Origin of the sequence: Shewanella sp. T24-MNA-CIBAN-0130, assembly GCF_040310185.1 — a bacterium.
Classification (GTDB): Bacteria; Pseudomonadota; Gammaproteobacteria; order Enterobacterales; family Shewanellaceae; genus Shewanella; species Shewanella psychromarinicola.
The window spans coordinates 1-57671 of record NZ_JBEOPP010000021.1; the positions used below are offsets into that span (position 1 = coordinate 1).

Genomic DNA, 57671 nt, shown 5'->3' on the forward strand with positions numbered 1-57671 from the left:
AAATCCCCACCAGAATACTGGTAGGGATTATCTTTCATCTGCAGGATCGGTCAAGTGCTCTTAAACGATCGGCATTGGATACAAGGTATCGGGCTTTTTGTTAGCGGTGTAGTAAGCTATTACACTTTAGTGAGTGCACTTTTCAACTCGCTAGGCTTCATCGGGATTTTACGTAAACGTACACCGACTGCATTGTAGATTGCATTGGCAATAGCTGGGGCTACAGGGGTTACTGCTGGCTCACCTAATCCAGAAGGTGGCATTTTGCCTGGGATAAACTCAATTTTAACTTCAGGAGTTTGACCTAAGCGCAGCGGGGTATAGGTATTGAAGTTTGAATCTTTATACTGACCATTAAGCAGTTCAGTACCTTCGTATAACGCCATGGATAATCCCCATAATGCTGCACCTTGACACTGCGCTTCTGCGCCATTTGGATCAACAATAATACCGGCATCGATGGCGATATAAAGCTTTTGCACATTGACAATACCGTTGCTTTTGTCGACATGGACCTGTACCGCGCACGATACCCATGTTGGCATATCACGTTCTTGACCAAAGGTTGATGCTATTCCAAGCGCGGTATCTTTGGCTTGAGGTGTGCCCCAACCAATCATCTCGGCGGCTTTTTTCAATACTACGGCTTGGCGCGCAGCGCCGCCTTCGGCAACCGGCGTACTACCGGCATTGCGGCCTTCGGCGATCAGCATGTCTAAACGGAACTGCAATGGATCTTTACCTGCATGATGGGCGGCTTCATCCATAAAGCTTTCAACGGCCCAATTAGTCCAACCGGGTCCGACAGAACGTAACCAACCCGGTCTGAAGGTTGCCATGGCAAGATCGTTTGATACTGCCCGTACTTTTTGGGCGCCAACGCTGTACCAATGGTCTGCGCCTGCAATTGAAAACGGATCATAGGGTTCGCCATTGGTGCCTTTTGGCATAAAGCCAGGGACTAATGCTTGGGTTGGCCAACCTGCAGTGGCGTGATGTTCCATGGCGGTAACGATTTTTTTATCGTCAAAGGCCATTTTTAGCTGCTGTACTGAAGCTGATCGCGCGCTATCAAATAGCATGTCTTGTGGGCGCGTTAGCACCATTTTAACCGGTTTCCCGCCTAATGCTTTAGAGGTTAATGCGGCCGGAATAGTATAATCGCCGTTAAGTCTACGGCCAAAGCCGCCACCTAACATGTAGCTACGAATAACAATGTTAGCTTCATCTTCGCCTAATGCTGTGGCTAGTACGGGTAGCGTAAGTGACTGCCATTGAGTACCTGAATGCACTTCCCATACACCGTCTGGGTTTTTAAATACCAAGGCATTAAGGGGTTCCATTTGTGCATGCAATACCGTGCTGGTGATATATTCTTCGGCAATAGTGCTGCTGGCGCTGGCAAAAACGGGCTCAGTGTTACTATTGCCAGTGTCTAAAATACTGCCTTTGGTTTGATCGCCAAGCAGTGTTTTACCATGGGCAATAATATCTGCTTCAGACACGTTTGCCGTTTCACCCGCATCCCATGTAACCTTAACCAGTTTTGAGGCCTTTTGCGCCGCATTAAAGCTGCTGGCGATTACCATTAACCAACCAGGTACGCTGCCACTGGCATCGTCTAGCACGATTGTTTGCTGATAACCCTTTACTGCTTTTGCGGCTGAGTCATCAAACTTAACCACTTTAGATCCATAACGGGTCGGAGGTAAAATCGGGTTGGCGTATACCATGCCATCGACTTTAGCGTCGATACCAAATATCGTTTTACCGTTGGTTTTATTGGCGATATCAAGAGACGTCACTTGCTGCCCGACCAGTTTTAGGTCTGCATTGGGTTTAAGCGGCAGGGCTTTCAGTTCTTCTTCAGTAAACTCACGCGTTAAGCCCATGGTGACTAACTCACCATAAGACAGCTCGCCTTTACTTGAGATAATTTTCCCATTACTGGCTTTACAGTCTTGTGGCGCAAGGCCCCATTTTTTAGCGGCAGCTTCAATTAACGCAGTACGACCGGCGGCGCCTGCTTGACGATATACCGGCCAACTTTGCGAAATAGACCAACTACCACCAGTGACCATGTAACCCCAGCGTGGATCACTGTCGACATGGATAATTTCAATATCATCCCATGACGCTTCTAGCTCATCAGCAAGAATACGCGCAATAGCGGTGCCGACATGTTGGCCCATTTCTGAGCGCATAATGTTGACTTTAATTTTGCCTGCGGTGTCGATTGAATACCACAATGAAGGTTCGTAAATATCGCCTTCACTCGGGAGTACTTTACCGTCTGGGCTGGTAGGATCCATTGCCGCCATCAAGTGACGAGGAAAACCAAAACTGACACCGACAGCTGTCATGGCAATTAAAAAACCGCGGCGGCTCATGCCAACCGATCCACGTTTAGGCAGTCTGCTCATCGTTGCTCTCCTTGGTTGCGTTTGCGGCTTCATGAATGGCGCTACGAATACGAACGTAGGTCATACAGCGGCATAAATTTCCGCCCATCACAGCGTCAATGTCTTTGTCTGAAGGCTTTGGAATATCTTTTAATAATGCCGCCGCTTGCATAATTTGGCCCGACTGGCAGTAACCACATTGTGGCACTTGCAGCTTTTGCCAAGAAATTTGCAATGGATGGTCGCCTTGTTCTGAAAGACCTTCAATCGTAGTGATTTCGGCCCCTTCAACTGACGATATTGGGGTAATGCATGACCGTGTTGCTCGGCCGCCAACATGGACTGTGCAGGCACCACAAGTGCCAATGCCGCAACCAAACTTGGTGCCGGTCATGTTGAGTTCATCGCGAATTACCCACAGTAGAGGCGTATCACTCTCTACATCGGCAGTCATCGGCTTGCCGTTTAAAATAAATTTTGCCATTGTCACTTCTCCAGTGAATTAGTGCTCAAATCGGGGTTGATTGCGGATCTCGCCCACTTGTTGTTGTAATTTCGGCCAGGTACTTTCCCCAGCGGTTTGACGCAAATAGGCTGCTATTGCGCTAATATCTTTATCGCTCAGCGCATCTCGGAATCCTGGCATTACCACGCCGCGGATCCCTTGATCGTTACGTACGCCATCGAGTATTACGTTAATCAGGTTAGTTGGAGCATCAAGATGGGTCGCCGAACCGATAGTAATCAATGGACGGCCTTTAACTAATTGGTCGCTATTGTAGTGGCATGCTTGACAAGCAGAAGCATACAAACGCGCGCCTTCATCAATCCGTAGATCCGGTTGTTGATGCTGCGCCGTTATTGCCGCCTGTAAAGTGCTGCTCGTTTGTGACTGGTCAGTTTTGTTCGTGCCGGCAAGATCGGCAAAATAACCGCTAATGGCCTGAAGATCGCTGCTGGGGAGCGCAGATAATCCTTTGTGCATCACCGGCGCCATTGGGCCTGCCGCACTGCCGTGATAAGGCGAGTTACCTGTGGTGAGGTATTCGTAAAAGTCTTGCGAACGCCAAGGGATCGGTGAAGTACTTGTTGAGGTTAATGACGGTGCTATCCAGCCATCAATGGCTGCGCCTTGGTACATTTGTGCATATTTTTCGCCGCCCAGTGCATTACGCGGAGTATGACATGCACCACAGTGAGCAATACCTTGAGCTAAATAAGCGCCACGGTTCCATTTGGCAGATTGCTGGCTGTTAACCTCAAAAGGTTGAGTGTCTGCAAACAGCAGTTTCCAACCGGCTTGAAACCATCGGATATTGAGCGGGAATGGAATACCGTTGTCTTTTTTGACTTGGCTGACGGCTGGGACTGACGTCATGATGTAAGCATAAATAGCACTAATGTCATCGTCGGTCATTTTATTAAAGTGCTCATAAGGGAACGCCGGTAATAAATGATGTCCATCACGACTTACACCAGTGCGCATAGCGCGACTAAAAGCCGCTTCTGACCAGTTACCAATACCTGTTTCGACATCTGGGGTAATGTTACTTGAATAAATGGTGCCAAAATCAGTGTGCATTTCATAGTTACCGGCATAAGCCGTACCACCGGGCGGGGTGTGACAAGTACTGCAATAACCTGCTGCGGCGAGGGTTTTGCCTTGTTCGATAACCTGTGGCGAATAATCTGTTTGAGCGGGTATGACGGGGTCAATTGCAGGATTCCAAGCGTATAAACTGAATAAGCCGAGTCCAACAATAGCTGCGCCACATACGCCGTAAACGATGCGTTTTAGCATATTACATTGCCTTATTTTAAATAAAAAATGGTATTAAGAAGGGAATATCTCATCTCACGTTCCCTGTTCGACGTTGTATTATTATTGTGATTGGTCAAATATTAATCCTAAGCAAGGGAAGACCCTTTGTCCAGCAATGATATTAACTTATCTGTTTATGTCTTAGCATCACATAATACATCAGCAATGTGATGAGTGACACGTGGATTGAGAAATAATGAGCTTTAGTTAATCTGCTGTTAACTAACCGGTTTATAGGTTGACGCTATGTTGCGGTAATCTTAGGGATCTATCAGTAATGTCAGCGGCCAAACTGCATTGACCGGCCGTTGGAGACGCTGGCTAAAAAAACTATTTAACCTCAATTAGGGTTAATAGATGGGATAAATAAGCCAAAATGAGCATATTTACCGTTAATACGATTGCTTTAAGGTATGCGGCGACGTTACTCGGCGATTCACTTATCTGTGGCCTGCCGGTTTCATCGTCATAGCGAGCGTTAATGTCGTCGTTATTTTCCTGGGTGGTTATTTTTTACAGCGATTATTTGCACAAGTGATCATTTTTTGCAGTAATAATTATGCCACCAGAGGTCGTTACTGCGTTATCAGATCACTGATTGAGGATTGTTTTTAAGGTTTATTGACAATCTACTTGTATTACCCGAGCACATTCGGGATAATTAATACAAATCATTATCATTTGCATTAATTATCTTGAGACCTTATCAAATGGAACTTGTCAGTGTATCTTCTTTATGGCTTGGTTGTTTGTTTGCCTATTTGGCATCTGATAAACAGCAGCTTATCAGTTTTCCTTTGCCTAAATTACTGTCTTGGAGTTTATGCGGTATAGCGGTGTTGTTCGCTTTGTGGGGATTTAGCCATTCTTACAGTGTATTAGTGGCCAGTTTAGTGGTGCTGATTTGTATGATGACCATGTGGATATTACTGGTGCTGGTGGCGTCGCATTATAAAGGTCGCAGTATTTGGGTGAGCTCGTTAGGCTTTGCGCTATTTGTCAGTATCGTGCTGGTTGGGGTTAAATAATCATGTGGCCTAAGTCATTTTCGGCATTTTTTTGGGGATTATTATTGGCAATCAGTTTAATGCTCATGGTATTTCGGATCTTACCTGTGGATGTCGATGTAAAACTCTTTGTCGGGCTTATGCTGGGTTTTTGTATGTGGGTTATGGTGATGGCATTTTGTTATAGCCGTAATAGCGCAAAGGCCGCCAGCTTGGTGTGTGCAAAATGGCTTGTGGCCAGTAGCCTTATCAATGCATTGTTATTTTTTTCTCAAACCTAAGTCATGAATACCTCAATGAAATCTGATTCTCCCGTACAGCACAAAGTCATTAAAAACCTTATCGAAGCCCACAGTTGGCTTGGGTTAATTATTTCACCGTTATTATTTTTGGTATTTTGGGCCGGCGCCGTAACCTTATTTCACGACGAAATAACGCAATGGGCCATCACCCCGCATCATCCTGTCGATAACAGCCAAGCAGACATACCACTAGCGACATTAGTTGAGCAAAAGTTGGCTGAATATCCGCTTGATTATAATGGCCGTTTTCGGATAAATATGCCGACCCAGCTAGTACCTTATTATATTTTTTACTTTGATATAGTGGGAGACGCTCCACAATCAGCGCCTCAATCCATGGCGATATTGGTTGATCCTAAAAACGGTCAAACTGTTGCTGGCAAAGATGACTTTTATCTATCGCAATTTATTTATCGCTTGCATTACAACCTCGATCTGCCCGGTGGCAGTTATCTGATTGGTATGGTGACACTGATCTTTTTATTTGCATTAGTGTCGGGGATTTTTATTCACGCCCGCAAATTGCTAAAACAGTTCTTTTTGTATCGGGTCGATAAACAGCGTCGCGATAAACTGCTCGATCTTCATACCGTAGCAGGGGTGATGACACTGCCCTTTACCTTGATGTATGCACTAAGCGGCTTGATCCTTAACTTGGCCATAGTGTTCCAGCTGGCTTTTGTGGTGTTTATTTACCAGGGCGATCGACAAGCATTATTTAATGATGCTGGCTTTAACCGTATCAGCGAACCGCGCAGTGAAAAATCACTGGATATGAGCAATGCGTTTACCTTAATTGAACAAACTAAACAGCAATCGAATTTTGAATTACGCAATATTATTTTCCATCATTACGGCGCCGATAATGCTCTGGTGCAAGTGCGTGGAACCGACACGGCTAATTTTGCCCAACGTGATGAAGTGACTTATCGCGTCCAAGATAGCAGTGTGATGAATAAGGTTAATGTCGATAATTACAATGTATTCCGCCAAGGTAGAGATGTATTAGTGACATTGCATTTTAGTAACTTTGCCGGGGTAGATATCCGCATTTTGTACTTTATATTGGCAATGGCCATCAGCGCCATGATTGTCGCGGGCAATATGCTGTGGATTAATAAACGCCGTGCTCAGCGTCAGTCTTCGCCGCGCAGTATTGCTATTGTGACCGCGATGACGATTGGTGGTTGCGGCGGCATTATTGTGGCGACAGCCGTTGGCTTTTTGTGTGAAAGACTATTGCCAGCAACCTTGCCAGGGCGAAGCGAATGGCTGGTTGGTTGTTTTGTGGCATCGTTAGTAGCGGTGATCTTGTATAGCATTAAGGTGAATGATACTAAGCGGCATATTAGTCAGTTATTGCTACTGACCAGTGGCATATTAGTGGTCACCATTGCTGCAGATTGGCTGATGTTCTCTGAGCAAATAATGGCGTTATGGCAAACTGGTTATCATGGGGTAATCGGGGTACAGATTGGGATGATGTTGGTTACGGCAGTGTGTTTATGGACCGCATGTCAGTTAGGCGGGTACCGCCATTCATTGTCATCGATGCCTGAAAATAGTACGCCCACCAGTGGACAATAAACTAACGTTAGATTGATGTGATTTAGCCTGCAGGGAAACGACCGCAGGCTAATCATTCACTGAACTCATTTAGGGTAAATCAAAAACGAGTGCCGTTGACTGAGTGTCTGATGGGTTAATAAAGGTCACTGTGGACATGTCAGTGAGTTTTGCGCCATCACCTGCACTCAGCGGTTGATCTTCAATGCTCAGTTCGCCAGCGACTTGATGAACATACACTTTACGGTCAGTCGCAATCTGATAGGTTATTTTAGATTTAGGCGCCAAAATCAGTTGTGACAATGTCGCATTTTGCTTGATCTGCAAAGTACCGTTTTCACCTGTTGGTGTGGCAATCGTGGTCAAGCCCAATGTTTGACCAAAGTTTTTTTGCTGGTATCTCGGTGTATTGCCTAAGGTATTAGGCTGGATCCAAATTTGTAAAAACTTCAGTGGTTCAGTGTTTGATGCATTGTATTCACTGTGGGTAATACCGCTGCCAGCAGACATTAATTGAAACTCACCCGCAGGCAATACTTCCACATTACCTTCACTGTCTTTATGGACGATAGAGCCCTCAAGGACATAGCTGATAATTTCCATATCACGATGGCCATGAGTCGCAAACCCTGCTCCGGGCGTAACGCGGTCATCATTGATGACTCGCAGCGCTGAAACCCCCATATGCTGTGGATCGTAATAGCTACCAAATGAGAAACTGTGCTTGCTGTCCAGCCAGCCAAAGTTGGCTTTACCGCGTTGATTTGCATGACGTAATGAGATCATAACTTTCTCCTAAAGAGCCATTAAAAAGACTAAGCCGATATTTATTTAAGCTAATTTAGTGGCAATGGTGTTATCGATTGCGACTTTACCTGAGCCAGACAGCGCAAGTGACACACTGGCAGCTAACAGTGCTAATGCAAATTCATAACCATTGTTAGCCATAAATAAACCGTTGGTTAAATGCACACTGACAATGGCGATAATCATAGTAAAAGCCAACACCACCGCTGATGGGCGAGTCAGTAAACCCAATAGAATAAATAATCCACCAACCAATTCAGCGCTGCCGGCTAAGAAGGCCATTAATACGCCAGGCTCAATGCCAATTGATGCCATCCATTGTCCAGTGCCTTCAAGGCCATAACCACCAAACCAACCAAATATTTTTTGCCCGCCGTGAGCCATAAAAATAATCCCAATAGGTAAGCGTAATGCTAATGTGCTGAAACCTGCAGTAGAGTGGGTGATGTTTTTAGCGAGTGCTTTCATGGTATGTATCCTCAATAAGGTTAAACATTGTGTGTTTGAAGTGAGCCTGTCTCACTGATTGATGATGAGTATATTGGTACTTGATTGAATAAAAAATCGGAATAAACTGAGGTAATAGTTCAATTTTTTTGAATATGGAGAAGGTCATGCAAAACCCGATTACTATTGATGCATTACGCGCCTTAGATGCCATTGAGCGTAAGGGCAGTTTTGCTGCCGCAGCGGCATCTTTATATCGAGTGCCGTCGGCCTTGACCTATACCATCAAAAAACTTGAAGAGGAAATGGGTGCGGCCTTGTTTGACCGCTCAAAACAGCGAGCGCAATTAACCCCTGCAGGTAAGTTAGTGCTCGAGCATGGGCGAGAAATTTTATTGGCGACAAATCGGTTAATTGATTCGGTACAGCAACTCGAGTCTGGCTGGGAAAATGAAATTCGCTTATCGCGCGATACCATTATTTATCAGAGACCATTGTTTAATTTGATCGAGCAGTTTAATCAACTAGAGCACAGTGTTGATATTACCTTAGATGTTGAAGCGGTTGGTGGCGGTTGGGATGCACTGCACAGTCGCCGCGCCGATATTGTCATTGGCGCGTCAGGCGAGCTACCAAGAGGAGTATTTCAAACCCATAAAATGGGTGAAGTTGAATTTGTGTTTGCCGTAGCGCCGCATCATCCGCTGGCGTTTGTGGATGGCATGTTGGATGCCGACAGATTGACACATTATTCGGCGCTGGTGGTGGCCGATACTTCACAGCTTTTGCCTATTCGCGATAACGGTATCTTTAAAAGTAAGCAGATGATCCGCCTTAATACCATGGAAGCTAAAATTGCGGCGCAAGTGCAAGGGTTGGGCATTGGGTTTTTACCGCGGCATATGGTGCAATCATACCTTGATAGTGGTCAACTAATTGAAAAGCCATGTTCAATCCCAAGGCCCAATCAAAGTGTGTATATTGCTTGGCATAAAGATCATCAAGGGCGCGCCTTTGACTGGTTTGTTGAACACCTACCTAAAGTGAATTGGGGATTGAGTTAACTTATTTGTATTGCTCATGGGCGTATGACGATGCCCTTGAGCGTGTTGATACGATGATGGTGTCGACATTAAGCCGTTGCTTGTGATGCCATCATTGGTGAATGTTGGATTACAAATCCTCAGCGGCTGCACGTTAAATTAACATCCATTTATACAAGATGCTTAGTTAACTAATTGGTGATATTGTGACCTTTCTGAATTTATCTTTATCGCAACCGATGACATCATGATAAAACATTTAATGGATTACCTTCGCTTAGTGCTGTTTGTTTGTGGCGTATTGATTGGTATTCAAGTTCCCGGTTTTGTTGACCAATACGGCCAGCGACTCGAGGCGCACCAGCTTGAAGCTAAGCTAAGTTTGGCTGAGTTTCAGCACGATGCGGACCGCTTTTTTGGTGGGGATATCAATAAACTGATCCGCCATTATCGACAAAATAATGATCCAGTATTTAGTGCTGGCGGTGAAAGTATCGAGTCTATTTATCAACGTTATGTGTCATTAACCGATGCATTAACACGGTTTCGTCAACACAGTTACAGTCCCTATCAACAAGTGATCCTTACGCCAAAAAAAGACATTCAAGCTGAGGTGTGGCAAAACTATTCCCATGTGATTTTGTTAAAACCAGAAGCCATTGCGATTGGTATGTTATTGGGGCTGTTGATCTCGATTTTATGTGAATCCGTATTATCTATTCTATTTCTGGGCTGCCGTAAGGTATTGGCGCCAAGATAACCTATCGTTTTAACTAATAATTAAGGAAATAATTATGATCGCTAAAGGACAATCGCTACCAAAAGCTACATTAAGCCAACTGACTAAAGACGGTATGGTTAACCACGATGTGACTGAGTTATTTGCCGGTAAAAAAGTGGTGTTGTTTGCCGTGCCTGGTGCATTTACACCAACCTGTTCAGAAGCCCATTTACCTGGCTTTGTGGTATTGGCAGACGAATTTAAAGCCAAAGGCGTTGACTTAATTGCTTGTGTTGCGGTTAACGATGCATTCGTCATGAAAGCCTGGGGCGAAGCACAAAATGCATCTGAATTGATGATGCTTTCAGACGGTGATGCCAGCTTTACTAAAGCATTAGGCTTAGAAATGGATACCGCAGGTTTTGGTGGTGTTCGTTCACAACGTTATGCCATGGTGATCGACAATGGTGTAGTGACTTTACTTAATGTTGAACAAGGTAAGTCATTTGAAGTCAGCACCGCAGAAGCTGTGATGGCGGCACTATAATCTATACATAATAGGTTATTAGAGATAAAAAATGGGCGCCCAATGTGGCGCCCATTTTTATATTCGAACGTGATAGACGTTTAAGCCTTCCCAGCGGCAATGCCTAAGTTTTGTTCTATATTGTTGACGCTGTTGCTGACTTCTAATGCAATGGTTTCGCTTTGTTCAAAGGCGTGTTTTGCTCGCAGCAGTAAACTGTCCATGGCAACCACAAACTCGTCAAGATGATGCACTTGTTGGTTTGCGTGTTCACTCCCTTGACAGGCACTCTTTGCCATGGCGCTGGCCTGTTGTTGTACTTGCTGAGCAAAGGTTAACAAGCTTTGGGCCCGGCTTTTTTGCTGTTCTGAAGCCTCGCTAATGTCATTTACACTGTGACTCAGCGCGGCATTCGATGTCGTTAACTGGGTTAATATTGCCATGATGTCCTTGAGCGATAACTGGGTACGGTGGGATAAGTTGCGAACTTCATCGGCCACAACAGCAAACCCGCGTCCTTGTTCACCGGCTCTTGCGGCTTCGATGGCGGCATTGAGTGCCAGTAAGTTAGTTTGATCGGCAATATTACCTATCACATCGACAATTTTAGCCGCATCACTGACCGAGGTGCTTAGCTGGGTTAGCGAGTGGTTACATTGATCCACTTTGGTCAATGTATGTTCTGTAGCAGTTAATACGCCTTGTGCCTCTTGTTGACTGGCCAGCATGTCATTCATGGTCTGTTGTGCGCTTGCTGTTAGCGCACTAGACGACCGGTTTACTTTATTGGCTAATGCAATTAAATCAGCAGTTTGCCCCTGTGCTTGCTGTACGACTGTTTGTGTTTGTTGGGTGCTGTTTGATAACGAACCAATTCGGGTCACTAATTGGCTTAATGACTGTGAAACCTGGATCATATTGTGTTTTTGCTGTTCATCATCTTGTTCAAATCGTTGCAGCAGTCGGTTAAAGTGTGCCGCAATCTGGCCGGTTTCACATTGGCTTGTTACCGGTAACGGTTCACGTTGGTTAGACTCGCTTAACATCGAGAACGCGCGATTTAAGCGTCGTAACGGGGTGACCACTCGGCGTTGCTGCAAGATGAAGTAACTCACCGAAAACAACGCTAGCAAGGTCACCATGCCATACAGCAACCATTGTAAGTTGAGCTTTAATTGTTGGTCTGTTTGAGTTTGCCTATTTGCTAGGGTCACTAATTGCTGCTCGACTTGGCTGGTGGCGTTAATCAGTGCGGTTTGCACCGTTTGGTTGTCGGCGATCATCTGCTTGGTATTGGCGACTTCTTTGCTGTAGCGTTGGGTCAAACTAAGTAATTCAGCACGTGGCGTTTCGCCAACTTCAATGCGTTCGGGTTCATCATCACCTAAGGCAAACTCATCCACTGCTTCGGTGCGGTAAATCCTTAATAAGGGTAGACTTTGTAGTTTATCGTGCCAGGTATTAAGCGCACTAATGGAGAAGTTAACACTGTTGGTCACGCTGGTATCTTGGTCTATCAGTAGGGTCTGAGTTTGCTGCGATAATGGGTAAACCAAGCTGGGTAATTCAAGGCTGAGGGCTAGGTATTGCTGTGCGATGTTGTTGCCTTGGCGGGCGGATTGAGCATAACGGCTTAAGTTGCGATTGTAATCGAGCATCTCTGACTCAGCAAAGGCCAGTAATTGACGCGGGTTACCTGCCAATTTACCCGCGGCGCGGTATTTAGTGTCTAAGTCGCCAATTAATTGGGCCATTAACTCGATCAGCGAGGCGCTGCCTAATTGTGGATGCGCTTGGTGTAATTGGGTGATGCTGACGGTGATACTGGTGATGTCGGCGCGCGCCTGTTCTAGGTAGTTGCTTTGTCCTGTTCGTAGGTAATTGTTGATGTTATTGCGCACATCGTACTGAAACGTATGTTGGATCCGCTGTAAGTTTTGATTGAGCTGCTCGCTCACTTGGCGTTGTTGGTTACTCCACAACACGGTTGCGGCTAATAAGGCTGCAAGGAGTAATAATAACGCTGATGCACTAAGTGATAATGTTGATATTTTCATGCTACCCAGACTTCAGATAAAGACCATTATGAGTATTTTATGGCACTAATGTTACCGTTTATCGTGTGGGATGATTATTGATTTCGAGGGAGCCGTAAAACCGTTTAAATTGAGTCACTACATTGTTTTGTGATTTATTTTTGAGTTCACGCACATTGATCGCGACATTTTCAGCGCGACATTTTCAGCACGACACCTTCATCAAGACATTGGAATAGCTGCGTCTTCATCAAGACATTGAAATAGCAGCGTCGTGATAGCTGAATTATGTAAGTTTAGCTGTATCGGCGTTTGCTGATTAACGGCAGCCATACTTGTGCTTTTAATCCACCTTGGGGACGGTTAGACAGTTTTACCTTGCCATGATGACGGTCAATAATGCGTTTAATAATGGCTAAGCCTAAACCAGAGCCAACACTGCCACGGGCTGAATCGCCTTGGGTAAAGGGTTGAAACAGTGCCTCAACTTTAGTTTCATCAATGCCTGGGCCATTATCTTCAACGCTAAAACAGACTGCATTACCTTGATGGTACGAGCTTATTTTTATCCAGCCATTACCATATCGAAAGGCATTCTCAACTAAATTACTCAACACCCGTTTAATGGCCACACTATCCATCGCGATGTCGGGACAGTCTGCTAACGACAATTCTATCGTCTCTTCACGGTGCGATTCTTGTTGGCTAATTTCTTGTATTAGGCGGTTAATTTGATCTGGCTCGCGCACGCCTTCCTGGTCGTTACGAATGTAAGCAATAAATTGGTTAATAATTGCATCCATGTCTTCAATGTCGGTGACGATGCCTTCTTTTAAATACTGGTCATCGTCGACCATCATTTCAGACGCTAACCGAATACGAGTTAAGGGTGTACGCAAGTCGTGTGAAATACCAGCCATCAATAAGGCACGGTCTTGTTCAAGTTGCTTCATGCTGTTGGCCATTTGGTTAAAAGCATGGGTTACTTCAACAATTTCGGTTGAACCACTTAACGGCAGCATCGGCGGGAAATCGCCCTTTGATACGGCAAATGCCGCTTTTTGAAGTCTTTTTAACGGCCGGTTTTGCCGGCGGGCAAACAACCAGCCACCGGCGACACTGAGCGCGCCAATCACTAATAAATATAAGGTCAACGGCGATAGATCAGATTCGTTAATGCTGGTCAGCGGCACTTTTATCCACAAAGAAGGTGCTTGCGGTGGCTTAATCCATACATCGAGTTTGTCACCCTGCGAAAAACGCACTTCGGCTTCGCCGCCCAAATACACCGACATTTGCTCAGATAGAAAACTGTAATAAGTGGCTTGATTTAGTCCAGCGTCTTGAGCTTGTTTGAGGTTGTAAACCGTCATGCCATCGTCACGAACTTTGGCATTTAAGGCATCAACCATGGTGAGGTGTTCACGGCCAACATCGACACCATCAACAAATAAAATATTGATTTGGCGGGCAATCAGTTGGTTGATTTGCTCGTAACTGGGTTTGATAAAGTAAACGGCGACAGACCAGTAAGACACTAATTGATTAATCAGCAATAAGCTGCCAATCAACAATACCGTCTGACTAAAAGCGCTTCGGGGTAAAAAGCGTTGCCACCATTTTAACTTCAGTTTCATGGCTTACTTACGCGTGGTGCCGTCGGGTACAAATACGTAGCCAAGGCCCCACACAGTTTGAATATAGCGAGGGTTGGCGGCATCTTTTTCAATTAAACGACGTAGGCGTGATACCTGAACATCAATTGAACGCTCAAGAGCGGAATAATCACGACCTCTGGCAAGGTTCATTAACTTGTCACGAGACAAGGGTTCACGAGGATGGTTAACCAGCACTTTTAATACCGCAAATTCACCACTGGTGAGGGCAATACTCTCATCGCCATGAAACATTTCGCGGGTGGCAAGGTTTAGTGAAAATTCACCAAAGGCAATCACTTCTTCTTGCTGCGCTGGCGCACCAGGGACTTCGGCAATTTGACGCCGCATTACGGCTCTAATACGCGCGAGTAGTTCGCGCGGGTTAAACGGCTTAGGTAAGTAATCGTCTGCGCCGAGCTCGAGGCCGATAATACGGTCGACTTCATCGCCTTTTGCGGTCAGCATCACAATCGGAATAGGGTTCTCTTGCTGGCGTAAACGGCGACAAATTGATAAACCGTCTTCACCGGGTAGCATCAGATCGAGTACTAAAAGATGAAAGTTTTCGCGCTCAAGTAATCTATCCATTTGTTCGGCATTGGCTGCACTACGAACTTGGAAGCCTTGCTCTATCAAGTAACGCTCTAATAATGAACGTAATCTCATATCGTCATCGACGACGAGAATCTTCGAGGTTTCTTGGCCCATGAAATATCCTTTTAACACTAAATTGATACCAGCTATGGTTCAGTATGAAGTGTAATCGCTTGAATTTGAATAGCTGATTGTGGCAGAAATTGTAACTAAATAGCTGTAAATGACGGTTTATCGTCTAAATCGGCGTTGATGGGCATTTACATTGTCATCTTCAACCGCAAACGATAGCGCCAATTGTTGACGAGTAAGGTGATAAAAAACGCTTGTCATGGTGTCGAATTGGCTAACGCTTTGTTGTGGAGGGTTATCAAAAATAGGCTCGATGAACAGTTGGTTTTGTTGACGTTCAAAGCGTCCCCATTGTAAATGTGTGTAATGAGGATTAATTTGCGGGTCTTGGTGTAAGTTGATTTGCACCACAGCGTAGTAACCATTATCGAGTAGCACTAAGCTACTCAGCATAAACCTTGACAGCTCATGCCATACGCCATAAACGGATTGACTCGGGTAGATATGATATTGATATTGTTCATCGGCAACACTGTCGGCATTAGTGTCGATAGTGAATGCTAACTGTTGCCGTTGTGGCGTGAGCATTATTTGCAGTTTTAGATGGTTAATTTGATAAGCAACGAGGCCTTGTTGCTGATTATTGCTATAGCTTGGGATAAAGCGCACTCCTAGTGGCTGGATGTCTATTTGCCCCCATTCTGCGACGCTGTTTTGCGGTTTAGTTAAGTTAAATTCCATGTATAAGTAACTGTGGTCGCGATTTAACTGTAATAGTGTTATTTGTTCTGGAGTATCGATTATCCAATTACCAAAAATGCTGTCTGTGGCTGTAGGCCGAGGTGATGGGGTCGCCTGCAGTGAGTTGACCGTGAGTACACTGCACCCGAATGCTAACAGCAGGACAATGTTTTTTATGGTGTTAAGTGCAAGTGTTTTGCGCTGGCTGGTGCGCGACATGATAAACATAAGATCCCTTTATGTTTGCCTGTGCAGTTCAGTATTATTTTTAGAACCGCGGGCGGTATTTTTGAGTCGTACTCAATTGTAGTGCTCAATTGTAGTGCTCAATTCTAGTACTCAATCGTAGTAAAAAATGCTGATTAATCAAATAAAAAAAGCCCACTGACCAAGAGGCCATGGGCTTGTTTGATAATGCTGCCTTATTAAGGCGCCAATATTAGTAGTGTAGGTTGAGCAACCACTTGAAAGTCCAATGCCATGGTCACGCTTAACGCGGTAATGGTGATAATGGAAAAGCCAAATACCTGCCTAGCCCAAGACTGTAGGTTGATGTTGCGACGATAGCCTTTTAACGCCATAGTTAACCACCATAAACTCGTGGCGCAAGTGACAGCCATAAAGGCGATACCTGTGTAACCTGCCAAAGGTAACAGCGCACTCACTACTGCAAACACGGCAATGTAGAGCACAATATGTAATTTTGCTTTAGCCATGCCCTCAGCCACAGGTAACACCGGAATATTGGCTGCGGCATAGTCGTCAAAACGAAAAATTGCAATCGCGTATGAATGCGGCATTTGCCATAAGCTGAACATTAGCAGCAAAATAATGGCGCCTGTGTCCATTTGTCCGGTGACCGCACAATAACCGACAACCGGTGGCACCGCACCGGAGAAACTGCCCACTAAAGTGCCGTAAACCGAGTTGCGCTTCATGTATAGGCTGTATACGCCGACATAAACCACATAGCCGATAGCGGCAAACAATACCGCTAAGCTGTTGGTGAATATTGCCAGCATGGTAAAGCCAATGATCCCCAGACCAATGCCAAAGCTCAATACCGCTTGCACCGATATTTCACCTGTGACGGTGACTCGGTTGCGCGTTCGCTGCATTTTGGCGTCGATATTACGATCAATACAGTTATTGATAGCGCAACCCGACGCCACCACCAATGACAGTCCTATCATAGTGGCAAGCATCAAGGTCCAATCAACGCTACCTTGAGCGGCGAGTAAAAACCCGCCGGCGACAGAAATTAAATTGCCCATGATGATGCCAGGCTTAGTAACCTGAACATATCCTCGTAAGCGTGAGGTTAATTGTGCTGACATAGATGGACCTTGATTATTGATGATAGCTGTCTGGTTGCATACTTTGGTTGCAGTGCTTTGACATTGCGCTGTTTACATCATCAATTCGTTAGCTGCGGTGATAATCCACACAGATAAACCCACCACCATGATAATAATCAACGCAGTGAATAAGAACGAAAATGTATTAAGCTTACCTTCTTTAGAAAAATCTAAATGGAGGAAGTATTTTAAATGCACCACGATTTGCACTATGGCCATGACAACCACAATCCATAAGGTGGTTGCATGGTTAAAGTGTTGGGTCATCACTGACCAAAATGGAATAGCAGTTAAAATCACCGATAACACAAAGCCGACGATATAAGACTTAACGCTAGCGGCAAAATCACCTTCGGTGTGGCTTGAATGTGCATGACTCATCACAAGACTCCTAACAAATAAACGACGGTAAACACACACACCCAAACGATGTCTAAAAAGTGCCAAAATAAGCTTAAGCAGCTTAGGCGGGTAATACTGCGATGACCTAAACCTGTTGTTAGCACTTCGACCATCATGATCAGCATCCAAATTAAACCAGCAGTGACATGCAAACCATGCATGCCCACTAACGCAAAAAATGCCGATAAAAAGGCGCTGCGATCTGGGCCATTACCGTGTTCAATCAGGTGACTGAATTCGGACACTTCCATAGCAATAAACGCACACCCTAGGGCGAAGGTGATCAGCAACCACACTAATGTGGCGACTTTCTTTTGGTGTTTAGCGCAAATCATGGCAAAGCCATAAGTAATACTACTGATCAACAGGGCGGCGGTTTCCATAAGCACGAAATCTAATTCGAAAATATCTTTACCGGACACACCACCATCGGTGTTCATGTACAAAACAGCATAAGTTGCAAAAACGGATGCGAACAAAATACAGTCGGTCATCAGATAAATCCAAAAACCGAATAAGGTGTTGCCGCTTGTATCATGATGTTCGTCATGATGTTCAACATGGTGCTCAGCAGAGTGAGCCAGGTGTAAATCTGCTTGGATAGCAATACTCATTATCAGCCCCTTGCTACGTTATCTAAGTGTGCATTTTCAATCTGCGCGACTTGGTCTGGTTGCACGTAGTAGTCAATGTCGTTGTTGTAAGCACGGATCAAGAACAGCACAAAGGTACCCGCAAACCCAACCATAGCTAACCACCAAATATGCCAAATTGCGGCAAACCCCACCGAGGTAATGGCCGCCGCCATCAAGATGCCGCTGGCAGTGTTTCTGGGCATATGAATAGGTTGGTATGTTTTCTGGCGTTGATACGCTTCACCTTTTTCTTTCATATCGGTGAATGCATCAATGTCAGTTACTTGGGGTAACTGGGCAAAGTTATAGAACTGCGGTGGTGAAGAAGTTGACCACTCAAGCGTATGGCCATTCCATGGATCGCCAGTAGTATCTAAGTTTTGCTCACGGTCTCGGAAGCTGACATACAATTGTACAAACTGTAAAATGATGCCCGCGAGGATGATAAACGCGCCTACTACCGCAAAGTAAATCCACAAGTTCCATGCCGGGTTATCAGTGTGATTGATACGACGAGTCATACCCATAAAACCAAGCACATATAGCGGCATAAATGCGACATAGAAACCAATTTGCCAGCACCAGAATGATGCCCTGCCTAAACGTTCATTGAGGTGGAAGCCCATGGCTTTAGGAAACCAATAGGCAAAACCAGCCATGTAACCAAATACCGCGCCACCAATAATGGTGTTATGGAAATGAGCGATTAAAAATAAGCTGTTATGCAATACATAATCTGCGCCAGGTAATGCTAACAGTACTCCGGTCATGCCGCCTATGGTGAAGGTCACCATAAAGCCTAAAGACCACAATACTGGGACGGTAAAGCGTAAACGGCCGCGATAAATGGTAAATAACCAGTTAAACAGTTTTACCCCCGTCGGCACCGCAATCACCATGGTCATCACCCCAAAGAAGGCATTAACGTTAGCGCTCGACCCCATGGTAAAGAAATGGTGTAACCACACGATAAAGCCAAGCACAGAAATCGCACCCGTTGCCCACACCATTGAGGTGTAACCAAATAAGCGCTTCGAGGTGAAGGTTGAAAGCACTTCAGAGAAAATACCGAAGGCCGGTAATACCAAAATGTATACTTCAGGATGACCCCAAGCCCAAAACAGGTTGATGTACATCATGGCGTTACCGCCACCATCATTGGTAAAGAAGTGGAAATCTAAATAACGGTCTAAGGTTAATAAACCTAAAACAGCGGTTAAAATTGGGAACGACGCAACAATTAGCACGTTCGCCCAAGTACAGGCCCAAGTAAAAATGGGCATCTGCATTAGCTTCATGCCAGGCGCACGCATTTTTAACACGGTGGCGATAAAGTTCACCCCGGTTAAGGTTGTCCCTATCCCGGATATTTGCAAGGCCCAGATATAATAATCGACCCCCACCCCCGGACTGTACGCCAGCTCTGACAAGGGGGGATAGGCTACCCAACCGGTTTTGGCAAACTCACCTAATCCAAGTGAGATATTGATTAATATCGCCCCAGATGCGGTGAGCCAAAAGCTTAGGTTATTTAAGAAAGGGAACGCCACATCGCGAGCACCAATTTGCAACGGCACGACCAAGTTCATCAGACCAATCATAAATGGCATCGCCATAAAGATAATCATGATCACGCCATGGGCGGTGAAGATTTGGTCATAATGCTCAGGAGGCAAATAACCCGCCGCGCCATTGGTAGCCAGTGCTTGCTGGGTTCGCATCATAAGTGCGTCAGAGAAACCCCGGACCAGCATCACCATCGCTAGCACGATATACATAATACCAAGGCGCTTATGGTCAACCGAGGTTAACCAGTCGTGCCAAAGCACGCCCCATTTTTGATGCTTAGTGATTAAGGCCACAATAACGATTCCAATAATGGCGACAGCCGCAAGGGTCACCATAATAATCGGTTCGTGATATGGAATTGACTCGAGTGTTAATTTTCCAAAAAATGGCATGATTATTCCGCCTCCCCAGAAGCAGTCGATGAATGCTCTGTGGTTGAGTGTGTAGAGGATGAATGTCCAGAATGATGTTCAACGTCCGTGTCAGTAATGTGTTCCATGTCTTGCATATGCTTGGCATGATCCCTACTCGACATCGATTCCATGTCGTTCATTTCTTCCATGGTGTCCATTGGTTTCATATTCGAATCTGGGTGCATGTACTGCATAACGATGTGGTTAAATATGCCATGTTGCACAGAGCCATAATATTGAACGGGATTATTTTCGCTCTTTTTAGCCAGTAGCTTGTACTGCTCAACATTCAAGCTGCTACCTTGCTGTTTTACCTTAGCCACCCAGGCATCAAAATCGCCAATGGTTGGCGTCGCAATGGCCTTAAACTTCATCCCAGAAAACCCTGCACCACTGTAGTTAGCTGAAATACCATTGAAAGTGCCAGGTTCATTCGCGATAAGATGTAGCTTGGTCGCCATACCGGCCATTGAGTAAATTTGGCTGCCCAACTGCGGAATGAAAAATGAGTTCATTGCCGTGTCTGAAGTGATGTTGAAATTAACTGGCACATTGGCAGGAAAGGCCAATTCATTAACTGATGCAATGCCATATTCTGGATAGATAAACAACCATTTCCAGTCTAGTGACACCACTTCAACCGTCACCGGCTTAGCGGGATGATCGAGAGGCTTATAAGGGTCTAAATCGTGAGTCGAATTCCAAGTGATAACACCAAGAATGACCACGATAATAATCGGTATGACCCACACCACGATTTCAATGGTGGTTGAGTGTGCCCATTTGGGCGCATAGATTTCTTGGTCGCGGCCATCGCGGTATTTCCATGCAAAATATAACGTCATGAAAATTACCGGAATAACCACAATCAGCATCAGTAAAGTCGCCACAATAATGAGATGTTTCTCATCCATGCCTACTTGACCTTTGGGATCCAGTACGCCGCCTTCACAACCGGCTAGCATAAAAGCTAATGCTGCCAGTGCTGGTTTACTTAAATGTCGAATTAACAAAGGAAGATTCCTCTAACCTTAAAAGCTTACTACGCTACCAATGGGGGGATCGGCAGTTGCAGAATAATCGTCACACGCCAATAGCGGCGTCAAAAAGCTTAACTAAATCAGTAGCGAGTGATTTGGCTTGCGTTTTAAGGCGGTATTGAGCGAATGATGTATGTTGAGTGAAAACTTAAGCTGATAGAGGAGGAGCGCGGCAACCGTGAGCCGTATATTCAAGGGGTTTTGGGACAATAACCGACAAGGCACTTAACCCATTGCTAAGTGCAAGAAGATGACAAAATGTAGAGTTGAGATGAAATAAACGCCAAAATTGCTCGATCACCAATGGATTAAATATTAATAAGCCCAGTAAACTTACGCCCAGGACTTCAGCTAATACGGTATCCGCAATGGCAATAAATTCAGTAATATCGATGAAGTGCCCCATCGACAGAGAAAAAGAATCAGCTAAAGGTTGCAGCAACAGTAATCCGAAACACAAGGTTAAATGTGTTTTACTCAATTTGGACAACCTTGCGATGCGATTAAGCGGTTTAACAAGGAATTGGCAAAGGGTTAGTTTCAAGAAACGTTTTCAACCGAGCTCAAAGGAGTGGGTAGTTAAATCAACAGATCCAACTGGCAATTTCATTAGCTGCAGAGTAACAACAAGGGACTATTAATTGAAAGTAAATTACGGTAGGGGAGCCGTGGGATTATTAAATAAATCTTAACTAGAACAATGTTTACACTATTCGTTTACAAAATTAACCAAGCGGTCATGATTTGAGGCCGCAATAACCACAAAAGTGTGACCGGCCGCACCTAACTTGGGCGGGTTAGTGTGATGATAGCGGTATTGTTTTGTGATTACTTTCACCACCAAAGCGCTCTATTTGATGTTAGTAAGCTAGTTTATCTGTGCATTATCTATTCAGATCAACAAGGATAATAGCGTTGAATGGCGGCTTAATATTGGCGTATTTATTCTGTATGCGATTCTGGCCAATACTTATCTGAACTGTGGGTGATTAGGTTTAGAGTGTAGTGGGAAAAAATCTGATAATATTCACTAAATCAGATGATTAGCCATGCGCGTTTTTTCTGTTCTATTGAAGTAAATGCCCATGGGGACTATACAAATATTATAAATTAGGGACGTTAGGGTAATGATGCAAAGTTCATTTATTGTTAACTTTTGGGAAGTGGTATTTCGATATTTGGGCAAAATATCGTTCTTTAATTTTGTTCGATGGATGTTTCCTAAAGCGAAAACGGGCTTTTTCTCAGAGGTTTGGGCTCTTTCTCATGTGTTTCTTTCAATCGCGTCAGTTCCAGCCGTCCTATATATTAAAAACGATATAATTAGTTTTTGTATCGCGATTTATGCGCTATTGCGAGTGTTCGAAGTGGTTATTTATCAAATAAATGTGCTGTTATTTGACGAGTATCGAGCGATCAAATCGGGAGGTTCATACGCATTACACGGTTATCGTCGTATGATAATTCTTCTTATTCAGAATTACTTTGAAATTATATTCTGGTTTGCAGCTCAATACATATTTTTTCAGGATATGTTTGGTTTTACCGTTGCAGGATCTCAAGAAAGCATTTTAGGGGCGATATATACTAGCTTTGTTGTTATGACTAGTTTTGGGTTTTATAACGTCACTCCTCTTGGCGTACTGGCTTACACTCTTGTTATTGGCCAGGCAATGATTGGGCTTTTTATGACGCTTCTAAGTTTAGCGAGGTTCATTGGTTTAATCCCGAACCCCAAATCTATGGATCAAACAGAGCAGTAATACTTACCTTAGGCTTAATGTTATGTTTAAAATTTGAGGCGTTATTGTGAGTAGACTTAATTCTTTCACTGCACGCTTTGATATTACCCTATTATCCAAGCGCCAATGGCGGGTGTATCCACGGCGCAATTGGCCGCCGCTGTATCGAATGCCGCGGCCTTGGATCATTGGGGATTGGTGCGAGTTCAGTAGCGCAAGCTCAACAGTCGATTAGTGAAACACGCTTGCTTACCAATGCGCCGTTTAATGTGAATGTATTTTGTCATGCACCGGCGCAGCGTGATGCAATAAAAGAACATGCTTGGTTACATCATCTTGCTGACTTATTTGTAGTGTGCAGTGCATAAACGCCAACCCAAATTGACGAAATTGATAACAGTTTTGTCGACGATGAAGCCATGTTCAAGATGTAGCTTAATGAACGTCCTGCGGTGATGAGTTTTCATTTTGGCTTGCCATCATGTGAAAAAATTAGCGCCCTAAAGCAAGCCGGTATTTATACCATCGCCACAGCAACCCATTTACAAAAAGCACAGTATATTCAGTAGATGGGGTTTATTGACACTTAATTATATTCAAGATATACCAATGAGACAAAAAATCAGCGTACGTTTAAAGGACTGATTACTGTACCGATAACGGTCGGTATTTTATTTGTTCAAGAGATAAACCAACAACAATGATTCAGGCATGAGTGTGTAATGACATTAATTGTTGTTGGTTTAGCGCTGCTTAAAACGTGTAATCGAAGTTGTAGCGCATACCGACCATTATCTGGTCATTGGTTTCACGGTATTCATAATCTTTTACTTGATACTCGATAAAGGTTCTAAATTTCGGTGTTTTATGCCATTCGAGTGTCGTGTTATATGCATTATAGTTCCCAGAGCTGATATCGTTGCCACCATCATCGAATTTCGACACTCCCAGTTTAATTTTATAGGTTTCATTGATGAAGTAGCTTGCGACTACATCCAGCGTTGAACCATCGACGTTGTCTTTTTCTATGTTTTGATAAGCTGCCGCTAGGTAAAGAGATTCGAAGCTTTTTGCGATGGTTACACCTAGCGTGTTTTCATCTTTATCGTCTTCTAATTCCTTGTTGTAAAACGCCGCGGCAATATAGATTAGGTCGCTTTTGTAACGGACACCGGCGTTGACAAAATCACTTCCGCCACTGCCTTTGTTACCATCGAATTGGGCATCAGCTGAAAATAATATATCGCCGAATTGTTTGCGATAGGTCACTAGATTATTCAGTCTAAATGGACCCGCACTGTCATAGGCGATGGGTGTGCCTGAACGATTAAAAATATCAACGGGGTTGGAAATGATTTCCTGTGTGACAGCTTGCTTACCAATAGCAACTCGGCCCAAAGATCCCTTTATTCCTACATAGGCTTTTCGTGCATCGCCAAAGTCGCCGTCATTCTTTATATCGACCTTAAACTCACCTTTAGCAAAGGCCGTTAGGCCGTCGCCTAATTGTTGCTCTGTCGCAAAACCAATCCGTGAGCTGGCATCGTTAACATCCCACACATCGTCTGAATTGGTGTGGGTAAGACCGAACGTGGGACGTAAAGTACCATAAACAGTAAACTGAGTATTTGAGGGAGTAGATGCCTGACTTTCTTGCGCTTCGAGCATGGCGAGTCTGTGTTGAATTTGTTGTAATTCAGTTCGTAACTCGTCGTTAGTCTCTGTGTTGTTATTGGATTGGACTGCGAAAGTCGGCGCGGCAAAGCTTAACATCAGCACTGCTGATGTTAGTTTGAACTGTTTCATTTGTGTTCCTTACATAACAACTACGAGCACTCTGTTAATCAGTTTTATTGCCGATGCAACAGCACTGCAAGTAGTAAGGATGTGCACTTGTGATAGTGCTTGAGTAGGGGAGCCTAGCTAAAATGCCAAGGCCCCTCATGTCGGCTGCTGGCAGATGGGGAGGCCTGTCAGCAATTTTGGCGTTGTGTCACCCTTATCAATCCAGCCAAACCACAACGGGATATTGATTAAAGGGGGCTTAAGGTTAGAGTATTGTCGAGGCCATTTTTCGGCGTAAATAGGCAATTTGCTTCATATGAGGTAGATCTTTAGGGCAGTTATCTTGGCAGCCTAACAGTGTCATACAACCGAATACGCCATCTTGATTTCCTATAACATGGTAGAAATCATCCGCGCTGCGGTTGTCTCTGCTATCCATTTCGAAACGGGCAATTTTCATCAGACCTACCGCGCCTACAAAGGTTTCACGCATTTGTTTTGTGGCACATGCGGAGACGCAGACACCACATTCGACACAGCGCTCCAGCTCATAAATCCGCGCAGCTTCTTCGGGCGCCATTGGATTTTCAAGGCGGTGCATGTCTTGGTCATCGGATTTAGGATGCAGCCATAGCTTTAATCTTTCGGCTAATTCACGCATAAATTTACCCGTGTTTACGGACAAGTCGCCAATCAGTTCGAAGCCGGGCAGGGGCATTAAGGTGATTTCACCGTCAGGATAATTCGCCGTTAAGGTTCGACAGGCAAGCGTTGGCAAGCCATTAATCACCATGGCGCAACTACCACAAATACCCGCTCGGCAGACAAAGTCGAACTGTAACGAGCTATCTTGTTGTTCGCGCAGTTGATTCAATGCGATAAACACTGTCATACCATCTGTTTCTGTCAACTGATAACGTTCCATCTTTGGCTTGTCTTGGTCATCTTGCGGATCGAAACGGAAGATATTAAAGCTGATTTGACGGCTCATAATGGTTTATTTCCTACTGGTTGAGATGGCGTGACCGCTAAAGTATCGCTAAGACGCTCATTGGATGGCTGTAGATGGCTAGGTAGCGTATATGGCATCAGGGCTTGTTGCAGCGTCTCTCTATCTGGGTTGCCGCCTAGCTCTGCGATTACCTTGCTTATCTCTTGGTTCCGTTTTTCAGTATCCGGATGGGCGATAGTGTTATCGTTGCCGTAACCACGGTATCCCGGTGGTAACTCCATTTTCATCACATCTAGATTTTCGTAATGCAATACGGGTTCCAGTGACTCGGCATCTGGCCAAGTGGCCAGTGTTCGGTTGAGCCAATCTTTATCATTACGTTGTGGGTAATCTTCCCTCGAATGGGCTCCTCGGCTTTCTGTGCGGGCTGCGGCTCCACAGGCGACCGTTAAGGCTACTCGCAACATTCTGGTGACGCGCAGAGCTTCAACCAATTCGGGATTTGAATGACGTTTTTTACACTTAAGGCCAAGATTTTTTGTGCGAACAAGTAATGCTTTAAGCTCTTTGATGGCCTTTTCTAGCTCGGGACCATTTCGGAAAATACCGACATAGTCCATCATGACCCGCTGCATTTCTTTCTTTAATTGGAAGGGATTCTCTGTGCCGTTACCATCGACTAAATTATCGATCTCGTTTTGTAATTTATCGATAAATTGTTGGGTGAGAGCAGTATCAATTTCTAAGGAATTTTGTTGACAAAAATCCGCTACATATTGGCCGATGATCATGCCACCCACTACGGTTTCTGCAACAGAATTACCACCTAAACGATTGAAACCATGCATATCCCAACATGCGGCTTCTCCGACACTGAATAGTCCCTTAAGTTGTGGGCTTTCACCTGTGGCATTGGTACGGACTCCGCCCATGGAATAATGCTGGGTTGGTCTAACAGGGATCCACTCTTTACAGGGATCAATTCCGAGAAAATATTCACAAATTTCTTTTACTTCGCGCAAATTGGTTTCAATATGCTCACGCCCTAGAATGGTAATATCTAGCCAGAGGTGTGGACCGTAAGGACTGTCGTCACCCTTACCTTTGCGCATATGTTCCGTCATGCGGCGTGATACCACATCTCGGGAGGCGAGTTCTTTTTTTTCAGGCTCGTAGTCTGGCATAAAGCGATGACCGTCTTTATCGCGTAATATGCCGCCGTCACCACGACAACCTTCAGTGGTAAGGATCCCCGCGGGGACGATTGCCGTGGGATGAAACTGTACCGCTTCCATATTGCCTAAGGTCGCGACACCTGTGTCGAGTGCTAACGCTTGACCGATACCTTCGCAAATGGTGGCATTGGTTGAAATTTCATAAATTTTGCCGTAACCGCCAGTGGCAATCGTGGTTGATTTGGCCACATAGGCGCGCAGCTCACCCGTCACTAAACAACGTGCTATTACTCCTTGGCAACGCTTACCGTCATGGATCAATGACAGGGCTTCAATCCGTTCGTGTACCGGAATACCCATAGATATCGCTTGGTTATCTACCGCATACAGTAATGAGTGACCTGTACCATCGGCGGTATAACAGGTTCGCCATTTTTCGGTGCCGCCAAAATCACGGGCATTGATGAGGCCATGGGCCTCCTTGGCTTCATGTAGGGTCACCTTTTTCGCGTTCATGATCACATCGCGCGGACCAGCAGAAACTCTAGACCAAGGCACTCCCCAGTTAGTCATTTCACGTATAGCTTTGGGTGCGCAGTGGGCAAACATACGTGCCACATCCTGGTCACAGCTCCAGTCAGAACCTTTTACCGTGTCCTGAAAGTGTATGTCTTCGTTGTCACCCATACCTTTAACTGTGTTGCCAAGGCTCGCTTGCATTCCGCCTTGAGCTGCCGCTGAATGTGAACGCTTTGCGGGAATGAGCGATAATACCAGTGTATCTAGGCCTTGCTCTTTGGTGGCAATTGCGACTCTAAGGCCCGCTAGTCCTGCACCAATAACTAATGAGTCTGTATAAATAAGTTTCAAATCAGCTCCTTATCTAATAATTTAGATAATATGTATGGATTTATCATTGCACTCCCCTACGATAGATGTGATGCACCTACCGTTAGAGGATGATCTGTGTGTTAGTTTCGCCTTGCGAAAAGGAATGGGTGCGCCCATATCGTTATTTGTTATGGCTGTTTGTTGCCATGCAATCACACTTAGCGTCACCCTTAGCATGTCTATTACTTAGGCATAAATGGCTGTACTGGATGTAATAATTCACTGCCAATAGAGATGTAAGTAATTAGACTTAATGAGCCTAAACAGAGTAAATAGATGATCAAAATCTGAGCTATTTTGCGGATGAGGGGACGGTTACTGCTTATTCCCCATTTTAATATCACGCGGTATAACCCAATGATGCCATGTACTAATACGACCGGAAGGAAGACGATATATAAGAGCCAAGCGTGGCCATCATAGACTCGTTCGGCCGAGAGGTGTGGACCAATTTCAGGATTCAAAATCATAGTCCCAAGGTGCGCGGATACTAAGAAAAATAACACGAACCCAGTGATCATCTGCCAGTACCATGCTCGAGTATCTTTATGTTTTATATTGGACATAAAGCCACGCAGTGCCCGCCATTGACCTATTTGCACCGGAAAACGACGTAATGCCAGTGCTGCGTGAACGACAACTAACACTAAAATAAAGACCGAAAAGATTTGTGTCACTATCTGGAAGCCATGCCCCGTAGAACTAAACATGCTACCTTCCAGTAACTGCACGACATGAAAGAAGGTTTCTTTGCCTAATAAAATGCTTGCCTCAAAATGCATATGCACTAATAAGAAAGCGCCCAGTAAAATACCGGTCAAACTTTGTAAACCGTCGGCTCTCGCCGACCAAGCTTGCCCAAATGGTCCGCCATTTATGGCGGTTGGAACACGCGTTTTTGTTGACATTAATTCACCACTTAAAAGGTTTGTCATGATGTAATTGCGCAAGCATTACGCCAAAACAAAGTCTATAGATACAGATTAAAATAAGCGGGTTAATCCAGTTGTTGGCATTAGCCCGTCAATTATTTTGCTTTAAATTGAGCTATAAAACCATGCCGCCAAACAAGAAAGCTAACGCGACACTGGTAGCAATGGTCACCACTCCTGGGATCAGGAATGGGTGGTTAAATACAGCTTTACCAATTCGAGTCGAACCGGTGTCATCCATCTCGACAGCAGCCAGTAGTGTTGGATAGGTAGGTAATACAAACAACGCACTTACCGCAGCGAAAGAGGCAATAGCAGTCAAAGGACTTACACCAATAGCTAAGGCTGCAGGCATCAGCGCTTTAGTTGTGGCCCCTTGTGAATAGAGCAGCATAGAAGCGAAGAATAGGGTTACCGACAATAACCAAGGCTGATTTTGCAATAAAGTACCGGCAAAACCTTTGATTTCATCAATATGATTAGAAACAAAAGTATCGCCTAACCACGCAACGCCCAACACACAGACACAGGCAGACATACCTGATTTAAAGGTGGCAGCATTCGATATTTTGCTTGCGTCTAATTTACAAATAATCGTAATAGCTGCAGCTGCAGTTAGCATTATCACCATGATGGCTGAGTTGCGAGGCAAAACAGGATCAACAATTAATCCCACTTTTTCCGAAATTGCAGTGGCATAAATCATCACGGTCGCAATCGCTGTCAAAAAAATCACTACTGAACGTTTAGCACCGTCTTTAATATTAATTTGGGTTTTACCGCGTTTTTTGATTAATCCTTTGGCCAAACGATCTTGGTAGACAGGATCTTCCGCGAGTGGTTTACCCATTACATTGGCTATGACGGCCCCGACCATACAGGCGATAAAAGTTGAAGGGATACATATGGCTAGGAGTACTAAATAATCCACTCCAAAGGGTTCTAGGATGCCCGAGAAGAACACAACTGCCGCCGAAATAGGTGAGGCGGTAATGGCGACTTGAGATGCTACAACTGCAATAGAGAGAGGGCGAGATGGACGTATACCTTGCTCTTTTGCCACTTCGGCAATAACAGGTAAGGTTGAAAATGCTGTGTGACCCGTTCCCGCAAAGAGTGTCATAAAGTAAGTGACGACAGGTGCCAGAAAGGTGATTTGTTTTGGATGTTTACGTAATAACTTCTCTGCTAGTGAGACGAGATAGTCCATCCCACCCGATTCTTGCATGGCTGCAATGGCGGTGATTACCGACATAATGATTAGGATCACATCAATCGGTATAGTCCCCGGTGTCAGTCCAAGTCCCATTGTCAGTATCAGTACCCCGAGACCGCCAGCAAAGCCGATCCCCATGCTACCCATTCTTGCACCTAGGTAAATCGACCCAAGTACAATAATTATTTCTAATATAATCATAGCGTTAACTCTGTTTTGTTGTTAATTGCCAATGTATCTCTAAGTGTCAGTTATGCACAGGCTTATTGTTGAATAATCGAGTTTGGGCTGAGAAGGATCCCCCAGCCCCACTGAGTTACACTTTGGTTTTGCTCGTATTTCGTTTAGCCTGAAACTTAGGATGCATCAGATTTTCAACCGAGAGAATTTCATCTAGTTCTTCAACGGTTAATAAACCGCGCTCTAACACCACTTCGCGAACATTTTTACCCGTTTGGGCGCAAATTTTGCCGATAATGTCACCTTCATGGTGGCCGATAATTGGGTTAAGGTAAGTCACGATACCGATGGAGTTCATCACATGGTTCATACAGATTTCTGGGTTGGCAGTGATCCCTTCAACACACTTCTCGCGCAGCGTGACACAGGCATTCCCCATAAGACTGAGTGACTCAAACATCGCCTGACCAATGACAGGTTCCATTACGTTAAGTTGTAATTGGCCCGCTTCGGCGGCCATAGTAATAGTGATATCGTTACCGACAACCTTAAAGGCGACCTGATTAACGACCTCTGGGATCACAGGGTTGACCTTGGCGGGCATGATAGATGAACCCGCTTGCAACTCAGGTAAATTGATCTCTTTGAGACCGGTACGTGGACCCGACGAAAGCAAGCGCAAATCATTACAGATTTTGGACATTTTAATAGCCATACGCTTAATAGCACTGTGTAGCATGACGTAGGCGCCACAATCCGATGTCGCTTCAATCAAATCTTCCGCTGGCACATAGTTGCGTCCAGTTATTTCCGCCAGACGTTTAATGGCCAGTGAGGAGTAACCTTCTGGGGTATTAAGACCCGTACCAATGGCCGTTGCGCCTAAATTCACTTCGAGTAATAATTCTTGGCAACGCTTGATGGATTTAATCTCTTCTCGCAGCGTGACAGCAAAGGCATGAAACTCTTGGCCTAATGTCATAGGCACAGCGTCTTGTAACTGAGTGCGGCCCATTTTTAAGACGGTCTCAAATTCTTTGGTTTTAGTATCAAAAGCACTGATGAGATCGGTTAATGCGTCTAGTAGGGTATCAGTGCTGTTGATCACTGCAATTCTAAAACCCGTTGGATAAGCATCATTAGTGGATTGGCACTTATTAACATGGTCATTAGGATTGATGACATCATAACGGCCTTTTTCTAGCCCCATGAGTTCTAATGCTACGTTGGCTAATACCTCATTGGTATTCATGTTCACCGAAGTTCCAGCGCCACCCTGATAAACATCGACTGGGAATTGATCGACGAATCGCCCTGTTGTGAGGATCAGATCGCAGGCTTCAATAATCTTATCGGCGATTTCGGGGTTAACGACACCCAATTCGCTATTAGCCATGGCAGCCGCTTTTTTTGTCAGCATCATGCCTCGAACTAATTCAGGGACATCGGAAATTTTTTGATTACTTAGTTTAAAGTTTTCGATGGCACGTAATGTGTGTATTCCGTAATAGAATTCATTGGAAACTTCTTTATTACCCAATAAGTCTTCTTCGATCCGTACGTTATTAGTATCTTTCATTTCGGTCCTATTAAATCTAGTTAATAGTAAGATATATTTTCGACCTTAGAGTTGGGGATGTGTATATAAATTTAAGTTACACATGAAAATTACTCTTCGAAAACATAAAGGAGAATCGTCTCCTTAACTATTGAATTGAAGATTACTCTTTTAGAGGTAGCTCAATATCGATGAAGATCACTTAAACGCCAGAAATGGAAGGTTTTTTTTAGTTGTTAGATAAATATCTCAACTAGATAAGTTTGTGTGAGCTATTACGTCTTGATATAAATTAGATAATATTTTGTTATTTTATTTATTAACTTGTGAAATAGTTATCCAAAGTTTTATTAAATAAATAGCCGTATAAAGTTACACTTTATTAATTAACGAATTTTATTTTAATCCATTAGATATTTTTAATAAAGAGTAGGTTAATCAAGATGTATTTGAGGTTTAATAAATAGATCGTGTTATTCAAATGTTGATATTTAATGCAAGTCTATTAGGTTTGCATAATAAAGGATAGATTAATCAATATATATATATTTTAGTGTTAATCTATCAGACGTTGTTATTTAATGCTGACCTATCAGGTTTGCTTAATAAATAATAGGTTAATCGAAATATATTTTTTAGTAATAAATAATCAGCGGTGTTACTCGAATGTTGTTGTTTAATACAAACTTATTAGGCTTGCTTAATAAAGGATAGATGAACAAGTATATATTTTATTTGTATTAACCAATCAGCGGTGTTACTCATATGTTGTTATTTAATGAAGGTCTATTAGGTTTGTTTAATAAATAATAGATTCATCAATATATATTTTTAGTATTAACCAATCAACGGTGTTACTCGGATGTTGTTATTTAATGCCGGTCTATTAGATTTTTTTAATAAAGAAAATATTAATTAAATTGGTATTATAAGGTTAATCATCCTACTATGTTACCTTAGCGTTAATATTGAATGTTATTAGTAATTTTTAGTAAAGAACAGATAAGTTAATTTGTATTTAATTATTAATAAATTAAATTTTTTGCTCCAATATTGTTATTCTATTTTAGTGAGAACTGTCACAGTGATACTTAAATAATAGTGCAAACTGTGGGGCGTTTATAATGAATAAAAGGATACAAAGATGAAATTTTCTATGCGTAAGCTCTTGCTTTCAGTCACCTTGGGGTTATTTATCTCCTCTGCGGCGCAGGCACTTCCACAGGTACACATTATTGCCACTGGTGGGACTATTGCTGGGGTGGGCCAGTCGGCCACTGAGTCTACTTATCAGTCTGGAGAGGTGGGGGTTAATAGTTTAATTGCGGCTGTGCCAGAGATGAAACAACTTGCCGATATCCAAGGTGAGCAACTGGTTAAAATCGGTTCACAGGACATGAACGATAAAGTTTGGCTAGCTTTAGCCAAGCGGATTAATATTTTACTGGCCGATAAAAGTGTCGACGGCATCGTCATTACCCACGGTACCGACACCTTAGAAGAAACCGCCTATTTTTTGAATCTAACTGTTAAGAGCGATAAGCCTGTCGTACTCGTTGGTGCAATGCGTCCATCAACCGCGATGAGTGCCGATGGTCCGATGAATCTTTATAACGCGGTTGCCATCGCTGCTAACCCTGAATCTAAAGGCCGAGGTGTTTTAGTCGTAATGAACGATACCGTACTTAACGCCCGCGATGTGACTAAGACTAATACTACCGGAGTGCACACCTTTGCCGCGCCTAATTTTGGTCCACTTGGCGTCCTTCATAACAGTAAGGTTGAATACATGGGCAACACTGAGCGTAAACATACGACTCAAACGCCTTTTGATATCAGTAAACTCGACAAGCTACCAAAGGTAGGCATCGTTTATAACTACGCTAATGCCAGTGATTTACCCGCCAAAGTTATGGTTGAAGCGGGATTTGATGGCATAGTGAGTGCTGGTGTGGGTAACGGTAACATGTACCACTCTATATTCGACACGTTAGCTCAGGCGAGTAAAAAAGGGATTTTAGTTGTTCGCTCTAGCCGCGTACCAACGGGTGCTACGACTCTTGATGCCGAGATAGATGATGACAAATATGGCTTTATCGCTGCAGGCAATCTTAATCCACAAAAAGCCCGTATTCTGTTGATGCTATCTTTAACCCAAAGCAAAGATCCTCAACAAATTCAGCGTTGGTTCCAGACGTTTTAGGCGCTAATTTATGTGATTAGCACTAAATTTCATCGACTATGTTATCAAGCCAGCGGCCACTCCGACTGGCTTTTTTATGTGCTACATTTTGATTTTTATCAACATCACAGTCGTGGCGCCGAACAAAGAACATCCGTGCAGTTTAGTTTATCTTGGGGCATTCTAGAGTGGATACCGGCAAAGATCTGTACTATCTAAACGCTTTGGGTTAGAGAACATGTTCTGGCTCATTGCTGTCTAAAATCATATTGCTGTCTAAAACCATATTGATTTTGGCTTGTACTTGATAATGTAATCGAATTGTATTGCATATATATCATTAATTTAGGTTAAGCGCTGCCACACATAAAAGCGCACGTTAATAACGATTAACGTGCGCTTTTATTGCTAATGAATCTTGTGCATATAATAAAATAATCACATGGTTTCTATTTATATTTGTCCTATTTATATGGGAGCTATTTATATTAGTTATATTTATATTACTCCTAACGACATTGTGCCACTAAAGTCTTTATTTTAAATAGGTTAGCTGCATGTAAGATGCTATAGATGAGTCATTTCATTTAGGGTAAAAGATGAAATAGCACCATCGACGGCACTTCTATGCTCAAGAATGTGAACACTGCTCAGGTGTTGCTGCCAAAGCGCTCGACTTTCCCATATTTCATAGAATACAAATACGCTAGGTTTTTCGTTGTCTTGGTGTAAGTGATATTGAATACAGCCCGTTTCTTTTAACGTGGGTTCAATTAGCTTTAATAGCTCAGCTTTAACCCGTTCGACTTTGTCGTTGTTAGCTTCAATTCTTGCTACGATTGTCAATTTATTGCTCATATTTATTTACCTAAATAGACGTTTATACACTGTCGGAATAGACACTCATTGGGAGGCCCGTGAGTGAATCCTTCACTGAAAATAGACTTGTTATTGAGGCTTATTAGCTGAAATATATAGGGAATACCTAATATTTCAGCTCATAAGTAAGGTTAAATCAATTGCGAGAGCATATCGTCTGAAAATTCAATTAACGCTTCGCCCATTTTTACTTTGGTAACGTAATCAGGATTGGCAATAAGCGGACGACCTATGGCAAGTAAATCAAATTTTTCTTCGCTAATAGCCAGGCTCCCGGTTCGTGGCGTATAGCTATCCACACCCACAAGTGTCTTGCTGTAATGAGCACGCATATATGCTGATACTCTGCCATCCAATGATGTAAAGATCATGCTGTCATCAAAAATCCCAACATGTAGGTAAGCTAAGTTGCGTTGTTCAAGCTCAGCAAGCAGGTAGTCGAAAACGAGGCGGTCACGAGAGTCCTCTTCCATATAATGATAAGCGCCGGGTGATAGGCGAAGTGCGGTGTGATGTTCACCAATACGCTCTGAAATGGCATCAACAACCGCTAATGGAAAGCGGGTCATATTTTCAGGCGAACCACCAAATTTATCTTGGCGAATATTGCTACTATGGTGAAGAAACTGATCAACGAGATAACCATTTGCACCATGAATTTCAACACCATCAAAACCGGCGTCAATAGCATTTGCAGCTGCCTGACTATAATCTTTAATCAGTTGTTCAATATCTTCTATTGTGACGGCTTTAGGTGTTTCATACACTAATTCACGCTGACGAGGCACTGTGCCTTCAATCGCTAGTGCTGATGGGGCTAAAATATCACCGCCACCATAAAAATAAGAATGTGCAAGTCTACCGGTATGCCATAGCTGAGCGAACATTTTCCCTCCATTGGCATGGACTGCATCGGTAACTTGTCGCCATCCTTCAATTTGCTCAGGGGTAAACAGACCCGGTACATTAGGGTTTCCCTGAGCGTCCGGTCGAATGACGACCGCTTCTGAAATAATTAAACCGGTATCGGCACGACGGGCATAATAGTCAGCCATCGCTTTGGTTGGCACCAAATTATCGTCTGCCATACAACGAGTGAGTGGTGCCATAAGAATTCTGTTTTGTAGTGTTATTGCATCATTCAATTGGAATGATTGGAATAAATTACCGGTCATGTTGATTACTTCTCTACATCATTTGCCGGTTTTTAAATTCATCGTAAATATTCTGAAAATAGTACGAGTTCGATACTGTTAATCAATCATTTAAAATGATTAATGTTAAGTGTAAATAACGACTGACTTTATTGAGTATTAGCCCATACACGGTAAATATAATATGGCGCTTTGCCTATATCCGCTCCGTCATTAAAGCGCGGAGATTTGTGCAGTTGGTTGACTGAAATGTAGAGCCAGCCGTTATCATCAGCCGATACATTGTCTGGCCAATTTAGGCGAGCATCTCTGATAAATGGGGTAAACACTCCGTTAGCACTCAACTTATCGATGCCATTTTCATTTAAGTTAGTAATGAAATGATTGCCAAAGCTATCCGTTGTGGCACCGTCTGAAATCGGTTTCTCACCTACGCGTGTAATATGATGGGCAATAACGTCATCCGATACACCATCACGGAACAATTTAGCCGGTACGCTATACCAAGTTCTGCCATTCATTGCACCGAAAAACAATGTTTCTCCGTCAGCAGATAAGGTGATTGGGTTGATGCCTGTGTTGGCTGGCTTACCGCCAAACATGACGGCTTGACCATTAATCACCATTTTAGCGTTAACTTCGGGCTTTAATGATGGGTGGTTGCCAAAACGTCGGACCTTATTGGTTGCCAATTCCACCGCGAGTATGCCGGGATTGGCCAAATCGGCTAAATAAACCCAACCTCTTTCACGGTCTACCACTAAATCCTGAACAAAGCTGTTAGCAGGTGCTATATCCGTTGGCAGAACAATTTTGCTGATTAATTCACCACTGTCGATATCAAAACCCCAAATTCGGGTTTTACCGATATGCAGTCCCATGTCTACGATCCACAAACCGCCTTGCTTATCTTTAGTGATACCCAGTGGTGTATCAATGGTATTTTCACTGTATTGACCTTTTGGGGACTGCACCTTGCTTGATGGCCAAGGTTGATAGCTGTTTGGCCCCGTCACCTCCAGTAGTTGTACACCTTGTTCACCAGCAAACGGGTGGACTGTGGCAAAGACTCTACCGGATTTTGTGGCACTCACATTACCAGGGCGAAAAGGCAGTTCAAGAACGGTTTCTAGCTGAGCAAGAGGGGCTGCCTTTTCGACGTTTTGGTCGGTATTGGTGTTTTCTAATAAACCACAACCTGAAACTACGAGTGTCAGTAGTAGGCCCGTAAACGTTTTTTGCATTGGCAAAACCTTGGATAAATTATTTATCATTTTTTAAAACCTTTTAGCGTTATTTTCAGATTTGTCTCTTTAGATCAGAACCATTGTGTGACCGTCAGGAGCTGTTGCTAAAGCGATAACGATTTACTGTTGAGCATGAGTGATAGTTATCTTGAGTTTGCCCAGTGTTTGTCGATGTCGACGATGGCAATTATTTTATAGCTAAAGCGTCTATTGTCTTCAAAGATAAGTATTATCATAGTATTAACAGCATCATCGCAAACTCAAATAGTCAGTGAATCACAGCTTTTTGTTACTTGCTCAAGCGTCAAATAAAATATAGCGCTGAGAGTGAGTCTTTGTGCTCAAGCGTATTCGATTTTGTCTTCAGCTAAGCGGTTATTTAACTCATGTACATTATAGAGCTAATCTATATAATTAAAAATTGAATATAATTTATAACTGACTTCCAAAATATGAATATTAGAAATCGTGATATTAATCTTCTCTATCTGTTTCAGATTTTGTATCAAGAAGGGCTCGCCTCGATAGCCGCAGAAAGATTGGCGATAAGCCAACCCGCACTGAGCCATAGGCTCAATAAGTTAAGAAAGGAGTTTGACGATCCCTTATTCGTTAGGGGAATAAAAGGCCTGGTTCCAACACCTAAGGCACATGCTATTGCGCCACAAATATCTCGCTTGGTGAGTGAGCTAGAACACTTTTATCAATCTGAATTAGACGTTCCTTTAGATAAAGTGAAAGATGTGATCCATATTTATACAACCGATTATATGGAAAGCATCCTGCTACCTAAATTGCTATCTGAAATTCAAAAAATCATGCCTTTTGTGCAGATTGTGACTCATAATACCCAGGGGAAATTGCCCAGAAAAATGCTAGAAAATGGCCAATGTGATATCGCGATTTCTGGATTTTACTCAGATCTCCCCAGTACTTTTTATCAGCAAAAGTTAAAAGAAGAACGATTGAATGTGTTAGCCAGAAAAGACCATCCAACGATAGGTAACAAATTCAGTCTAGAGACCTATTTAGAATGCAAACATATCGTGACCACACTCACGGGAGATCTCAATGGTGTTGTTGATAAAGCCTTGTCACTGATGGGAAAACAGAGAAATGTTATCTCTGGTATATCAAGCTTTATGATCCCTGCACAGATAGTGAGTCAATCAGATTTTATATTGACTTGTCTCGATTCAGTTGCCGATCAGGCCATGGATCAATTTGCTAACTTACAGCGCTTTAGTAGTCCAGTACAACTAGCGACTGTGAATGTGTTTCAAATTTGGCATGAACGAACCCAGCATGATGCCATAAGGGCGCAGGTTCGAAAAATGATCCATTCTATTCTTGATGAAAATGGCATAGATCGTTGAGGTCAATCCTCTTCAGTATGAAATACTTTTGTTGACTCAAGGACTCAAGGACTCAAGCAAGGACGCTAACATTAAAACCATTTAAACCTTTGTATTATTTGATCGCTTGTTGGCATTATCATGAGGCAGTGAAAGGCAATAAAAGCATAGTAGAGCTTGATAAATATGGGCAGGTGATTGTTTGACGATCCCATTAAAAACTAATATGCTTTTTTTAGACGTCATATCATTTAACTTTCATTCCTGTAAAAGTAAAGGCGGTGAAAGCGAAAAATTCGACACATTAGTAGTGTAAAACAGTAGTGTAAAACGGTTATTAATCCATTTATTAACAGGAACATAATGATGAGTATGAAACAAGTATACGAAAAGAAATTACAGGCGCAATTAGACGAGTGGAGTGCGGAGATCAACAAACTCAGAGCAAAAGCCGACGGTGCAGCAGCTGATAAACAACTTGAATACTATAAAAAAATTGAAGAACTGCAAGCTATGCAGGTAACTGCCACCAATAAGCTTACCGAGCTTAAGAACGCGAGTGACGATGCTTGGGAGGACCTTAAAGTAGGTATTGATAGTGCGTGGGATTCTCTTGGTCATGCATTTAAGTCTGCGACTTCAAGATTCAAGTAAACATCCTTCACTATGGTTGCTAATCATTAAAAGGAGGTTACAAATGAAATCACACGTCTTTGCATTGATATTGGTTGGCATATTGGGTGTGACTCCATTGGGCTATGCCCAAACGGAAAACGCCAATACTTCATTAGAAGAGGTTAAAAAAGAAACGCAGGATTTACTTGCCGCCATCGACTCATATACTGCTGATAAAAGAGATGAGGCGGTTATAAAAGCAAAAGAGGGCCTGAATAAACTGGATAAACGAATCGATACGCTGGAGGCGGCGATTGATCAAAACTGGGACAAAATGAGCGAGGCCGCGCGCAATGAAGCTCGTGAGAACCTTAAGACTGTTCGCAAGCAACGCAATCAAGTTGCCCAATGGTATGGCAGCATGAAAACCAGTTCTGCCAATTCGTGGGACCAGATGAAAAAAGGGTTCTTAGATTCATATAAAGCCCTCGAGGATGCCTGGAGAAAATCTGAAAAAGAATCTAGGCACAAAGAATAAACTGTCATAAACGGGTAGCCGGAGTTATTTAACCTCTCGCGCCCTCAATACCTTGCATGAGGCTCCTCACAGCAGGTTTCCCCTAGGTGTTTACTTCCTTCGCTATTGTTACCAATCGTTATGGCCTATTCATACCTATTCATACCTGTTATTGATGGGGTTTTGCCAGATGCAAGGGATCGAGTATGGCTTTTAGTTCACTTTCGCCCAGTTCGGTTTCTTCAAGTGCAATTTCTAAAACAGATTTATGCTCTGCATCAGCACGCTTGGCAATGTTAGCGGCCATATCGTAGCCCAGTACTGAATTGAGTGCGGTGGCAAGAATGGGGTTTTTCTGCAATGCTTGGGTTAAATTATCGACATTAGGTTGAAACTCGGCAAACACTTTGTCTGTCATGGCTTGGCAGGCATGGGTCAATAAATCGATGCTGGATAGCAACTTATCGGCAATCAGTGGCAGCATGACATTTAACTGAAAATTACCCGATTGAGCCGCGATGGTTATGGTAGCTTCATTACCCATCACTTCAGCGGCAATCATGGCTATGGCTTCGGGGATCACAGGGTTGACCTTGCCGGGCATTATCGATGAGCCCGGTTGCAGCGCCGTTAAGCTAATTTCGTGTAATCCGGCGATAGGGCCGGAATTCATCCAGCGCAAATCATTGGCGATTTTCATTAAGGTGACCGCTAATCCTTTGAGCGCCGAAGCCATGGCTAGAGTGTGATCTTGACTACTCATATACAAGGCCGGGTTTGCCGCCGCTTGCCAGGGATGCGGATCTTGCATTTGCAGGTAGTAACAAGCCAGTTCGGCAAAACGTGGATCGCAATTAACCCCCGTGCCGACGGCTGTGCCGCCCAAAGGTAAATAATTCAAGGTCAGTTCCACCTGCTGGATCCTATCTTGAGCACTGTTGAGTTGTTGTTGCCAACATTGCAGCTCCTGACCTAGGGTGATGGGCATGGCGTCCATTAAATGGGTGCGACCCGTTTTGACCAGATTTGAATGCTGCACAGCCAAATGCTGCAATCTGTCACTCAGAGCCATAATGGCCGGATGCAGTTGCCCCTTTAAACGCCTAACCGTGCTGATGTGAATACAGGCAGGTATGACATCATTGCTGCTTTGACCCATATTGACATGATCATTGGGGTGAACTTTTGCCTGCAAAATGTCGCTGGCGAGGCTGGCAATCACTTCATTAACATTCATATTAGAACTGGTGCCGGAGCCCGTTTGGAATAGGTCAATCGGGAAATGCTGCGAAAAATCAAGCTTTTTACTGGCAGTAATGGCTTGCTGAATGGCTGTTGCCATGGTGCTATCAAGCAAGCCGAGCTGGCTATTGGCTTGTGCTGCTGCTAATTTTATATCGAGTAAGGCGAGTAACGCCGCTACCGGAAAACGCCGTTCAGAAAACTGGAAGTTATCCCGTGCGCGTTGAGTTTGCGCCTGATAATAAACATCCTCTGGTACCTGGATATTACCCATACTGTCATGTTCTATACGCATCTTGCTCATAGGATTTTCCGCGTCGATTTTGATGTGGATATGTTAGGGTGTTAATTAAGCTTAGCATGAAGTGCCACTAAACGTTTACTGGGAGATCAGTGATGAAAAATTCGATGCAATTATTGAAACAGCTTGAAAGTAATGGAAAAAATTTCCGCTATTATAGCTTTGACCGATTAGCCGAACACTATGACTTATCCCGCTTACCCTTTGCGGCAAAAATATTGTTAGAAAATCTTCTGCGTTATGAGAATTCGGAATTTGTCCAGCCAGAGGATATTGACACCTTGGCACGCTGGGATCTGGATAACTGGTCAGAAACTGAAATCGCTTTTGTGCCCTCTAGGGTCATTTTACAGGATTTTACCGGTGTACCTTCGGTAGTCGATTTGGCCGCGATGCGTGATGCTATCGAAACATTAGGGGGTAATGCTGATGCTATTAATCCACTCAATCCGGTTGAGCTGGTTATTGACCATTCCGTTATGGTCGATGTATTTGCCGAAACCGGTGCGATGCAAAAAAATACCGCCATCGAAATCGAGCGTAACCGTGAACGATACCAGTTTCTGCGTTGGGGTCAGCAGGCCTTTGACAACTTTAAAGTGGTGCCGCCAGGGCGCGGTATCGTGCATCAGATCAATCTAGAATATTTGGCTCGGGTGGTCTTTGTCAAAGAAGAGGATGATAACTTATTGTACCCCGACACTTTGGTAGGTACAGATTCTCATACCACCATGATCAACGGCTTGGGCGTACTGGGTTGGGGCGTGGGGGGCATTGAGGCTGAGGCCGCCATGTTAGGCCAACCCGTTACCATGCTGCTACCTGAGATTGTCGGCTTTGAATTTATCGGCAAGTTACCTGCAGGGGTTACGGCCACCGATCTGGTCTTAACGGTCACCGAGCAATTACGTGAATTTGGGGTGGTAGGAAAATTTGTTGAATTTTTTGGTGCAGGGGTCGATCAATTGACCTTAGCCGATCGGGCGACCATTGCCAATATGGCCCCTGAATATGGTGCCACCTGTGGTATTTTCCCGATCGATCAGCAAACTGTAGATTACTTAGCCCTTACTGGTCGTGATCCTGAGCGGATCGAGCTCATAAAGGCTTATCTTAAAGAGATGGACATGTGGGGCAGCGCATCTGAGAACAAAGCCTGTTATCACGCCAGTTTACAATTAGATTTGGGCAGTATTGTGCCCTCTATCGCCGGTCCAAGAAGGCCGCAGGATAGGATTGCACTTGATAAAGCGGGTGTCAGTTTCCGTCAGTGGCTGGACAGCCAGATCCCTGTTAATCAAATCGAAACTGTAGGTAAAGATGAACTGTCAAGCGAAGGTGGTCCCTCAGTGCCGGTCGCTGATGGCAACACTGGTGTTGCCTGCCAGTATCGAGATAAGGACTTTGTCCTCGAAGCGGGCGCGGTGGTGATTGCCGCGATTACCAGTTGTACTAATACCTCCAATCCATCAGTGTTAATCGCCGCCGGATTATTGGCCAGAAATGCCCGCCAAAAAGGTTTACAGGTTAAGCCTTGGGTGAAAACCAGTTTTGCACCTGGCTCGCAGGTGGTGACAGACTATTTAATTAAATCGGGTCTCAATGTCGATTTGGATGCCTTAGGGTTTCAGTTAGTTGGCTACGGTTGTACCACCTGTATTGGCAATTCCGGACCCTTACCTCAGCCCGTCAGCGCAGCGATACAGCAGGGCCGGTTGAAGGTGTGTTCGGTGCTATCGGGCAACCGTAACTTTGATGGCCGTATTCATCCTGAAGTACAAGCTAATTATCTGGCATCGCCGCCCCTTGTGGTGGCGTATGCACTGGCCGGTAATATGAAGGCCGATATGGTCAGTGAATCACTTGGCGATGATGTTGATGGTAAGGCCGTCTATTTAAAAGATATCTGGCCGGACAATCAGGAAATCCAACAGGTCATGGCCAGCGCGGTGCAAAGCGATATGTTTGTGTCCCGTTATGCCGATATTTACAGTGGCGATGCCGACTGGCAAGGACTCGAGGTAGTGCAGAGTCAGAAATATAATTGGCCGGATTCCACCTATGTTAAACAACCGCCATTCTTTGACGGGATCAGCGCTGAGATACCAGCAATAATGGCTATCGACAATGCCCGTTGTTTACTCAAATTGGGTGACTCGGTCACGACCGATCATATTTCACCTGCGGGATCTATTGCCCCAAACAGTCCTGCTGGAGACTATTTACAACAGGCTGGTGTGGCCATTAAGGACTTTAACTCTTACGGTTCGCGCCGCGGAAACCATGAAGTGATGATGCGCGGAACCTTTGCCAATGTAAGACTGAAAAATCTGCTGGCTCCGGGTACTGAGGGCTGCTGGACACGCTTGATGCCTAATGGTGAGTCGATGACAGTTTTTGATGCTGCCATGCACTATCAACAACAGGGCACTCCTTGTATCGTGCTTGCCGGTAAGGAATACGGCACGGGTAGCTCACGAGACTGGGCAGCCAAAGGGCCTGCACTGTTGGGCGTTAAAGCGGTCATTGCCCAGAGTTATGAACGTATTCATCGCTCGAACTTGGTTGGAATGGGTATTTTACCTTTGCAGTTTATGCCAGATGACAGTGCAGAGTCGCTGAAGCTCACTGGTGAAGAGCAATTCAGTATTCCTGCCGTGAGTGCTGGTCAGAAAACCGTCAAGGTAACTGCGACCGACAAAGCGGGTAAGCAAGATTCGTTTGAAGCGAAAATCCGTATTGATACCCCCAATGAGTTCAATTACTACCAACATGGCGGTATTTTGCATTATGTATTGCGCAATCTAGCTAAGTAATCAGGGTTCTACATAAGGTAATCACCCGTTTAAAATAACCTGTAAATAGGCCCAAGTTTAACGACTTGGGCCTATTTGTATTCTGTCGAAATAGAGATGGGCAGCGACGGTTTGTTGTTTAGCCGTTTGGTGACACTGTGCGTCTCGATCAAAGGTTAAATCAGCATGAAAGTAACCACAAATATTAATGCTTTACTTTTTTATTCGAATATTTTGAACGTGTTAGCATGCCTAAGGTTTAATTCTTAGCGTTAAACCATCAATTTTTCTTGAGATTGTGAAATATACACGGCGAATACCGTTCAAAGGAGTTTTTTTTAAATAAAAAAGCATAATATCTTCATTATTTGCGTATAAATGGATTGAGCAATCCATTGATGTAAGTAAACATTAGTCTTGTCAATATATCGTGATAGCATAAAAAACCAGCTAATCTGATATTAACCTTAGGTGTTTCTTGTCCTCCTGCTTGTGGTGTTAAGACTTGGTATTGAACCTCAGATTTAAGATGGTATTGGGTCGGAAGGAGTCTACAGCTGACCTTTAGCAGCCCTATAAAAAGACTTTAATTCACAATGACTAAAAATAATATGAAACATAAAAAATATTTTTTAATCCTTTCAATCATCTTTGCTATTGAATGCTTAGTACTTTCTATATCGCCTTATGATCGAGCCGATTGGGCGCTTGAGAATGTACTGGTCGTCGTATCTGTCATCCTTATTGCTATATCCTATAAGAAATGTCCATTATCGAGAGTCTCTTATGGTTTTATATTTGTATTTATGAGCCTACATGAAAGTAAGCGTCTAGCGAACTACACCTAGCATCGTTAATCTGACTATTTGAAAATACCTGCTCAATGATAAATTCGGAGCAGGCGATGAAAACTTACAGAACAGCTACACAGTGGCTGGAGCTACTTCAGCAACGCAGCAATTTTAAGGGCACTAATATTGAATTCTGCCAACACCATAATGTCGCTATTACCACTTACTATAAACAGCGTGCTTTACAGGCTGAGAACCAGCAAGGACCAAGTTTACCAAAGCCAGGCCTCAGCGCTACTCTCTCATCACGCTTTATTCAGTTAAAACAAACTACCACTGAAGTCTGCGCGCAAACTCATCAAAATGTGGTGCAGTTTGATATCCGCACAGGCCAGTTAATGTTTCCAGCCAATTTAGCAACGAACGATATCGTTGCCATTATTAAAGGGCTAATGGCATGAAGATGTTTGTTGATGTGCCCACCGTTTATTTATGTGCCGATGTGGTCGATTTTCGCAAATCGATTAATGGATTAGCGGCCTTGGTGGAAGCAGAGCTTGAACTACCTGTGCTCAGTGGTGCGCTATTTGTGTTTTGTAATAAAGGCCGCGACAAACTCAAACTGCTGTACTGGGATAACACCGGGTTTGCCCTGTGGTATAAGCGTTTAGATAAACATAAGTTCAAATGGCCTAAACTCATGTCACCCACCATGACATTAACCGAGCAACAATTACACTGGTTATTAGCAGGTTATGATGTGATTGGTCACAGCAAAATTGATGTTGCAGGTAAACAAATACTTTAATTATTACGATCGATTGATGATCATCAAAAGATGTTCAGTTAGCACTGGAAAGCCTTTCATGATGCCTTAAAATAGGCGTTATGAATAATGTACTCGCCCTTCAACAGCGCATCGCTGAGCTGGAAAAACTGCTCGAAAATGAGCGGCAATTATCTTTACAAAAAGATGCGCAAATCGCTGCGTTAGAAGAACGCTGGCGCCTGGCCCAACAAAAACAATTCGGCAAAAGTGCTGAAGGCTTTGTGGGGCAAGGCGAGCTATTCAATGAAGTGGAAGAAATTGTTGAAGCCGCTGAGGCTGAGCAACAATCCATTAGCTATACCCGTAAAAAGCCTGTGCGTAAGCCACTGCCAAAAGACTTACCCCGTGAACAAGTTATCCACGATATTGAAGATAAAACCTGTGATTGCTGTGGCGGTGATCTACATAAAATGGGTGAAGATAAGTCAGAAAAGCTTGAGTTTATACCCGCTCAAATCAAAGTGATTGAGCACATTCGACCTAAGTACGCTTGCCGTCACTGTGATAAATCCTCGACTCACACACCGATAAAGCAAGCCTTAATGCCTGTCATGCCCATCAACAAAGGCATTGCAACAAGCAGTTTGCTCAGTCAGCTTATCACCAGTAAATACCAATATGGGTTACCGCTTTATCGCCAGGAATCGATGTTCAAGCAATACGGTATTGAGCTCAGTCGCCAGACCATGAGCAGCTGGATAGATAAATCAGCCACGCTCTTCGCGCGATTAGTTGCGCGACTTAAAGCCGAGCTGTTAAAGCAACCCACGTTGTTTGCCGATGAAACGCCATTAAAGGTGGTGAAATCCGATAAAGTGAACAGCTACATGTGGGTGTATTGCTCAGGTCGGGATTCACCAGACCCTAATAATCCTATCCCTAATATCGTGCTTTACGACTTCCACAATAGTCGCGCGGCCGCCTGCGTGGTTAATTATCTTGATGGATATCAAGGGTATTTACACGTGGATGGTTATCAGGCCTATGCCAAAACAGAGGCAACGTTAATTGGCTGTTGGGCTCATGCTCGTCGTAAATTTATCGACGCGAAAAAGTTACAAGGGAAAAACAAAACCGGCAAAGCGGATGTGGTATTGAGCCTTATCCAAAAATTGTACGCTGTTGAGTCACGTATTAAAGATAAAAGTGTGGATGATAAATACACGACAAGACAACAAGCCAGTGTGCCTATACTGGACAAGCTAAAAGCATGGCTTGAGCAGAACCAGCCAAATTTAGTGGGCAATGCCAAACTGATTGAGGCGGCTAATTACCTGGCTAATCAATGGCACAAACTCATTCGTTATGTGGATGATGGAAGACTCAGCATCGATAACAATAGAGCTGAACGCGCAGTAAAACCGTTTGTAATAGGCCGAAAGAATTGGTTATTTAGCCAAACGGCTAACGGTGCACATGCAAGTGCAACGCTTTACAGTATTGTGGAAACCGCCAAAATAAATGGTCTAATCCCATTTGATTACATCATGGTTTGCCTTGATGAGCTGTGTAAACCAGAACCCAATATCGATAGCTTGTTACCATGGAATGTTAAACAATAGGTGTGGTTCGCTAGACGGTTACACATGAAATAGGTTCATATTATACTTATTCTAATGTTCCTTATGATGCATTTTTAACGTCGTATTTTAATTTTAGCCTTAATGAATATATGGGATGGACCAGGAATAATTTTGATAGATTGATTCATCTTTTATACGGCCTTTTATTGGCATACCCTATCAGAGAGTTGTATTGCCGAATTGCTGGTATGAAAGGATTTTGGAGCTATCTTGCTCCTTTAAATCTCATTATGGCAACCTCGATGCTATATGAACTGGTTGAGTGGGGCGCCGCAGAGGCATTTGGTGGAGACATAGGGATGGCGTATTTGGGGACGCAGGGCGATATTTGGGATGCACATAAAGATATGGCATTGGCAAGTCTTGGCGCATTGATAGCTATGGCGATTACCCTTTATATCAATTCACGTATTCAGAAAGACTTTGGTGAAGAATGGCAATTAAGTTTGAAACTAAAATTTTAAAATAAAGAGTAAGGGATGTTAAGTGGAAAGAGAGCGTCCTAGTTTGAATTAGCCATACCACACACATTTCTTTAGCTAGACTCAATCTATTGATAAATGTCATTTAAGTTGAGTGTTTGAAAGCCTCGCAAGGCTATCGCAATCAATGCTGAAAAAGACTGTGTTATTGATTAGAAGAATGGGTGATGAGATGGACGTCCCCAACAATCCTGACACAGGGGCCTAGCGCCATTTTGCTGGCATTAGCGTTAAGTACCTTTCTTTTGGGATTATCGGCGTCTTCGATGATGCCAATGCTGCCATAAATCAACGAAATATTTTCCTCATCATCACAGAGCGGTTGTGCTATTAGTGTTTACGGGATAGGCCGTTGGGTATGCCTATTTTAATGCTGATCACGGCTACCATAGAAAATGCCATTTTTAGCTGTTTTCTGACATTAATTTTTATCTCTAACGGCTTAAGTGCCATGGCGACATCACTTGAACAGCCAATTGTATTTCGTTTTTTTAAGTGGTCTACCTCTCGGAGTTTATTGTGGTGCCGCTATAGTACTTGCGGCCGATATTGCTGCCTTAAACATCACCGGAATCGCAATAGTGTGTTCCATTATATTTCCCCTCGCTTATGTCCGTGCCTACGATAATATTTGGTTATTGTATAGGCTGATTTTATTTATTGGCTGCAGTGTAGGATTAGCCGCATTAATTCAAGCATTACTGATGGATATATCGCCAAATGATCAGGTCATGATCGGTGCTTGAGTGCAATGTTCCGGCCCTTGGGTGGACGGCATTGTTATCGCACAAAGTGCACTGCTAACGAGATGGGTTATTTGCCTGCGGCTTAATGATGTGGCTGTTGAGCTCTCTTCAAAGAATAAAAAAAGCTCAATTAAAGCAGTACTCATCATAATCACATTGTCGATGAAATTGCGCTTAATGGGCCAATATAATCACCTTAGAAAATGATTTACCTTAGCGGATGAATACGCTGCCAAGCTGGTCTCTTGTTTAGACTATGGATAACTCGGTTGCGGATCCATGATCCGCAGTACACTTTGATTGGGTAACTAACACAAGCTATCGATTAATATATGGTAAGTTTTTGTTCGCATACTCTGTCTTCCTCTTGCTTTGACTATTCTCTACTTTTCAATAGTTTTTGTTAGAAAAATTGATCCACTTTTCAATAATTACTTTCTCCCAATAAGGGGCATTATTAAAGAATATGAACTAAAATAATATGCAGGAATTAACATAATATATAAGCAGCTAAGTTAACCAAGTAAGACCCTTATATTAACCAAATTACACCCTTATATTAACCAAGAAATATCCTTAGATTAACCAAGGAATAGCCTTATATCAAGCAAAGAACAGCCTTGTATTACCTAGTTAAAACCTTTGCTTTCAAGTGGTTATAATTTTTCAAGGGTAAGTATACATTGACAAATAGGTCAGTTAGGGATTATTGTATACAAAAATATTTAGCAAATGTACCGTAAATATTTAACCTCGCAGGATCTATTCATGTGCTTTTTATGTAGAGTTTGTGCAATAAAGCAGAGCGACGTAAATGAGCGTAATGGAAGAAAATGATATGGAAAAAATAGTTATAAAAAACCTCTATAAGGTTTTTGGTTCCGAGCCTCGCAAAGGGGTAAAGTTACTGGAACAAGGGAAAAGCAAAGAAGAAATTTACGAACAGACAGGACTTACTGTTGCTGTGCAAGGTGCAAGCTTTGAAGTGAATAAAGGTGAAATTTTTGTCGTTATGGGTCTGTCCGGTTCAGGAAAATCAACGCTCGTACGAATGCTGAACAGGCTTATTGAACCAACATCTGGAGAGGTGTTAGTTGATGGTGAAGATATTCTCAAAATGAGCAAGGATGAGCTAGTAAGGTTCCGCAGAAGTAAAACCAGCATGGTTTTTCAGTCCTTCGCTCTTATGCCTCATCAGACCGTGTTGGAGAATGCTGCATTTGGCCTCGAACTTGATGGTATGGATAAGAAAGAGCGTGAGGAGCGAGCCTTAGATGCTTTGAAACAAGTCGGACTTGAAGGCTTGGAGAATGCATATCCAAATGAATTAAGTGGTGGTATGCAGCAGCGGGTCGGATTGGCGCGTGGCCTCGCTGTAGATCCGGAAATCCTGCTCATGGATGAGGCCTTTTCGGCGCTTGATCCTCTTATCAAAACAGAGATGCAGGATGAACTGCTGAAACTCCAAGATCGGCATGAGCGCACTATCATTTTTATCTCCCATGATCTAGACGAAGCATTACGGATCGGTGACCGAATTGCCATTATGCAGGGCGGGCGAGTCATTCAAGTGGGGACGCCAGAAGAGATTCTGCAGAACCCTGCTGACGATTATGTCCGGGCATTTTTCCGGGGCGTGGATCCAACCGGTGTTATTTCCGCCGGGGACATTGTTCGCGATAGCCAGCCAACGGTCGTCTGGCATACTAAAGCAGGCAGCCCGCGAGCCACCTTGGAAATGTTGAGCATGAAAGATCGAGAATTTGCCTATGTTCTTGACTCAGAACATCGGTTTTTGGGTGTTGTCTCTTCAGATTCACTGCGCGACGTTATTGATAAAGGTAATGGTACCAGCAAACTTGAACATGCTTTTCTGGGCGATGCAGAATCAGTTCAGGAAACCGATAGTCTCCAGGATATCTTGCCACTGGTAGCATCACATGCTTGGCCTATTCCGGTAGTAAATTCAGAACGTAGATATCGCGGCGTTGTTTCTAAAAACCTCTTCCTTCGCACCTTGAATCGTGCAGAGAAGGGGACCTATTTTGAGCAGTCAGCACCCTAGAATACTTTCTTCAGGAGTTTTATATAATGTTCAGTTTTGATGAAAGAGTGATTCCCTTGGATGTTTGGATCACCAGTTTTGTTGACTGGTTGGTTGAAGGATATCGATGGTTCTTCCAAATGATCAAGTGGCCAGTAGATTTTATTCTGTCCGGCGTATCGGACGGTCTATTGGCAACTCCGCCTCTCCTTGTTGTTGTGGTGTTTGCCATTATTGCTTGGCGGGTTTCAGGTTTTAAACTTGCGGGGTTTACGGTCGCATCATTAGTTCTCATCGGTCTACTTGGATTTTGGCCAGAAACCATGATAACCCTTGCCATGGTCTTTTCATCAGTTGTGTTCTGCACCGTTGTTGGGGTGCCATTTGGCATATGGGCTGGTCGCAGTGATCGTGTGAATAACATTCTACGGCCAGTTTTGGACGCGATGCAGACAACGCCAGCCTTTGTTTATCTGGTACCCATAGTGATGCTTTTTTCCATTGGCAATACAGCCGGTGTTCTGGCAACCATAATTTTTGCCTTGCCACCGCTCGTCAGATTGACGAGTCTTGGTATCAGGCAGGTGCATCCAGAGTTGGTCGAGGCTGCGCTCGCCTTTGGGGCAACAAGTTCGCAGGTTTTGCTTAAAGTTCAGATACCACTCGCTCTGCCGACCATCATGGCGGGCCTTAATCAGACCATCATGATGTCGCTTTCCATGGTGGTGATTGCCGCTATGATTGGCGCAGGAGGCCTCGGGGCACCTGTCGTTCTCGGCTTGAATACACTCGATATTGGTCTAGCCACCGTTGGCGGTCTAGCGATTGTTTTATTAGCAATCATTCTAGATAGAATAACCCAATCAATGGCAACCAAAAAAAAATAAGGACGGAAAATGATACTTAAAAAAGTAGTAATTGGTGCAGCTTTAGCTGCAATGACAATGACAGGGGCAGTTCTTGCCGATAATCACCAGCCAGGAGAAGGCGTTACCGTTAAACCTGCGCGAGCCACGTGGGATACCGGATTTTTTCAGGAAGCACTTGTGGCACGAGGTCTTGAGACTCTTGGCTATGATGTGGAAAAACCCAAAACGCTGGTGAATCCGATCTTTTACAAAACAGTGACTCTCGGTGATATTGATTATTGGACCAATGGTTGGTTTCCAATGCATAACGATCAACTACCGAACAATTTCGATGAAAAGGCTGAAAAGATTGGTTATGTAATGAAAGCCGGTGGTCTAGGGGGTTATTTAGTGTCTAAAAAAGACGCAGACAAATATAATATTACCTCCCTTGAAGATTTTAAACGCCCAGAGGTGAAGAAAGCATTTGATACCAATGGTGATGGTAAAGCCGATCTGACTGCCTGTCCTCCAGGTTGGGGATGTGAAAAAATAATCACCCACCATATGGATGTATACGGTCTCAAAGATTCTATCAATCCGGTGCAAGCTTCATATGCAGCAGGAATGGCATCAGCGATGGCGGGTTATAAAAATGGTGGACCAATATTTTTCTATACTTGGGCACCAAACTGGACCATTTTCAAACTGAAGCCAGGCAAGGACGTAGTCTGGATAAACGTGCCTGAAATTAATCCAACAAAAGCCCAAAGTGTTGCCGTTGAACGGATGACGATAAGTGGGCTTGAAGGCGCGGTTTCTGACCCGGTAAAACTTGGTTTTGTTGCTTCTGACATCCAAATAGTCGCCAACAAAAAATTCACCAAGCAGAATCCTGCAGCAAGGAAATTTTTTGAGGTCTTTACCCTGCAGCTTGCCGACGTCAACGAACAGAACACTCGGATGAACGATGGTGAAAAGAGTGCGCAGGACATTCAAGGCCACGTAGATGAGTGGATTGCCAAAAACCAAGATACATGGAACGGTTGGCTTACTGAAGCACGCAACGCTGCGAAGTAGCCTCAACCTACAATAGCTTATTTATAACCCGGAGCACACGTACAGTGCTTGCGGGTTATTTTTTTTCACAAAAACCAATTGTTTCGTCAAATGTTTGGACCTGCTTTCAAGCAAGAGTACAACGCTGATAATGATGTAGCCCTTTAAGAGGGAATGATGTTTTTTCAACGAAACAAGCCTAAGTTCTGAACATATTTTTCAAATTCAACACATTATTTAAAATATAACCCATAAGAAAAATGAATGTGCTTAATTAAGTTCAAAGGCACAGGTCTATTATTGGCAATCATTTAAAGAGAATGACCCAATCTATGGCAACAAAAAAATAAGGAACGAAAATGAGAATTAAGCAAGTAATAATGGGTGTAGCTTTAGCTGCAATGACCATGACCGGGTCAGCAGCTCTTGCCGATAATCACCAGCCAGGAGAAGGCATAACCGTCAAACCTGCACGGGCCACGTGGGACACCGGCTTTTTTCAGGAAGCTCTGGTGCGACGAGGTCTTGAAACTCTTGGGTATGATGTGGAAAAACCTAAAGATCTGTCGAATCCGATCTTTTACAAAACACTGACTCTCGGTGATGTAGATTACTGGACCAATGGCTGGTTTCCAAATCATGACGGCCAGATGCCGAAAGGGTTTTACGACAAAGGTGAGAAAGTTGGTTATGTTGTTAAGGCCGGTGGTCTGCAGGGCTATTTGGTGTCTAAAAAAGAGGCAGATAAATATAATATTACCTCTCTGGAGGATTTTAAACGTCCTGAGGTGAAAAAAGCATTTGATACCAATGGTGATGGCAAAGCCGATTTGACCGCTTGCCCTCCAGGCTGGGGATGTGAAAAAGTTATCAGCCACCATATGGATGTATACGATCTCAAAGATGCTATCAATCCGGTGACCGCTTCATATGCAGCAGGAATGGCATCAGCGATGGCGGGTTATAACAATGGTGAACCAATATTCTTCTATACTTGGGCACCAAACTGGACCATTTTCAAACTGAAGCCAGGCAAGGACGTTGTCTGGATAAACGTGCCTGAAATTAAGCCATCCGAAGCTCAACGTTCTGGTGTTGAACGGATGACAGTAAGTGGAATTGAAGGTGCGGTTTCTGACCCGGTAAAACTTGGTTTTGTTGTTTCTGACATCCAGATAGTCGCCAACAAAAAATTCACTAAGCAGAATCCGGCAGCAAGGAAATTTTTTGAGGTATTCACTCTGCCACTTGGCGATATCAACGAACAAAACACTCGGATGAACGAAGGCGAAAAGAGTACGCAGGATATTCAAGGCCACGTGGATGAGTGGATTGCCAAAAACCAAGATAAATGGAACGGTTGGCTTACTGAAGCACGCAACGCGGCTAAATAGTCTCAACCAGCAATAGCTTATGTGTAACCCGCAGCACACGTACCGTGCTTGCGGGTTATTTTTTTCACAAAAAAGCAGGTGTTTGGTGAAACGTATGCAACCGCTTTTTAAAAGGTACAAAGCTAATAAGTATGTAGCCCTTTAAAAGGCAATGATCGATCAAAGAAACAAGCCTAAGTTGTTTTCATTTTTTTGAACTCAACACATTATTTTAAAATATAAATCATAACAAAAATAAAGATGCTTATTTAAGTCCAAAGGTACAGGTCTACCAGTGCTTAATCATGTCACCAAAGGTTGTTCTATTTGATCACAGTATTTAGAAATATATAAGCCAAGTAACGCCAACTGGGCAACTGATTTGGGTGTTACCGTATATTCTATTGTGATACTTTTGCAAATCAATATCCCTTGAGTTAGACCTTGTGATCGAACTTATTTCAGCCTCTTTCTGTGTTAGATCTGTTACTCACCGACAATATATATATCAATTTGCGATATGTTTTTTATGTGAGAAATAGTCCTTTAAGGCCAATTTAAATGAACCACAGCACTCTGATGTTGCAAAATATCGTTGATCGGGACTGGTCTACCGATCCCATAACCTTGGGCGAAATCGACTCCCATTTCCTGTAATCGCTGCCTGATAGCATCATTCTCAACAAACTCAGCAATCGTTTTCATACCCATGACATGACCAATATCATTGATTGATTTAACCATAGCTTCATCGATCGGATCGTCCAAAATATCTTTAACGAACATACCGTCGATCTTCAATGTACTCACAGGTAAATTTTTCAAGTAGGCAAATGAAGATAAACCACTGCCAAAATCATCCAACGCAAACTCACATAATGTTTTGATAAATACGGTCGCATCTCTCAAATTACTAATTGCAGCAGTTTCTGTTATTTCAAACTTGATCATACTTGGCGGTAAATTATGTAATCTGATTTGCTGCATAATATGGCTGAGCAGCGTGTGACTCCCTAATGATGCTCCTGACAAGTTGATAGCTAAATGATCAACATTATCTAAATGTTTAAAATGCAGTTCCATCCAAGAAAATGTATGATCAACTACCCAACGGTCTACCGCTTCTGACAAGTTATAGCGTTCTGCGGCAGGTAGAAATGCGCCAGGGGGAGCTATTTCTCCGCTTCGAGTGCGCAATCGGAGTAATACCTCATAGATACGCTTTTGCGATGGGTCTGAGAGCGACACAATAGGCTGTGCATAGAGTTCAAATCTATTTTCATTTAACGCATCTTTTAGCTCATTAACCCAACGGAATTCACCATCGCGTTTGGCTAACAACTCATCCTCTGAATGATAGATATGGATACGGCCTAATATCGCTGCTTTTTGACTTAAATAAGATCGTGTTTTTGCCACATTGGATCGCAGTTCAGCAACAGCTGCCGTAACTGCTTGGCGATGAACGGTTCAATTTTTTGCTTTGAGCCTGGCCAATGTACAAACTTGCCTTTTGACAACCGCTTGGTCATCAACCAAAAGCCGCTGCCATCATATGATAATGCACGCACCTTGGTTTTATTTCGGTTAATAAAGACGAACACCGAGCCAGAGCGAGGGTTAGCCGCTAATGTATAACGGCATAGTGCCGCTAAACCATCCATTCCCTGACGAAAGTCGACAGGTGCAATGGCGATTAAGATATGCGTCTCAGCGGTAAGATGTATCATGATTTCAACGCCCTGATCAGCGAAATAAGGGTTTGTATATCATCAACGCCAGATAAAGTCATGGTATCTCCGTGAGCAAATTGGAGCGCTACGTTAAAAGTGGTTTGAGCAGATGAGGTTGAAATGGGTAGGTGCACAAACTGGTGGGGACTGAGTTGAGGGTTTACGCTATTTCGCCACTGTTTAAGCTGGCCGCCACTAATCCGTAGTGCGGATGTTATTTTGCTAGAAGAATAATGTTCGAGTAATCCGACGGCGTGTTCACGCAATGTATTGGGGGTTGGAGCTTGACGACTATTCCTGTTGCTACGCCAGCATTCAAAAGCTGTTGTGAGGGTTGATAAGGGATCTAATGTTGACATGATTGCATCCTGATTATTGAGTTGCGATCATTAAATCAGTTTACAAGATAGAAGTTGAACTATGCTGCCGTAAGCTCACATACAGTTGGCATTCTACCCTGCCCTGTCCAAGTGACAGTTTCGCCCTCAACTACGATTGAATATTTAGCGGGACGTGGTGCTCTTGTGCTTTTTACTTTAGCAGCAACACCGCCAAGATCACCAAGTGACAAACCAGCTGACTCAATCATCTTCTGAAGCTCTGCAATTTTCGCGATACGCTCAGCATTTGCTTCAGCTTCAGCACTCGCTTCTTCTTCTCTTTCAGCAACGATCTTGCCTAACTTTTCGTACACATCTTTTAGTTCTGCAACAGATAACTCTTTAACCGAAGCTTTTAAACGACGAGCATGAGTTAAGCTCTCTAAAAATTCAGACATTGTATTTCCCTGATAAGTTTATATTGCAGCAATATAACTGATTTTCAATTTGTAATGAATACACAAAGAGATTCAATTTTAATAATTATTAAAGTGGTCAAATTCCATTGCTTCCAATTATTCCTATTACAGCCCTCGTATAGATAAGTAGGGAGATATGCTCTTGCTAAAATGGGTCTTCAACCCCGTGTTAGTCTGCTCGATAAGCATGACCGGCAGCCCGATTGCATTGGCAATATTTATCGACTGTTCTACACTCAAGATCATCATAGCAGTCGCAAAACCATCGGCTACGGCGCACTGCTGGTGAAGCACGGTCGCCGAAACCAGACTATTTTCAGCCGGTATCCCGGTTGTCGGATCGATAATGTGACTCAACTGTCTATCACCGCTCTCGATATAATTAACATAGCTACCCGAGGTCGCCATAGACATATCTTTAAGATTGATCAGTTGCTGTATCTCCAGGCTAAACTTCTCTGGACGAGTAACAGCAACGGTCCAGTCTCTGCCTCTGACACTAACTCCGCGAGTCCGCACCTCTCCGCCTATCTCGACCAGATAATTAAGTACACCCGCACCATCGAGTATCTTGGCAACACGATCCACGCCATATCCTTTCGCCACAGCCGAAGGATTTATCTCTAGCCCTCGAATCACTTTCGTAATGGCTTTCGAGCTCAGGGTAAATCCATCCATGCCTGTTTTCGATCGAGCCAACTCCAGCTGACCACGATCTTTATTCTGCAGATCTCTGGCCTTAACACCAAACCCCCAGAACTCAATCACTGGCCCTAATGTCACATCGAACGCCCCATAGGTTTGTGAAGATATCGTCTTTGAAATCTGTAATACATCCCTTAGACGCTCAGATACCAGAATAGGGTTTCCAGTATCATTTAAATTCAATATAGATATTTCAGAATCTGAACGATAAACTGACAGAGCGCTATTCACTCGCTCCAGTTCCTGCTCCACTAATACCTTTATCTGCTGTTTCGTTGCTAGATTATTCTGCAGGCGCAACTGTATCGTGTAGGTCGTCCCCATCGTATTACCGGTTATCTGCTCGATATTGATATGCGCCCATGCCCGAGACTGGAACATATATGACACCAACAAGCACATCGTTAGGAGTTTCACACAAAGTTTCATATTAGCCTTCAAAACATTCCTTATACTCAAAATAAGTATTCCGTTCAACTTAGTTGAACGGAATACTTATTTTAAGCAGAAGCTATCGATTATTGTGCGGCAGCTTCTTTACCTGCAATACGGCCAAACACGGTAATATCGGTAATGGCATTACCACCCAAGCGGTTCGAACCATGGGTCATACCGGTAACTTCACCAGCTGCGAATAAACCAGCAATAACCTTACCTTGTGTATCTAATACACGAGTATGGGTATCTGTCATCAAGCCACCCATAGTGTGATGAACAGAGGGCTTAGCCACCAGCATATAGAATGGAGGCTTCATGATAGTTTTTAGTCCACCACGATGATGGAACTCTTTATCATCACC

At 43.7% G+C, this 57671-nt stretch carries 54 protein-coding genes and 1 pseudogene (1 of these 55 running past the window's edge); 24 read left to right on the top strand and 31 right to left on the bottom strand.

What is annotated here, in order from left to right; all coding sequences use genetic code 11:
• Nucleotides 1-119 precede the first annotated feature (119 nt).
• The 3 genes from AAEZ02_RS10405 to AAEZ02_RS10415 are packed head-to-tail and all read right to left on the bottom strand — an operon-like array spanning nucleotide 120 to nucleotide 4203.
• Nucleotides 120-2423, bottom strand: a complete 2304-nt coding sequence (locus AAEZ02_RS10405; protein ID WP_351122974.1) for a xanthine dehydrogenase family protein molybdopterin-binding subunit — start codon at nucleotides 2421-2423, stop codon at nucleotides 120-122.
• The gene (locus tag AAEZ02_RS10410) at nucleotides 2407-2886 is read right to left on the bottom strand and encodes a (2Fe-2S)-binding protein (protein WP_124012765.1); all 480 of its coding nucleotides are present in this window, start codon (nucleotides 2884-2886) and stop codon (nucleotides 2407-2409) included. The genes AAEZ02_RS10405 and AAEZ02_RS10410 overlap by 17 nt, the downstream gene beginning before the upstream one ends.
• A gap of 18 nt (nucleotides 2887-2904) precedes the next feature.
• A complete protein-coding gene (locus tag AAEZ02_RS10415; protein WP_124012764.1) occupies nucleotides 2905-4203 on the bottom strand; it encodes a cytochrome c in 1299 nt (432 codons plus the stop codon).
• Between the two features lie 731 nt (nucleotides 4204-4934).
• Here AAEZ02_RS10415 and AAEZ02_RS10420 point away from each other — a divergent pair.
• From AAEZ02_RS10420 to AAEZ02_RS10430, 3 genes are read left to right on the top strand one after another with little or no spacing between them, the layout of a single operon-like run.
• A complete protein-coding gene (locus AAEZ02_RS10420; protein ID WP_124012763.1) occupies nucleotides 4935-5252 on the top strand; it encodes a hypothetical protein in 318 nt (105 codons plus the stop codon).
• Between the two features lie 2 nt (nucleotides 5253-5254).
• On the top strand, nucleotides 5255-5512 hold the full coding sequence (locus tag AAEZ02_RS10425) for a hypothetical protein (protein ID WP_124012762.1): 258 nt from the start codon (nucleotides 5255-5257) through the stop codon (nucleotides 5510-5512).
• 15 nt (nucleotides 5513-5527) lie between these two features.
• A complete protein-coding gene (locus AAEZ02_RS10430; protein ID WP_164839414.1) occupies nucleotides 5528-7120 on the top strand; it encodes a PepSY-associated TM helix domain-containing protein in 1593 nt (530 codons plus the stop codon).
• A 69-nt stretch (nucleotides 7121-7189) separates the two neighbouring features.
• Here AAEZ02_RS10430 and AAEZ02_RS10435 read toward each other — a convergent pair whose 3' ends face one another.
• Together AAEZ02_RS10435 and AAEZ02_RS10440 are read right to left on the bottom strand one after the other, a co-directional pair.
• Nucleotides 7190-7885: a pirin family protein gene (locus AAEZ02_RS10435; RefSeq protein WP_124012760.1), complete on the bottom strand. Its 696-nt coding sequence runs from the start codon at nucleotides 7883-7885 to the stop codon at nucleotides 7190-7192.
• A 45-nt stretch (nucleotides 7886-7930) separates the two neighbouring features.
• Nucleotides 7931-8374, bottom strand: a complete 444-nt coding sequence (locus AAEZ02_RS10440) for a DoxX family protein (RefSeq protein ID WP_101033218.1) — start codon at nucleotides 8372-8374, stop codon at nucleotides 7931-7933.
• 146 nt (nucleotides 8375-8520) lie between these two features.
• Between AAEZ02_RS10440 and AAEZ02_RS10445 the strand changes: the two genes are divergently transcribed.
• From AAEZ02_RS10445 to AAEZ02_RS10455, 3 genes are all read left to right on the top strand, one after another.
• On the top strand, nucleotides 8521-9417 hold the full coding sequence (locus AAEZ02_RS10445; RefSeq protein ID WP_124012759.1) for a LysR family transcriptional regulator: 897 nt from the start codon (nucleotides 8521-8523) through the stop codon (nucleotides 9415-9417).
• A 226-nt stretch (nucleotides 9418-9643) separates the two neighbouring features.
• On the top strand, nucleotides 9644-10156 hold the full coding sequence (locus AAEZ02_RS10450; RefSeq protein WP_101033216.1) for a DUF2937 family protein: 513 nt from the start codon (nucleotides 9644-9646) through the stop codon (nucleotides 10154-10156).
• A 34-nt stretch (nucleotides 10157-10190) separates the two neighbouring features.
• Nucleotides 10191-10664, top strand: coding sequence for a peroxiredoxin (locus AAEZ02_RS10455; protein WP_101033215.1), 474 nt, complete (start codon nucleotides 10191-10193; stop codon nucleotides 10662-10664).
• Nucleotides 10665-10744: 80 nt separating this feature from the next.
• Here AAEZ02_RS10455 and AAEZ02_RS10460 read toward each other — a convergent pair whose 3' ends face one another.
• From AAEZ02_RS10460 to AAEZ02_RS10505, 10 genes are all read right to left on the bottom strand, one after another.
• A complete protein-coding gene (locus tag AAEZ02_RS10460) occupies nucleotides 10745-12700 on the bottom strand; it encodes a methyl-accepting chemotaxis protein (protein ID WP_351087984.1) in 1956 nt (651 codons plus the stop codon).
• Nucleotides 12701-12975: 275 nt separating this feature from the next.
• Nucleotides 12976-14310, bottom strand: coding sequence for a two-component system sensor histidine kinase EnvZ (gene envZ / locus AAEZ02_RS10465; protein ID WP_101034768.1), 1335 nt, complete (start codon nucleotides 14308-14310; stop codon nucleotides 12976-12978).
• Between the two features lie 9 nt (nucleotides 14311-14319).
• Nucleotides 14320-15045, bottom strand: coding sequence for an osmolarity response regulator transcription factor OmpR (gene ompR / locus AAEZ02_RS10470; protein WP_101033213.1), 726 nt, complete (start codon nucleotides 15043-15045; stop codon nucleotides 14320-14322).
• Nucleotides 15046-15162: 117 nt separating this feature from the next.
• The gene (locus AAEZ02_RS10475; protein ID WP_351077952.1) at nucleotides 15163-15972 is read right to left on the bottom strand and encodes a hypothetical protein; all 810 of its coding nucleotides are present in this window, start codon (nucleotides 15970-15972) and stop codon (nucleotides 15163-15165) included.
• A 197-nt stretch (nucleotides 15973-16169) separates the two neighbouring features.
• On the bottom strand, nucleotides 16170-17081 hold the full coding sequence (gene cyoE / locus AAEZ02_RS10480) for a heme o synthase (protein ID WP_351122978.1): 912 nt from the start codon (nucleotides 17079-17081) through the stop codon (nucleotides 16170-16172).
• 72 nt (nucleotides 17082-17153) lie between these two features.
• On the bottom strand, nucleotides 17154-17483 hold the full coding sequence (gene cyoD, locus AAEZ02_RS10485) for a cytochrome o ubiquinol oxidase subunit IV (RefSeq protein ID WP_101033211.1): 330 nt from the start codon (nucleotides 17481-17483) through the stop codon (nucleotides 17154-17156).
• Entirely contained in the window at nucleotides 17483-18118 is a 636-nt protein-coding gene (gene cyoC, locus AAEZ02_RS10490; RefSeq protein ID WP_351077959.1) for a cytochrome o ubiquinol oxidase subunit III, read from the bottom strand. Before cyoC ends, cyoD begins: the two co-directional genes overlap by 1 nt.
• A gap of 2 nt (nucleotides 18119-18120) precedes the next feature.
• Nucleotides 18121-20100, bottom strand: a complete 1980-nt coding sequence (gene cyoB, locus AAEZ02_RS10495; RefSeq protein WP_351122981.1) for a cytochrome o ubiquinol oxidase subunit I — start codon at nucleotides 20098-20100, stop codon at nucleotides 18121-18123.
• Nucleotides 20101-20102: 2 nt separating this feature from the next.
• Entirely contained in the window at nucleotides 20103-21134 is a 1032-nt protein-coding gene (gene cyoA / locus AAEZ02_RS10500; protein WP_124012755.1) for a ubiquinol oxidase subunit II, read from the bottom strand.
• Between the two features lie 175 nt (nucleotides 21135-21309).
• Complete coding sequence (locus AAEZ02_RS10505; RefSeq protein ID WP_101033207.1) at nucleotides 21310-21642, bottom strand: hypothetical protein; 333 nt, start codon at nucleotides 21640-21642, stop codon at nucleotides 21310-21312.
• Between the two features lie 646 nt (nucleotides 21643-22288).
• Here AAEZ02_RS10505 and AAEZ02_RS10510 point away from each other — a divergent pair.
• The 3 genes from AAEZ02_RS10510 to AAEZ02_RS10520 all read left to right on the top strand — a co-directional run bounded on the left by AAEZ02_RS10510 (nucleotide 22289) and on the right by AAEZ02_RS10520 (nucleotide 23472).
• Complete coding sequence (locus AAEZ02_RS10510; protein WP_101033206.1) at nucleotides 22289-22924, top strand: hypothetical protein; 636 nt, start codon at nucleotides 22289-22291, stop codon at nucleotides 22922-22924.
• 77 nt (nucleotides 22925-23001) lie between these two features.
• Nucleotides 23002-23271 carry a hypothetical protein gene (locus AAEZ02_RS10515; RefSeq protein ID WP_124012754.1) on the top strand — a complete coding sequence of 90 codons (270 nt, stop codon included), beginning with the start codon at nucleotides 23002-23004 and terminating at the stop codon, nucleotides 23269-23271.
• An 87-nt stretch (nucleotides 23272-23358) separates the two neighbouring features.
• The gene (locus tag AAEZ02_RS10520) at nucleotides 23359-23472 is read left to right on the top strand and encodes a nitronate monooxygenase (protein ID WP_232772100.1); all 114 of its coding nucleotides are present in this window, start codon (nucleotides 23359-23361) and stop codon (nucleotides 23470-23472) included.
• Nucleotides 23473-23656: 184 nt separating this feature from the next.
• On the opposite strand, the gene AAEZ02_RS10525 is transcribed toward AAEZ02_RS10520, so the two are convergent.
• The 6 genes from AAEZ02_RS10525 to aspA form a co-directional block, all read right to left on the bottom strand.
• A complete protein-coding gene (locus tag AAEZ02_RS10525; RefSeq protein WP_124012753.1) occupies nucleotides 23657-24709 on the bottom strand; it encodes a porin in 1053 nt (350 codons plus the stop codon).
• Between the two features lie 244 nt (nucleotides 24710-24953).
• Entirely contained in the window at nucleotides 24954-25679 is a 726-nt protein-coding gene (locus AAEZ02_RS10530) for a fumarate reductase iron-sulfur subunit (RefSeq protein WP_124012752.1), read from the bottom strand.
• The gene (locus tag AAEZ02_RS10535; protein ID WP_124012751.1) at nucleotides 25676-27685 is read right to left on the bottom strand and encodes a fumarate reductase flavoprotein subunit; all 2010 of its coding nucleotides are present in this window, start codon (nucleotides 27683-27685) and stop codon (nucleotides 25676-25678) included. The genes AAEZ02_RS10530 and AAEZ02_RS10535 overlap by 4 nt, the downstream gene beginning before the upstream one ends.
• A 203-nt stretch (nucleotides 27686-27888) precedes the next feature.
• Nucleotides 27889-28614, bottom strand: coding sequence for a fumarate reductase cytochrome b subunit (locus AAEZ02_RS10540; RefSeq protein ID WP_351087989.1), 726 nt, complete (start codon nucleotides 28612-28614; stop codon nucleotides 27889-27891).
• A gap of 139 nt (nucleotides 28615-28753) precedes the next feature.
• A complete protein-coding gene (locus AAEZ02_RS10545) occupies nucleotides 28754-30055 on the bottom strand; it encodes an anaerobic C4-dicarboxylate transporter (RefSeq protein WP_124012749.1) in 1302 nt (433 codons plus the stop codon).
• 115 nt (nucleotides 30056-30170) lie between these two features.
• Nucleotides 30171-31613 carry an aspartate ammonia-lyase gene (gene aspA, locus AAEZ02_RS10550; RefSeq protein ID WP_124012748.1) on the bottom strand — a complete coding sequence of 481 codons (1443 nt, stop codon included), beginning with the start codon at nucleotides 31611-31613 and terminating at the stop codon, nucleotides 30171-30173.
• Between the two features lie 1123 nt (nucleotides 31614-32736).
• Between aspA and ansB the strand changes: the two genes are divergently transcribed.
• Nucleotides 32737-33795: an L-asparaginase 2 gene (gene ansB / locus AAEZ02_RS10555; RefSeq protein ID WP_101033199.1), complete on the top strand. Its 1059-nt coding sequence runs from the start codon at nucleotides 32737-32739 to the stop codon at nucleotides 33793-33795.
• 546 nt (nucleotides 33796-34341) lie between these two features.
• Here ansB and AAEZ02_RS10560 read toward each other — a convergent pair.
• The 3 genes from AAEZ02_RS10560 to AAEZ02_RS10570 all read right to left on the bottom strand — a co-directional run bounded on the left by AAEZ02_RS10560 (nucleotide 34342) and on the right by AAEZ02_RS10570 (nucleotide 37051).
• Entirely contained in the window at nucleotides 34342-34632 is a 291-nt protein-coding gene (locus AAEZ02_RS10560; RefSeq protein ID WP_124012747.1) for a putative quinol monooxygenase, read from the bottom strand.
• A gap of 152 nt (nucleotides 34633-34784) precedes the next feature.
• A complete protein-coding gene (locus AAEZ02_RS10565) occupies nucleotides 34785-35828 on the bottom strand; it encodes an alkene reductase (RefSeq protein WP_351122985.1) in 1044 nt (347 codons plus the stop codon).
• Nucleotides 35829-35956: 128 nt separating this feature from the next.
• Nucleotides 35957-37051 (bottom strand): L-dopachrome tautomerase-related protein, encoded by a 1095-nt coding sequence (locus AAEZ02_RS10570; protein ID WP_351077160.1) that lies wholly within the window; start codon nucleotides 37049-37051, stop codon nucleotides 35957-35959.
• A 455-nt stretch (nucleotides 37052-37506) separates the two neighbouring features.
• Here AAEZ02_RS10570 and AAEZ02_RS10575 point away from each other — a divergent pair, with 455 nt between their 5' ends.
• The 3 genes from AAEZ02_RS10575 to AAEZ02_RS10585 all read left to right on the top strand — a co-directional run bounded on the left by AAEZ02_RS10575 (nucleotide 37507) and on the right by AAEZ02_RS10585 (nucleotide 39562).
• Nucleotides 37507-38430 (top strand): LysR family transcriptional regulator, encoded by a 924-nt coding sequence (locus AAEZ02_RS10575; RefSeq protein ID WP_351077164.1) that lies wholly within the window; start codon nucleotides 37507-37509, stop codon nucleotides 38428-38430.
• A 351-nt stretch (nucleotides 38431-38781) separates the two neighbouring features.
• Nucleotides 38782-39063, top strand: coding sequence for a sll1863 family stress response protein (locus tag AAEZ02_RS10580; RefSeq protein WP_232772099.1), 282 nt, complete (start codon nucleotides 38782-38784; stop codon nucleotides 39061-39063).
• Nucleotides 39064-39106: 43 nt separating this feature from the next.
• Nucleotides 39107-39562: a hypothetical protein gene (locus tag AAEZ02_RS10585; protein WP_351077167.1), complete on the top strand. Its 456-nt coding sequence runs from the start codon at nucleotides 39107-39109 to the stop codon at nucleotides 39560-39562.
• A gap of 148 nt (nucleotides 39563-39710) precedes the next feature.
• On the opposite strand, the gene AAEZ02_RS10590 is transcribed toward AAEZ02_RS10585, so the two are convergent.
• Nucleotides 39711-41087, bottom strand: a complete 1377-nt coding sequence (locus AAEZ02_RS10590; RefSeq protein ID WP_351077170.1) for a lyase family protein — start codon at nucleotides 41085-41087, stop codon at nucleotides 39711-39713.
• A 92-nt stretch (nucleotides 41088-41179) separates the two neighbouring features.
• On the opposite strand from AAEZ02_RS10590, the gene acnA reads away from it, so the two are divergent.
• The 11 genes and pseudogenes from acnA (at nucleotide 41180) to proX (AAEZ02_RS10640) (ending at nucleotide 53655) form a co-directional block, all read left to right on the top strand.
• Nucleotides 41180-43900 (top strand): aconitate hydratase AcnA, encoded by a 2721-nt coding sequence (gene acnA, locus AAEZ02_RS10595; RefSeq protein ID WP_351087991.1) that lies wholly within the window; start codon nucleotides 41180-41182, stop codon nucleotides 43898-43900.
• A 590-nt stretch (nucleotides 43901-44490) separates the two neighbouring features.
• Entirely contained in the window at nucleotides 44491-44727 is a 237-nt protein-coding gene (locus AAEZ02_RS23730; RefSeq protein WP_502959589.1) for a DUF2238 domain-containing protein, read from the top strand.
• Nucleotides 44728-44783: 56 nt separating this feature from the next.
• Nucleotides 44784-45131 carry an IS66 family insertion sequence element accessory protein TnpB gene (locus tag AAEZ02_RS10600; RefSeq protein WP_351122988.1) on the top strand — a complete coding sequence of 116 codons (348 nt, stop codon included), beginning with the start codon at nucleotides 44784-44786 and terminating at the stop codon, nucleotides 45129-45131.
• Complete coding sequence (gene tnpB / locus AAEZ02_RS10605) at nucleotides 45128-45478, top strand: IS66 family insertion sequence element accessory protein TnpB (protein WP_351122991.1); 351 nt, start codon at nucleotides 45128-45130, stop codon at nucleotides 45476-45478. The genes AAEZ02_RS10600 and tnpB (AAEZ02_RS10605) overlap by 4 nt, the downstream gene beginning before the upstream one ends.
• Before the next feature lie 80 nt (nucleotides 45479-45558).
• On the top strand, nucleotides 45559-47061 hold the full coding sequence (gene tnpC / locus AAEZ02_RS10610) for an IS66 family transposase (protein WP_351122994.1): 1503 nt from the start codon (nucleotides 45559-45561) through the stop codon (nucleotides 47059-47061).
• 29 nt (nucleotides 47062-47090) lie between these two features.
• Nucleotides 47091-47546, top strand: a complete 456-nt coding sequence (locus AAEZ02_RS10615; RefSeq protein ID WP_351123027.1) for a DUF2238 domain-containing protein — start codon at nucleotides 47091-47093, stop codon at nucleotides 47544-47546.
• A 185-nt stretch (nucleotides 47547-47731) separates the two neighbouring features.
• A pseudogene (locus AAEZ02_RS10620) lies at nucleotides 47732-48461 on the top strand (hypothetical protein).
• A 687-nt stretch (nucleotides 48462-49148) separates the two neighbouring features.
• Complete coding sequence (gene proV, locus AAEZ02_RS10625) at nucleotides 49149-50375, top strand: glycine betaine/L-proline ABC transporter ATP-binding protein ProV (RefSeq protein WP_101034765.1); 1227 nt, start codon at nucleotides 49149-49151, stop codon at nucleotides 50373-50375.
• 26 nt (nucleotides 50376-50401) lie between these two features.
• On the top strand, nucleotides 50402-51241 hold the full coding sequence (locus tag AAEZ02_RS10630; protein WP_101033190.1) for an ABC transporter permease: 840 nt from the start codon (nucleotides 50402-50404) through the stop codon (nucleotides 51239-51241).
• A 9-nt stretch (nucleotides 51242-51250) separates the two neighbouring features.
• Nucleotides 51251-52282: a glycine betaine/L-proline ABC transporter substrate-binding protein ProX gene (proX, locus tag AAEZ02_RS10635; RefSeq protein ID WP_124012743.1), complete on the top strand. Its 1032-nt coding sequence runs from the start codon at nucleotides 51251-51253 to the stop codon at nucleotides 52280-52282.
• Nucleotides 52283-52620: 338 nt separating this feature from the next.
• On the top strand, nucleotides 52621-53655 hold the full coding sequence (proX, locus tag AAEZ02_RS10640; protein ID WP_124012742.1) for a glycine betaine/L-proline ABC transporter substrate-binding protein ProX: 1035 nt from the start codon (nucleotides 52621-52623) through the stop codon (nucleotides 53653-53655).
• Nucleotides 53656-54180: 525 nt separating this feature from the next.
• Here proX (AAEZ02_RS10640) and AAEZ02_RS10645 read toward each other — a convergent pair.
• The 6 genes from AAEZ02_RS10645 to AAEZ02_RS10670 form a co-directional block, all read right to left on the bottom strand.
• Nucleotides 54181-55053 (bottom strand): EAL domain-containing protein, encoded by an 873-nt coding sequence (locus AAEZ02_RS10645; RefSeq protein WP_351122997.1) that lies wholly within the window; start codon nucleotides 55051-55053, stop codon nucleotides 54181-54183.
• Nucleotides 55029-55364, bottom strand: coding sequence for an IS66 family insertion sequence element accessory protein TnpB (tnpB, locus tag AAEZ02_RS10650; RefSeq protein WP_351123000.1), 336 nt, complete (start codon nucleotides 55362-55364; stop codon nucleotides 55029-55031). Before tnpB (AAEZ02_RS10650) ends, AAEZ02_RS10645 begins: the two co-directional genes overlap by 25 nt.
• The gene (locus AAEZ02_RS10655) at nucleotides 55361-55726 is read right to left on the bottom strand and encodes a hypothetical protein (RefSeq protein ID WP_351123003.1); all 366 of its coding nucleotides are present in this window, start codon (nucleotides 55724-55726) and stop codon (nucleotides 55361-55363) included. The genes tnpB (AAEZ02_RS10650) and AAEZ02_RS10655 overlap by 4 nt, the downstream gene beginning before the upstream one ends.
• 59 nt (nucleotides 55727-55785) lie before the next feature.
• Complete coding sequence (locus tag AAEZ02_RS10660; protein WP_351123006.1) at nucleotides 55786-56145, bottom strand: H-NS family histone-like protein; 360 nt, start codon at nucleotides 56143-56145, stop codon at nucleotides 55786-55788.
• Between the two features lie 126 nt (nucleotides 56146-56271).
• A complete protein-coding gene (locus AAEZ02_RS10665; protein WP_351123009.1) occupies nucleotides 56272-57252 on the bottom strand; it encodes an FAD:protein FMN transferase in 981 nt (326 codons plus the stop codon).
• A 137-nt stretch (nucleotides 57253-57389) separates the two neighbouring features.
• Nucleotides 57390-57671 carry the 3' portion of a flavocytochrome c gene (locus AAEZ02_RS10670; RefSeq protein WP_351123012.1) on the bottom strand. Its footprint extends 1473 nt past the window's final position, so 282 of the gene's 1755 nt are visible here — the last part of the coding sequence; its start codon lies beyond the right edge, outside the window; it ends in the stop codon at nucleotides 57390-57392.

Bases quoted from the DNA above. Each gene is read 5' to 3' on its own strand.
- AAEZ02_RS10405 (WP_351122974.1), bottom strand. From the start codon at position 2,423: ATGAGCAGACTGCCTAAACGTGGATCGGTTGGCATGAGCCGCCGCGGT.
- AAEZ02_RS10410 (WP_124012765.1), bottom strand. From the start codon at position 2,886: ATGGCAAAATTTATTTTAAACGGCAAGCCGATGACTGCCGATGTAGAG.
- AAEZ02_RS10415 (WP_124012764.1), bottom strand. From the start codon at position 4,203: ATGCTAAAACGCATCGTTTACGGCGTATGTGGCGCAGCTATTGTTGGA.
- AAEZ02_RS10420 (WP_124012763.1), top strand. From the start codon at position 4,935: ATGGAACTTGTCAGTGTATCTTCTTTATGGCTTGGTTGTTTGTTTGCC.
- AAEZ02_RS10425 (WP_124012762.1), top strand. From the start codon at position 5,255: ATGTGGCCTAAGTCATTTTCGGCATTTTTTTGGGGATTATTATTGGCA.
- AAEZ02_RS10430 (WP_164839414.1), top strand. From the start codon at position 5,528: ATGAAATCTGATTCTCCCGTACAGCACAAAGTCATTAAAAACCTTATC.
- AAEZ02_RS10435 (WP_124012760.1), bottom strand. From the start codon at position 7,885: ATGATCTCATTACGTCATGCAAATCAACGCGGTAAAGCCAACTTTGGC.
- AAEZ02_RS10440 (WP_101033218.1), bottom strand. From the start codon at position 8,374: ATGAAAGCACTCGCTAAAAACATCACCCACTCTACTGCAGGTTTCAGC.
- AAEZ02_RS10445 (WP_124012759.1), top strand. From the start codon at position 8,521: ATGCAAAACCCGATTACTATTGATGCATTACGCGCCTTAGATGCCATT.
- AAEZ02_RS10450 (WP_101033216.1), top strand. From the start codon at position 9,644: ATGATAAAACATTTAATGGATTACCTTCGCTTAGTGCTGTTTGTTTGT.
- AAEZ02_RS10455 (WP_101033215.1), top strand. From the start codon at position 10,191: ATGATCGCTAAAGGACAATCGCTACCAAAAGCTACATTAAGCCAACTG.
- AAEZ02_RS10460 (WP_351087984.1), bottom strand. From the start codon at position 12,700: ATGAAAATATCAACATTATCACTTAGTGCATCAGCGTTATTATTACTC.
- ompR (WP_101033213.1), bottom strand. From the start codon at position 15,045: ATGGGCCAAGAAACCTCGAAGATTCTCGTCGTCGATGACGATATGAGA.
- AAEZ02_RS10475 (WP_351077952.1), bottom strand. From the start codon at position 15,972: ATGTTTATCATGTCGCGCACCAGCCAGCGCAAAACACTTGCACTTAAC.
- cyoE (WP_351122978.1), bottom strand. From the start codon at position 17,081: ATGTCAGCACAATTAACCTCACGCTTACGAGGATATGTTCAGGTTACT.
- cyoD (WP_101033211.1), bottom strand. From the start codon at position 17,483: ATGAGTCATGCACATTCAAGCCACACCGAAGGTGATTTTGCCGCTAGC.
- cyoC (WP_351077959.1), bottom strand. From the start codon at position 18,118: ATGAGTATTGCTATCCAAGCAGATTTACACCTGGCTCACTCTGCTGAG.
- cyoB (WP_351122981.1), bottom strand. From the start codon at position 20,100: ATGCCATTTTTTGGAAAATTAACACTCGAGTCAATTCCATATCACGAA.
- AAEZ02_RS10510 (WP_101033206.1), top strand. From the start codon at position 22,289: ATGATGCAAAGTTCATTTATTGTTAACTTTTGGGAAGTGGTATTTCGA.
- AAEZ02_RS10520 (WP_232772100.1), top strand. From the start codon at position 23,359: ATGAGTTTTCATTTTGGCTTGCCATCATGTGAAAAAATTAGCGCCCTA.
- AAEZ02_RS10525 (WP_124012753.1), bottom strand. From the start codon at position 24,709: ATGAAACAGTTCAAACTAACATCAGCAGTGCTGATGTTAAGCTTTGCC.
- AAEZ02_RS10530 (WP_124012752.1), bottom strand. From the start codon at position 25,679: ATGAGCCGTCAAATCAGCTTTAATATCTTCCGTTTCGATCCGCAAGAT.
- AAEZ02_RS10540 (WP_351087989.1), bottom strand. From the start codon at position 28,614: ATGTCAACAAAAACGCGTGTTCCAACCGCCATAAATGGCGGACCATTT.
- AAEZ02_RS10545 (WP_124012749.1), bottom strand. From the start codon at position 30,055: ATGATTATATTAGAAATAATTATTGTACTTGGGTCGATTTACCTAGGT.
- aspA (WP_124012748.1), bottom strand. From the start codon at position 31,613: ATGAAAGATACTAATAACGTACGGATCGAAGAAGACTTATTGGGTAAT.
- ansB (WP_101033199.1), top strand. From the start codon at position 32,737: ATGAAATTTTCTATGCGTAAGCTCTTGCTTTCAGTCACCTTGGGGTTA.
- AAEZ02_RS10560 (WP_124012747.1), bottom strand. From the start codon at position 34,632: ATGAGCAATAAATTGACAATCGTAGCAAGAATTGAAGCTAACAACGAC.
- AAEZ02_RS10565 (WP_351122985.1), bottom strand. From the start codon at position 35,828: ATGACCGGTAATTTATTCCAATCATTCCAATTGAATGATGCAATAACA.
- AAEZ02_RS10570 (WP_351077160.1), bottom strand. From the start codon at position 37,051: ATGCAAAAAACGTTTACGGGCCTACTACTGACACTCGTAGTTTCAGGT.
- AAEZ02_RS10575 (WP_351077164.1), top strand. From the start codon at position 37,507: ATGAATATTAGAAATCGTGATATTAATCTTCTCTATCTGTTTCAGATT.
- AAEZ02_RS10580 (WP_232772099.1), top strand. From the start codon at position 38,782: ATGAAACAAGTATACGAAAAGAAATTACAGGCGCAATTAGACGAGTGG.
- AAEZ02_RS10585 (WP_351077167.1), top strand. From the start codon at position 39,107: ATGAAATCACACGTCTTTGCATTGATATTGGTTGGCATATTGGGTGTG.
- AAEZ02_RS10590 (WP_351077170.1), bottom strand. From the start codon at position 41,087: ATGAGCAAGATGCGTATAGAACATGACAGTATGGGTAATATCCAGGTA.
- acnA (WP_351087991.1), top strand. From the start codon at position 41,180: ATGAAAAATTCGATGCAATTATTGAAACAGCTTGAAAGTAATGGAAAA.
- AAEZ02_RS23730 (WP_502959589.1), top strand. From the start codon at position 44,491: ATGAAACATAAAAAATATTTTTTAATCCTTTCAATCATCTTTGCTATT.
- AAEZ02_RS10600 (WP_351122988.1), top strand. From the start codon at position 44,784: ATGAAAACTTACAGAACAGCTACACAGTGGCTGGAGCTACTTCAGCAA.
- tnpB (WP_351122991.1), top strand. From the start codon at position 45,128: ATGAAGATGTTTGTTGATGTGCCCACCGTTTATTTATGTGCCGATGTG.
- tnpC (WP_351122994.1), top strand. From the start codon at position 45,559: ATGAATAATGTACTCGCCCTTCAACAGCGCATCGCTGAGCTGGAAAAA.
- proV (WP_101034765.1), top strand. From the start codon at position 49,149: ATGGAAAAAATAGTTATAAAAAACCTCTATAAGGTTTTTGGTTCCGAG.
- AAEZ02_RS10630 (WP_101033190.1), top strand. From the start codon at position 50,402: ATGTTCAGTTTTGATGAAAGAGTGATTCCCTTGGATGTTTGGATCACC.
- proX (WP_124012743.1), top strand. From the start codon at position 51,251: ATGATACTTAAAAAAGTAGTAATTGGTGCAGCTTTAGCTGCAATGACA.
- proX (WP_124012742.1), top strand. From the start codon at position 52,621: ATGAGAATTAAGCAAGTAATAATGGGTGTAGCTTTAGCTGCAATGACC.
- tnpB (WP_351123000.1), bottom strand. From the start codon at position 55,364: ATGATACATCTTACCGCTGAGACGCATATCTTAATCGCCATTGCACCT.
- AAEZ02_RS10655 (WP_351123003.1), bottom strand. From the start codon at position 55,726: ATGTCAACATTAGATCCCTTATCAACCCTCACAACAGCTTTTGAATGC.
- AAEZ02_RS10660 (WP_351123006.1), bottom strand. From the start codon at position 56,145: ATGTCTGAATTTTTAGAGAGCTTAACTCATGCTCGTCGTTTAAAAGCT.
- AAEZ02_RS10665 (WP_351123009.1), bottom strand. From the start codon at position 57,252: ATGTTCCAGTCTCGGGCATGGGCGCATATCAATATCGAGCAGATAACC.